The sequence below is a fragment of the Rhodococcus sp. NPDC054953 genome (assembly GCF_053609225.1).
This window is the reverse complement of sequence record NZ_JBSGXD010000019.1, coordinates 57,672-104,509: the sequence shown is the minus strand read 5'-3', so window position 1 is coordinate 104,509 and position 46,838 is coordinate 57,672. Positions and strand designations below refer to the sequence as shown.

The following is a 46,838-nucleotide window of genomic DNA, read 5'->3' as shown; positions in this document are numbered from 1 at the left end:
GGTCCTACAGGGCCTTGAGCTCCTCGGTGACCTCGCCGACCATCTTCTTCGCGTCGCCGAACAGCATCGAGGTCTGGTCGGCCGTGAACAGCGGGTTGTCGATGCCGGCGTAGCCGGACGACATGGACCGCTTGAGCACGATGACGGACTTCGACTGGTCGACGTTGAGGATCGGCATCCCGTAGATCGGGGACGACGAATCCTGACGCGCGGCCGGGTTGGTGACGTCGTTGGCGCCGATGACGATGGTGACGTCGGTGCGCGAGAACTCACCGTTGATGTCGTCCATCTCCTTCATCGCGTCGTACGCGACGTCGGCCTCGGCGAGCAGCACGTTCATGTGACCGGGCATGCGGCCGGCGACCGGGTGGATCGCGTACTTGACCTCGACGCCCTTCTCCTCGAGCAGCGCCGCCATCTCCTTGACCGCGTGCTGGGCCTGCGCGACGGCGAGACCGTAGCCGGGAACGACGATGACCTGGTTGGCGTACGCCATCTGGATCGCCGCATCGGAGGCGGAGGTCGCCTTGACGGTGCCGCCAGCGGCGCCGCCGCCCGCCGCGCCGCCGTCGTCGCCACCGAACGAGCCGAACACGATCGCCGGGATGGACCGGTTCATCGCCTTCGCCATCAGGTTGGTCAGGATGGTGCCGGACGCGCCGACGATCATGCCGGCGACGATCATCGCCTGGTTGTTCAGCGCCAGGCCAGCGGCCGCGGCGGACAGGCCGGTGAGGGCGTTGAGCAGCGAGATGACGACGGGCATGTCGGCGCCGCCGATCGGCAGCACCACGAACAGGCCCATCACGCCCGCCGCAACGAGCAGGCCGACGATCAGCCACGACGACTGCGGGTCGCCGTCGGCGCCGAGGCCGATGTAGATCGCGAGGCCGATCGAGACCAGCGCGAGGATCATGTTCGCGACCTGGAACAGCTTCGCCGCGGCGACGACCTTCTTCTCGAGGTTCTTGTTCAGCAGTTCCTGTAGCTTGGCGAACGCGACGAGCGAACCCCAGAACGAGACGGAACCGATGATCGCCGCGAACAGCGACCCGATGATGAACGGCGCCGACGGCACCGACTCGACGGCGGTGAAGCCGTCCGAGTTGAGGAACTCCGCCCACGCGATCAGCGCGACCGTGCCGCCACCGACGCCGTTGAACAGCGCGACCAGCTGCGGCATCGCGGTCATCTTGGTGCGCAGCGCCGGCGGAACGCCGAGGACGATGCCGACGACGAGGCCGCCGACGATCAGGGCCCAGTTGTCGGTCTCACGGATGTCGATCAGCACCGCGATCACGGCGACGAGCATGCCGACCGCGGCGATGTAGTTGCCGCGCACCGCGGTCTTCGGGCCGGTCAGACCCGAGAGACCGTAGATGAACATCGAGAACGCGACGATGTACAGGATTGTCACGAGGTAGCCCATCAGGCGTCAGCCCCCTTCTTCACGGCAGGCGCGTCCTTCTTCGGCTTGAACATCGCCAGCATGCGGTCGGTGACCACGAAACCGCCGACGACGTTCAGGGTGCCGAACACCAGCGCGACGAACAGGATGATCTTGATCGACCACGGCGCGTCACCAGGCAGGTGACCGAGGACGACCAGGGCGCCGAGCACGACGATGCCGTGGATGGCGTTGGTGCCCGACATCAGCGGCGTGTGCAGCGTGTTCGGGACCTTGGAGATGACCGCGAAACCGACGAACCCGGCAAGGACCAGGATCGCGATGTTCGCCAACAGCTCGGTGTACATCAGGCGTTCGCCCCCTCACGGGTGACGCAGGCGGCGGCGAGGATCTCGTCGTCGAAGTCCGGTGCCAGCGCACCGTTCTCGTCGAGCATCAGCTCGATCACGGCCTGCAGGTTCTTCGAGTACAGCTCCGAGGCGTGCTCGGGCATCGTCGCGGGCAGGTTCAGCGGCGAGCAGATCGTCACGCCGTGCTTGACGGCGACCTGGCCGGGCTCGGTCAGCTCGCAGTTGCCGCCGGTCTCGCCCGCGAGGTCGACGATCACCGAGCCGGGCTTCATGCCCTGCACCGCGGCGGCGGTGACCAGGCGCGGCGCGGGACGACCCGGCACCAGCGCGGTGGTGATCACCACGTCGAAGCCCTTGATCGCGTCCTCGAGCGCCTGCTGCTGCTGCGCCTGCTCGGCCTCGGTGAGCTGGCGGGCGTAGCCGCCCTCACCGGCGGCGTCGATGCCGAGGTCGAGCCACTGCGCACCGACGGAGCGCACCTGGTCGGCGACCTCCGGGCGCACGTCGTAGCCGGTGGTGCGGCCGCCGAGGCGCTTCGCGGTCGCGAGGGCCTGCAGGCCGGCGACACCGACACCGAGGACCAGCACGGTCGCGGGCTTCACGGTGCCTGCGGCGGTGGTCAGCATCGGGAAGTACCGGGTGGACTCCGACGCCGCGACCACGACCGCCTTGTAGCCGGCCACGTTCGCCTGCGAGGACAGCGCGTCCATCACCTGGGCGCGGGAGATGCGCGGGATCGACTCGACCGCGAACGCCTGCACACCCGCGGCCTTGAGCGCGGCGATGCCGTCCGGGTTGGTGCGCGGCGCCAGGAAGCCGATCAGCACCGCGCCGGAGCGCAGCTTCGCCGTCTCGGCGTCCGTCGGGGGCGCGACCTTGACCACCACATCCGCCGACCAGGGGTCGCCGATGGTGGCACCGGCCTCCTTGTACAGCTCGTCGGGGATCAGCGCGCCCAGTCCGGCACCGGTCTCGACGACCACGTCGAGGCCCTTGCCGATCAGGGTCGTCACGACCTTGGGGACAAGCGCCACCCGCCGTTCACCGTCGTTCGTCTCCCGAACGACGCCGACCGTCGGGCGCGCCTGCGGCGTGCTCTTCGATGTGTCCAATGTGACTACTTCCTGCGATTGATGGTTATCGGGCCGGGACCGACGGTGGCCCTCACGCGACGAGCGGCCCGTGGGTGAGGCGGCACGAATTTGCCAATGCTAGCCAGGCAAAGGGTCACGGATACATCTCGAAATCGGAAAAACGGTCACTGAATCGAATCCGATCAAGGGCAAGAGGCGTAAATTGCGAGGTAATTGTGCCTTCTGTCACACCGCCGCCGGGCGATTCGAGCGGCCAAACCTAGACTGGAACGCGCACAACCGCGGAGGTGACGATGACCAGTCGGACGACACCGAGCATCACGGTCGAGCGGGTCTACGACCATCCCGAGCCGGAACCCGGCGCGGTCCGCGTCTTCGTCGACCGGCTGTGGCCGCGCGGGGTGCGCAAGGACGACTTCCACTACGACGACTGGGCCAAGGACCTCGCCCCGTCCGCCGAACTGCGCCGCTGGTACAGCCACGACGCCGCGCACTTCCGGGAGTTCCGCGCCCGCTACCGCGCCGAACTCGAATCCGACGAGGGCCGCGAGGCCGTCTCCCGGGTGCTGACCCTGACGGCGGGCAGGCCGCTGGTGCTGCTCACCGCAACCCGCGACCTCGAGCACAGCCACGCCGACGTGCTCGCCGAGGTCCTCGGCGGCGAGCACTGAGCGCGCCGTGATCGACGACGACCTCGGCGGCGACCCGGTGTGCTGGCTGGACCGGGTGTGCCCGGACTGCGGGGCGTTCCTGCCGGACGGACCCGACCACGGCTGCCCGCGGTGCGGCGCAGGCGCCGCGACACCCGGCCGCGACGAGATCGCGACGTGACCGCGGTACACCCGCCTACAGTGACCGGATGAGCCAGGCACGGACCCCGACGCTGCTCGAGCGGGAACCGCTGACCGCGGCCCTGCTCGCGCAGTGGCACGCCATCGATTCCCTGCTCGACGGCCTCCCGACGGACCGCTGGGAGGCGCCGACCCCGCTGCCCGGCTGGGCGGTGCGGGACGTCGTCGCGCACCTCGTCGGCACCGAGTCGATGCTTGAGGGCATCGACCCGCCGGTCGACGCGGACGCCGTCCCGGACTCCCCGCACGTGCACAATCCGATCGGCGCGTTCAACGAACGGTGGATCCTCGGGCTGCGGGACCGGACCGCCGCCGAGCTGCTCGCCGCGTACCGCGACATCACCGCCCGCCGCGCCGGCGCGCTCGCCGCGATGACCCAGGACGACTTCGACGCCCCCGCGATGACGCCGGTCGGCCCGGACAGCTACGGACGATTCATGCGCACCCGCCTGTTCGACTGCTGGTTCCACGAACACGACCTCCGCGACGCGCTGGCCCTGCCCGGCGACGAGGGCGGCGCCCGCGCCGAGTACGCGCTCGCCGAACTGCTGACCGGCCTCGGGTATGCGGTCGGCAAGAAGGGGGGCGCGCCGCACGGGTCGTCGGTGACGTTCGCGCTGACCGGTCCGATGGCGCCCACCGACGATCGGCCGCGGGAGATTCACGTCGCGGTCGGCGGGCGCGCCGCGGTCGTTGCCGCCCTGCCCGCGCCGGCCACCGTCACCCTGACCCTGGATTCCCGGCTGTTCACCCGGCTGTGCGGCGGGCGGCTCCGCCCCGCCGACCGGATCGACGAGATCGCGATCTCCGGCGACCAGGACCTCGGCAGGCGGATCGCGGCGAACCTCGCGTTCACGATCTGATGCGGCTGTTTCTCGCGTCCTACCGGTTCGGCGCGGACCCCGACCGGCTGCTCCGGCTGACCGGCGGGCCGGGCCGCGTCGCGGTGATCGCCAACGCCGCCGACGCGTGGGGCTCGGCACGGGACTCGGCGGTGGTCTCGGACTTGGTGCCGCTGCGCCGGCTGGGGTTCGAGCCGCAGGAGCTGGACCTGCGGCGGTTCGTCAACGCGCCGGATCGGCTGCGCGACGAGTTGTCCGGGTATCGGACGGTGTGGGTGCGGGGCGGGAACACCTTCGTGCTGCGGGCGCAGCTCGCGCGCAGCGGCGCCGACACCGTGCTGACCGACCTGCTCCGGGCGGACGCGCTGGTGTACGCCGGGTACAGCGCGGGCGCCTGCGTGCTGGCGCCGAGCCTGCGCGGCCTCGACCTCGTCGACGACCCTGCCGAGGTCGCCGCCGCGTGCGGGGTGCCGGTCGTCTGGGAGGGGCTCGGGCTGGTCGACCACGCGATCGTCCCGCACTACCGCTCGCCCGGATACCCGGCGGAGGAGTCCGCGCGGATCGAGCGGATCGCCGACGGCTACCGCCGCGACGGCGTGAAACACCGAACCCTCACCGATGACGAGGTGATCGTCGTCGGTGAGGGTTCGTGACACGAACTAGTCGGTGCTGGCGGCGGGCGGATGCATCTGCCAGCCCGCCTCGACCGAACGTTCGCACCGCCCCGGCTCGTCGCCGGCACTGATCAGCAGTGCGGTCAGCATGGCCGCACCGTGGTCGAGTGCCCGCCTGTCCAGCGGTCCGGTGGCAACGAGCGAGACCAGCCCGTGGCCGATGACCCAACACCGCGTTGCGAGGTCGGCTGCGACGACGGTGTCGGCGAAGCGTCCGGCGCGTTGTGCTCGCTGCACGGCGCGAACGAGGTAGTTCAGGGTGTCGTCCGCGGCCCGCGGATCGTCGAGCTCGATGGTGTCGTCGAACATCACCCGGTACAGGTCGGGGTTGGCCAAGGCGTTCGATACGTAGGCCGACCCGAGGGCGACGAAGTCCCGCACCGGATCCTCGGACACCGCGACCTCCCGCAGCGTGGCCGCAAGCCGCGTGAAGCCTTCCTGCCGCACCGCCCGCCACAGTCCGTCCACGCCACCGAAGTAGGTGTAGACCGCCATCGTGGAGACGCCGGTCCCGGCGACGAGCGACCGGAGGGTGATCGGCTCCCTGGCGCGGAGCATCCGCGCCGCCCGTTCGACCAGCAGTCCGCGGACCGCCGGGTCCTTCGTTCTCACCACCACCCGACAATACATAACAGCTGCTACATTTTGCCGTGACCGCTCGCCACCCAACCGAGACGAGACCGCCATGCCCGTGACACTGCTCAACCCCGAAGGCCTGCCGAAGCCCGACGTCTACCGACAACTCTCCGTCGCAACGGGATCGAGGCTGGTGTTTCTTGCCGGTCAGGTGGCCCGCGATGCCGACGGCAACCGGGTCGGCGAGGGCGACCTCGCCGCGCAGGTCGAGCAGGCCTACCTCAATGTCGGAACGGCGCTCGCCGCGATCGGCGGATCCTTCGACGACGTGGCGAAGCTGACCATCTACATCGTGGACTGGACCCCGGACAAGATGCCCCTCCTCGGGGAGGGCGTCAGCCGGGCGGCCGAGAAGCTGGGCGTCGACCCGGTCAAGCCGATCACGCTGCTCGGGGTCGCGGCCCTGGGTGAGCCGGACCTGATGGTCGAGGTCGAGGCGACCGCCGTTCTCCCCTGACGGCAACCGGGCGGCCGACCGGGTCAGCCGAAAACGGCAACCCGGTCGGGCACCGCGGGCAGCAGCGAGAGCCTGCGCGGCACCTTGAGCCTGCGCCGGGACACCTCGTCCGCCCCGGCCAGCAGGGCGTCGACGAGCAGTTCGGGGTCGCGGCGCCAGGCCGCGACGATCTCAACGAGCGCCTCGTCGGTGAACAGGCCGCTGTCCGAGAGCGCCTCCCGCCACTCCGACATCTCGCCGTCCCGCACCAGGTCGATGGCATGGACGTCGATCTCGCCGCCGTCCCATTCACTGAACAGAACGGCCGTGACCAGGTCTTTCGTCGGGGATGCCAGAGGGTTCATGGGTGCGGTCCCTTCGTCGGCTGCGATGTCCGTCCGTATGGGCGTAACACTTCGGTGCGCTCGAGCGATTGGTGCAAACCTAGCCGGTCTCGCGGGCCCTGGCGAGAACCAATCACCACAATCCGGTAACAGAGTGACAATTGTGATTCTTGGGGCAAACGAGGCGGCGGGTGCGGCGGTCAGCCCGCGGTGACCCGCTCCGCGGCAACCGGCAGCACCGCAACGCGGGACCCGGTCAGCCGTCGGCGGGTGATCTCGTCCACGCCGTCGAGGAGTGCATCCACCAGCAGCTCCGGGTCGGCCCGCCACTGCGCCTCCAGGTCCCGCACCGCGCCGACGGACATCATCCCGGAGTCGGCGACGGCCCGAACCCAGTCGCCGAGCAGGCCCGCGCGGACCGCGGTGACGACGGCGGCGCCGTCGGTGTCGAGTTCCTCGAACTCGTACGCGAGAATCGCGCGGACCATGCCGTCCGTGACCGTCCGATCGCCCATCTCGTCACTCCCATCACGCATGCCACGCGCGCACGCGCGGCGGTAGAACCGTGTCCCCCACTCGAAGGACATGCACACCCGACCTGTAACACCGAAGTGACGTCGAGCGATGGACGCGAATCTAGCCCCTTACCGGGCAGTTGTGTATAGCCAGCTCGGAAATTTCAGGTAACACGGCATGTGGGGTGCCCCACAGTGACCTGCCCGGAAATGTAATCTGCGTCACTACCAGCGTCTCCGTCGGGGCCCGCCCCGGTCGGGCGTGTCGCGCGCCGGGCGGACCCCGGTCCCGGTGAGCGGGACGCGGCGGTCCCGGACCGCACCGTCCCCCGGATAACGCGCGCGGGCCGGGACTCGGGTACAGACTGGAGGCGGCGCCGCGTTGCGGCACCGGCACCGCGCGGGCAGTGGACAACCGTAGGAGTGCGAGATGGGAACAGTCGGCGACGCCAGCGGCCCGCCCCTCGTCCCGCCGAGCGCCGTCGACGTCGACCTGTCCGGACTCGCTCGGGGCTGGGACCGGACGATGTCCGACCTCGAGGCGGGCATGTGGCGGATGGAGGAGGCCCAGCCCAAGCTCCGCTCCCCGATCGTCGCGGTCGATGTCCTCGACGGCCCACCGGACTGGGATCGGCTGGTCCGGGCGCACGAGTGGGCCTCGCACATCGTCCCCCGGATCCGGATGCGGGCGGTGGAACCGGTGTTCGGCCTTGGCAATCCGGTGTGGTCGGTCGACCCCGAGTTCGACCTCGACTACCACCTGCGCCGGGTCCGGCTGCCCGACCCGGCGACCTTCGACCACGCCCTCCGGATCTGCAGGCACCTGGCGACGGAACCGTTCGACAAGGCCCGCCCGCCGTGGACGGCGATGCTGATCGAGGGCCTCGACGACGGCCGCGCCGTGTACGTGGTGAAGACGCACCACAGCATGACCGACGGGATGGGCGGGATCGGGCTGATGACCCTGCTGCACAGCCGCCGCCGGGAACCGACCCCCGACAAGCCCGACCGGCTGCCCGCCCCGCCGGAGAACCTGAACACGGTCACCGCGCTCGGCGAGGAGGTGGTGACCCTGGCGCGGCGGGCCCCCGGCCGGATCGCCGGACTGGTCGGCGGGGCGGTGCGCACGGCAACGGCCGCCGTCGCGGACCCGATCGGGGCGGTCACCGAGGCGTTCGAGTACGCCAATTCGCTGCGCCGGGTGGTCACTCCCCCACCGGCGACCGGGTCGGCACTGCTCCGCGACCGGGGTCTTGGGCGCTGGTTCGGTGCCCTCGAGGTGGGCCTGCCCGAACTGAAGGCGGGCGCGAAGGCGGCGGGCGGGTCCGTCAACGACGCCTACGTCGCTGCGCTGCTCGGCGGCGTCGCGCGCTACCACGACCGGCACGGTCGACGGGTCGGGGCGGTCCCAATGGGCATGCCGGTAAACCTGCGCACCGCGTCGGATCCATCCGGCGGCAACCGCTTCACCGCGGTGCGGTTCGCAGGCCCGGCCGCCGAACGCGACCCCGCGGCCCGGATCGCGGCGGTCCGCGCGATCGTGCTCGGCCTGCGCGAGGAACCGGCACTGGACGCGCTCGACCTCGCGGCCCCGGTGCTGTCGCGGTTGCCGACATGGCTGCTGGCGAACTGGTACCTCGCCCAGTCCACCGGGCTGGACCTGCAGGCGAGCAACGTCGCCGGGGTTCCGGTTCCGGTGTACCTCGCCGGAGCCCGGATCGAGCGGATGTTCCCGTTCGGCCCGGCGCCGGGCTGCGCGGTGATGGCGACGCTGGTCTCCCACAACGGGATCTGCTGCGTCGGCGTCAATCTCGACACCGCGGCCGTCACCGCACCGGCCGCGTTCATGGAATGCCTGCAGGAGGGCTTCGACGAGGTGGTCGCGCTCGGCGCGACGGAAGGATCCCCGCGATGAGGACGAACGGGCAGCATCCCCGGGTGTACCTGACCGAACCGATGACCGAAACCGAATCCGGTGTCCTGCACACCTGGCTCGGCGAGCAGGTGAGCGGTTCGGCGACCCCGGCAACCGCGGTGACGATCAGTGATCGGGCGCTGGCCGAGCTGACCGCCCGCGACGACGATCCGCTGCTGACGCCGGTCCGGGTGGTGTGGCTGCCCCGCGACCCGGACGAGCCCGGCGCCCAGCGCCTTCGGGAGGCGCTGTCCCCGCGGGACCCGCTGCACCCGGGGCGCGGCGCGCAACGCCGGATGCTGCGCACCGACCCGGACCGCTGCCGGGTCATCGAGGGCGAACCGGCACCCCTGAGCGACCTCGAACGCCGCCTCACCGAGGACGGCGGCGGATCGCTGCCGGAGTTCATCCGCCGCCAGGCCGCCCTCGCCCTCGAGCGCGCCGAGCGGACCCTGCTCGGCGACCAGTACAAGGTGTCCCGGTTCGTGGTCGACGAGATCACCGACAGCCGCCGCTACCGGGACGGCACCCGGCAGCTGGCGGCCGACCTTCGCGTCCCGCTCGGCGAGGTGGACGGGCGGGCCAGGGAGGCGCTCGACGAGCTGGTCGCCACCCAGAGCAGGCGGGCGATCGCGGTGTGGGATCGGCTGGGCCGCTACTTCTCCCGCGCCTACCGCCTCGACGTCGACACCGCGCGGTTCGACGAACTGCGGGAGCTGAACCGGCAGCATTCGCTGGTGTTCCTGCCCAGCCACCGGTCGTACCTGGATCCGCTGGTGCTGCGGCCGGCGCTGTTGGCCAACGATCTTCCGCTCAATCACGTGATGGGCGGCCTCAACATCAACTTCTGGCCGATCGGTCCGATCGGCAAGCGCAGCGGCACCGTGTTCATCCGCCGCAAGTTCGGCGACGACGACGTCTACAAGTGGACCCTGCGCGAGTACATGCGGTATCTGGTGACGAAGCGGTTCAACCTGGAGTGGTACATCGAGGGCGGACGCACCCGCACCGGGAAGCTGCGGCCGCCGCGATTCGGGCTGCTGACCTACCTCGCACAGGCGTTCCGGACGTCCGTCGCCTCGGACGTGTACCTGGTGCCGGTGGCGCTGACGTACGACCAGCTGTACGAGGTGAAGGCGATGGCCGCGGAGGCCCACGGTGAGGTGAAGCAGAAGGAGGGCTTCCGGTGGATGGTCGGATACGTTCGCGCGCAAGGCAACCGGCGCGGCGTCGCGCACGTGACGATCGGGCGTCCGCTGTCGCTGGCGCGGTCCCTCGCGCAGGAACCCGACCAGCGCCTCGCGATCCAGAAGACCGCGTTCGAGGTGTGCCATCGAATCAACGAGGTCACCCCGGTCACCGCGTCGTCGCTGCTGCTGCTCGCGTTCCTCGGCATCGAGGACCGGGCGCTGACGGTGCCCGAACTCGACTTCATCCTCGACCCGCTGATCGACTACATCCGGGCGCGCCGCCTCCCGACCGCGGGCGACTTCGACCTGACCAACCCGCTGGTGTTCCGCACGGCGCTGCAGACCCATCTGGACTCCGGCGTGCTGCGCCGCTTCGACAAGGGCGACGAGCGCGTCTACTTCCTCGGCTCCGATCAGCATCTCGTTGCGGCGTTCTACCGCAACAACTCGATTCACTTCCTTGTCGTGCGGGCCATCGCGGAACTGGTCCTGCAGGCGGCGGTCGAGGAACGGTTCACCGACCCGATCCGGGACGGCTGGACCGAGGCGAAACGCATCCGGGACCTGCTCAAGTTCGAATTCTTCTTCCCCGACAAGGACACCTTCGAGCGGCAGCTGCGCGACGAGTTGGACCTGATCCGCCCCACCTGGGAGGACGAGCTGACCAACCCGCACTACGCCGAGAACATTCTCGGCGCGGTGCGGCCGTATCTCGCGCACCGGGTGCTGCAGCCGTTCCTCGAGGCGTACGCGGTGGTGGCCGACCAGTTGGTGCTCGCGCCGGCGTCCCCCGCCCTCGACGAGCCGGCGTTCGTGGAGCAGTGTCTGGCGATCGCGAAGCAGCGGCGGTTGCGTCAGCAGATCGCGAGCAGCGAATCGATCTCGGGTGAACTGTTCGGCACCGCGTTGGCGTTGGCGCGCAACCGGGGGCTGGTGGAGGCGACCGGGGCCGACACCGCGCACCGGCGGGCCCAGTTCGCCGCGGAGATCGGGGTGCTGGTTCGCCGGGTGCAGCGGATCCGGGAGTTGGCCCACGCCCGCCTGGACAGCCTGTCCGAGCCGGTCCCCGCGCCCGTACCCGGCCCGGACACCGACGGGGGCGCACCCGAGCCGGACGGGTCCGCGTCGTGAGTGCCCTCGCCACCGTCCTGCGGGCCATTGAGGAGGCGCCGCCGGGGCCGGGGACGCTCGCCGCGTTCGACCTCGACGGCACCCTGATCGCTGGCTACTCCGCGACGGTGGTGTATCGGGATCGACTGCGCACCAGGGACATCAGCGTCGGCGAGTTGCTCCGCACGACGGGCGCGGTGCTCGACACCCAGTTCCGTGGCGCCGACGTCGGCGGCCTGATGGACGTCGCGGTGCACGCGCTCGCGGGCAGGCAGGAGGATGACCTGCTCGAGTGGGGCCTGCGACTGTTCCGGCAGCAGATCGCGGGCATGATCTACCGCGACGCCCGCACCATCGTCGCGGCGCACCGCCGGGCCGGGCATACCGTGGTGCTGGCGACGTCCGCGACGCCGTACCAGGCCCGGTACGTGGCGGAGGACCTCGACCTCCCCGACCTGCTGTGCACCGAACCGGAGGTGCGCGACGGCATGCTCACCGGGCGGCTGGCGTCGCCCCCGTTGTGGGGCCCCGCGAAGGCGAAGGCGCTCGCCGGGTACGCGGACGAGCGGGGCATCGACCTGGCGGTCGCGTTTGCGTATTCCAATGGCGGCGAGGATGTTCCGATGCTGGAGTCGGTGGGCCACCCGGTCGCGCTGAACCCGGATCGGGAACTGTCCCGGCGGGCGCGGCGCGGCGGATGGCCGATCGTGCGGCTGCCGAGGCCGCAGCGCGGCGCGACACCACTGTCCACCGTCCGCACCGCGACCGCGATCGGCGCGCTGATGACGACGACCGCTGCCGCGGTCGGGGTCGGCCTGCTCACCCGGAACCGGCAGACCGCGGCGAACCTGGTCGGCGCGGTCGGCCCGGACCTGGCGTTGACGATCTGCGGCATCACCGTGACGGTGCGGGGCCGGGAGAACGCGTGGAGCAGCAGGCCCGCGGTGTTCATGTTCAACCACCAGAGTTCCCTCGACGTGCTGGTGTTGGGCACCGTGATCCGCTGCGACGTGACCGGTGTCGCGAAGCAGGAGGCCGCCCGCGATCCCCGCTTCCTCCCGGTCGGGGCGCTGCTCGACGTGGCCTACCTCGACCGGTCGGATACCACCGCGGCGAAGGCTGCGTTGGCCCCCGCGGTCGCGAAGCTCCGGTCGGGGACGTCGCTGGCGATCGCGCCGGAGGGCACCCGGTCCCCGACACCGCGGCTGGGGCGGTTCAAGAAGGGCGGATTCCACGTCGCGATGCAGGGGCGGGTCCCGATCGTGCCGATCGTCATTCACGACGCCGGCGAACTGATGTGGCGCAATTCCCTTGTCGCGCATCCGGGGACGGTGCACGTCGACGTGCTCGCGCCGGTGCCGACCGACGACTGGACCGTGGAGACGCTCGACGAACACGTGCGGGAGGTGCGGGAGATGTTCGACGAATGCCTGCGGCGGGGGCCGCGATGACCGCCGCAGCGACCCGGGCAGGCGCGGCCGCGGGAGCACTGCTGATCGGCGCCGGGATCGTCGCCGGGTGCGCGTCCGACCCGTCCGGGGCGACACCGCGCCCGGCGGCCGCCGTGGCGGACCCGGGCACCACCGCGGCCACCCCACCGGAGGTCGCCGCGGCGGAGACCGCTGCCGCCGCACCGGTGGCGGACACGGACCGCTGCACGACGCGGGAACTGTCGGTGAACGACGGCAAGTCGCAGGGATCCGCTGGCTCGGTGACGATTCCGCTGGTGTTCACGAACACCGGCGGACGCACCTGCACACTGGACGGGTTCCCCGGGGTCTCCTACGTCGACGGCGAGGACGGGAGGGAGGTCGGCCGGGCGGCGACCCGGTCCGGCGAGGGCGGCGCACCGGTGGTGCTGGCGCCGGGCGCGCGGGCCACCGCGATGGTGCGCGCGGTGCAGGTGCTCGATTACCCCGCGCAGGAGTGCGTCCCGACCCCGGTCGCGGGTCTGCGGGTCTATCCCCCGAACGACACCGCAACCCTGTTCGTCGGCCACGCGGGCACCGGATGCGCCACCTACGACGTGAACCAACTGCAGGTGACCGCGGTCGCGGCCCGGTGAGCGGGAGGGGTGACGCGCGTCAGACGGCGTCCGCGTACAGGTACACGTTGTCGGTGTAGTCGCCGACGCCGTCGGTGTAGGTGAGGTCGCCGCCGCAGGTGACGACCGCGAGGCGGCGGGGACCGGTCGGACCGTCGAGCACGCTCTCCTCGACGCCGTCCGCCTTCGGGCGCTCCACCACCCGGGTGACCCGCCACGCCGTGGACCGGCCCGCATCGTCGGAGGTGTGGATGACGTCCCCCGGCTGCATCAACGCGAGGGAGAACAGGGCACCGTTGCCCTGGCCGACCATGTTGACGTGCCCGGCGAGCAGGGTGGTGCCCGCGTCCGCGGCGAGCGGCGCCCCGTCCTGCCAGATCCCCACCGTCGACACGTCGTTCGGCGGGGTGAGCACCCCGCCGGGCACGGTGGCGACGCCGATCGGCGCGGCCACCCCGACCCGGGGCAGGGCAAGGGTGCGCGGCGGCAATGTTCCGATGTCGGGCTGCGGCGATGTCGGGGCGGGAACCGGCGCGGCGACACCGGGCGGATTCGGGTCGGCGACGGCGGGTTCCTCGCCGTCGGCGGTGAGCATGCCGACGCCGACGACGACCGCGAGCAGCGCCACCACCAGCACCGCGAGCGTCCCGATCACGCTCGGCCGCCGCCGATGCCGTCCAGTTCGTGTCATGGTCCGTCCTCGTCGTGTCCGTCGGCCGGGTGTCCGGCGACGACGAGGCGCCCGGCCCGGTCGCGTTCGACCGGGGCGGGCGCCGTCCGTCAGCTCAGGCTAGCCACGCAGCCTGCGGACCGCGATGGCCACACCGACGCCGCCCACGGCGAGCAGGGCAAGGGCAAGACCGAGACCGGTCGTCGCGGTGAAGCCCTCCTCCGCCGCGCCACCGTCGATGGCGTGCGGGCGCTCGCCCTGCGGCGCGGTCGTGGCCGGAGCCGCGGTGGTCGGAGCCACCGTGGTCGTCGGCGCAGCCGTCGTCGGGGCGGTGGTCGTCGGCGCCGGGGTGGTGGTCGGCGCGGGCAGCGTCGTGGTCGGCGCGGGCTGCGGCGTTGTGGTGCCGAGCGAGCCGCCGTTGCTGCCCAGGTCGCTGCTGCCGAGCGCGGCGCTGCCCAGTGCCGCGCTGCCGAGGGCGGCACTGCCCAGGCCCGCGCTGCCGAGTCCGGCGCTACCGGCACCGGCACTGCCCGCGCTGCCGAGGCTGCCGGTGCTGCCGCCCAGGCTGCCGAGGCTTCCGACGCTGCCCGCGCTACCGAGCGAACCGTTGCCCTCGTCGTCGACGAACACCGCATGGTCGGCGTCGCGCAGCTTCTCGGCGGTGGTGTCGAAGGTGGCGAAGACCTGGCACTCGTGCCGCGGCCAGCCGGCGTGCTCGGCCGGGTCGGCGTCGGTGGAGCTCGCCTGGTTCCACTTGATGTGCTTCTCCGGCGATTCGGTGCCCCGCACGGCGAGGTCCACCCGACCCTCGGTGTCCGAGGTGACGCACAGGGTGATCGTGGTGCCCGCCGCGGCGGTGCCGGTCACGACGAGCTTGCCGTCGGTGATGGTGGCGTCGCCCTCGCAGACGGTCACGGTCGCGTTCGGCGGCAGGACCAGGTCCAGGTCCTGGTTGTACAGGTTGGTGGTCAGGGTGAACCGGGCGGTGTCACCGACCGGCAGCTCGTCGCCCGGGGTCGGGTCGACCCGCTCGAGGTCGAGCACCGACTCCTCGTGATCCGGAATCGAGGCGAGGATCTCGGCCTGCTTCTCCTTGCCGATGAACCGGTCGCACAGCGCGGTGTCGCCGGCGCCGTAGTCCGAGACGCACCAGATCGCGTCCTGCAGCGCGTTCCGGTTGGCCTCCGACGTGTTGTCGGTCCAGGTGGAGGTGCCGCCATGCTCGGGATTGGTGGTCTGCCATTCGACGCCGTTCAGCAGGAGGTAGCTGATGACCTTCTCCTGGTCGGCGGTGAGCCTCGGGTTGCCGGTCTGCGGCAGCGTCGGGCCGACGGCCTCGCCGTAGTCGTTGAGCTGCGTCCCCTCCGGGATGGGCTCCTTGGTGAAGGGATCCACCCAGCCCTCCGGGGCGACGCCTGCACAGGTGCCGTTGTCGGCGTCGGTGCAGTACATCCACTCCGCGACCGGGGCGCCGTTCACCAGTCGGACACCACAGATCGGCGGGTACTGGATGGTGATGTCGTCCTCGGGCAGGTTGCCGTACAGCGGCACCACGTTGCCGGCGTTGAGGCTGTCCAGGCGCGCCCCGGTGAGGGTCAGCTGCCCGTCGAGCGGGGTCCATTCCGTCGCCTCGCATGTCGGCGCGGTGAAGCTCGGGTCTGCGGGATCGGCCGCGGCAATGCCCGCCCCGCCCGCACCAATCAGGGTCATCGCGGCTGCCACGGCGACCGTGGCGCGGACGCGCGGGAGCCACGGTTGTCTCGAGTGAAGATTCACTTTTCCGTCCTGAAGTCACTGGGTCGGTCGACCCCGGCGGAGCCCGCCGACGTAGACACGGTCGGAGCCCCGGATTGATGCCGCCTTGGGTTGCGGCGCGGTAACTGTAGCGTTCGCAAGCATTAAGAACGAACCTCCCCACCGGGCCCCGACGGCCAAATCCCGAGGCCACCGTGTCCAATTCGACACCTCCTCGGGCCCCTGAACAGGGGTCCTCGAGAACTACACGGTTGCCAGTAACGTTCCGATCACGATTACGTCTCGTAACCCAGCTCACCCTCGGCGCGTCGACATGGCCCGCCCCGCCGGATCGGCGAAGGATGGTCTCATGCCCGCCGACCTCGCCGCACTCGCCGCCGACCTCCCCGAGGGCGCCCTGCTCACCGACCCCGACCTACTCGTCGGCTACCGCCAGGACTGGGCGGCCGACCCGAACGCGGGCACCCCGCTCGCGGTGGTCCGCGCCACCGGCACCGAGGACGTGCAGGCGGTGCTGCGCTGGGCGAGCGCGCACCGCGTTCCGGTGGTCCCCCGCGGCGCCGGATCCGGGCTGTCCGGTGGATCGTCCGCGGTCGACGGCGGGATCGTGCTGTCCACCGAGCGGATGCGGTCGATCGTCGTCGACCCGGTGACCCGGACCGCGGTCGTGCAACCCGGACTGCTGAACGCCGAGGTCAAACGGGCCGTCGCCGAGCACGGACTCTGGTACCCGCCGGACCCGTCGTCGTTCGAGATCTGCTCGATCGGCGGCAACGCCGCCACCAACGCGGGCGGGCTGTGCTGCGTCAAGTACGGCGTCACCACCGACTATGTCCTCGGGCTGCAGGTGGTGCTGGCGGACGGCACCGCGGTGCGACTCGGCGGACCGCGACTGAAGGACGTCGCCGGGTTGTCGCTGACGAAACTGTTCGTCGGCAGCGAGGGCATCCTCGGCGTGATCACCGAGATCACCCTGAAACTGATTCCGGCGCAGCCTCCCACGTCGACGATGGTCGCCTCGTTCGGCACGGTGGAGGCGGCGGCGGACGCGGTGCTGGCGATCACCGCGACGCTGCGACCGGCGATGCTCGAGTTCATGGATCAGGCGTCGATCTGCGCGGTCGAGGACTCGCTGCGGATGGGACTGGACCGCGACGCCAACGCGCTGCTGCTCGCACAGTCCGATGCGCCCGGCGCTGCCGCGGGCCTAGAGATCGCCGCGATGGTCGCGGCATGCGAATCGTGCGGCGCCACCGAGGTATTCGCCACCGACGACCCGACCGAGGGCGAGGCGTTCACGGCCGCGCGGCGGGCGGTGTTCCCCGCGGTGCAGGCACTGGGGTCGCTGCTGCTCGAGGATGTCGGGGTGCCGATGCAGGCCCTGCCGACGCTGGTGTCGGGCGTCGCGGCGATCGCCGCGGACTGCGGCGTCCGGATCTGCGTCGTCGCCCACGCCGGGGACGGCAACACCCATCCGCTGATCGTGTTCGACCGGGACGACCCCGACGAAACGGAGCGAGCCCACCGCGCGTTCGGAGAGGTGATGGATCTCGCGATCGCATTGGGCGGCACCATCACCGGCGAACACGGCGTCGGCCGACTCAAGCGGGACTGGCTGCCGAACCAACTCGGCCCCGACGTGATGGACCTGACCCGCCGGATCAAGACCGCGCTCGACCCGGACGGAATCCTCAATCCGGGCGCCGTCCTCGACTGACGCGCTCGCCTGCTCAGTCGGCCACGGGCACGCGGTTGGCTCGACGTCGGCGGATCAGGAGTCCCGCGGCGATCAGCACGGCCACCCCGGGGCCGCAGTGCACGGCGAGCACCCCGAGCAGGCTCGGGCCTCCCCAGTCGTCGCGGTAGCTCGCCGGGTCGGCGACGTCGATCGTGACGACCTCCACGATGCCGCGGGCAACGAGGTAGCCGCCGACGATGCCGACGACGGCGTAACCCGCCGGTGCGAGGACCCGGGACCGCAGGGTCCGACTGAACACGGAGCCGATCAGCAGCACACCGAGCGCGACGAGCACGACGAACACGGCGATCCCGATGGCGCGGGGCGGGTCGGCGGCGGCCTCCGCCGCAAGGACCATCATGACCACAGCTCACCACGATTCGGCGTCCAGCACATCGGGGAGGACCGCGAGGCGGCCCGGACCGCCTGCGTTACCCGCCGAGCACCGGCGGTGCGACCAGCGGGAGGGTGCCGACGATGTCGTTGCCGTTGTCGACGGTGACGAGATAGCCGGGGGTGGCGTGTTCGGTGTCGTCCTCGCCCCTTCCTCGGGCCGCGGCGGGGATCATCCCGGCGCCGGGCATGCCCGGCCTGCCGGGGGCGCCCGCACCGGCACCCGCCGCACCGCCGCCTCCCCCAGCGGGTCCCGCTGCGGTGCCCGCGGCACCGCCAGGAATTCCCACCAGGCCTGCCCCGCCGGACCCCGATCCGGCTGCGCCACCGGACACTCCGTTGCCGCCGGCAGCGACGGCACCGGTTCCGAGCCCACCGGATCCGAGCCCACCGGATCCGAGCCCACCGGATCCGAGCCCACCGGATCCGAGCCCACCGGTTCCGAGCCCGCCCGGCCCGGACCCCGACGGTCCGCCTGCGCCGGACATCCCGCCCGCACCCGGCGCGGCCGGGTTGCCGGGGACGCCCGCCCCGCCCGCGGCGTCCACCCCGGCCGGTCGGGTCCACGGCGACGACGGATCGGACTGTGCGGGAACGGACTCCGCGGAACCGTCCCGTCCCGGCCCCGGTTCGGCGCCCACGGGGGCGGGCCCCCCGGACGGGCCGGTGTCCCCCGCATCGGCCCCCGGCACCGCACCCGACCCGGACGGGGCGTCCCGACCGAGCGGGCCGAATCCGGCGGAAACGGCGGAGTCCGCCGCGGTCGGGTTCGCGGAGCCGCCGCCCGCTCCGGTCGGGGCCGCGACCTCCGGTTGCGCGACAGTCGGCGGCGCGGGCAGCACCGGCACCTGGGAATCCGCCTGCCGCATGACCGGGCTGTAGACCGTCTTCATGATCTGGATGGCCTGCTCGTGGGCCTCGTTGCGGTCGTGCAGCAGGCTTTTGATCAGGGCGGTTCCCGGACTGAACTGGTGGACCAGCACCTCGGCGACCGACGTCTGCGCGGGCGGCGGAACCGTCGCCTTCACCTGCGTGATCCCGGTCGCCGCCTCGGCCACCTTGGTGCCGACGAGGCTTCCCGCCGTGGCGAGTTCGTCGGAGACCCGGACATAGCGTGCGGTCGCGTCGAGCGCACGGTCCGCGGCGGCGCCCTCCCAGCCGTCCTTGATCTCGCCGAGGATCGCCGTCGTGAAGCCGTGCAGACCGTCGGCGAGCACGGTTCCGATCGCGGTCCAGCCCTGCGCGCTCGCGGTGACGGCCGCCGGATCCATCCGGTTCACCGAGTCCATGATCTGCCGATGCGACATCGAATCGAAGCTCTCCTCCACGAACTGCCGGGCGTCCCAGTCGCCGGTGAACCTGCCGCGCAGCTCGGCCTGCGTTCCGTAGATCCCGTCGCGTTCCTCATTGCCCGCCGCCTGCGCATCCCGGACCCGACCGCGTTCGGCGAGGTTGTAGCCGGTGGCCAGGTCGATCGCCGCGTTCCCGCCGTCCACGACGAGTTCCCCCACCCCGTCCGCGAACCGACCCAACGCGTCGGCGACCTCGTTCATGCTGATCCCCATCTCATCCCCCCTGCCGGTTCCCGCCCGTCACGACCCCGAGCCGACGCCCGTGATCCCCCGCGCCGCAGCATCATCCGTGGCGGCGTACATCGCCTCGATCCGCTCAAACACCTGCCGCATCCGCTGCACCTCGACGATGTGATCGGCGAGCGCCTGATCCATCGAATAGGAGCCGCCCGAGGCCTTCAGCGAGAACTTTCGCGCCAGGGCGATCCCGGACGGGAACGTCCCCATCCCTTCGACTTTCGACAGGTCCTGCGCCAGTGTCCGGAGACCGTCGAGGGTGCCGATGAGCTCCGCGCAGTGCTGCGCGCATCGACTCGCGACCCCTGGCTCGAGATACAGATTCCCGGATTCGACCTGCGTGGCGAGTTCCATCCACCCCATCGTGACGTGCTCGGTCATTGGCAACCTTCTACTCGGGCAGCGCTGGATTGAGGCGGCGAACTGCGTCCGCCGCGATGGCGCAGGGTTCCTCCGCGTCGCGCGGAGGGGTCAGCGTGCGAAACCCGATGGATACGAGCACCGCTCCGCCTTGGGTTTCAACTGCGACGTCGCACCGTTCCCGCGTGCGATCGGCGACCTCGCGATACCCAAGCGCGGAACGCCCGTCCACGTCCACGTCGAAGAAGGCCTCGAACTTCGGGTTGGCGCGGAGGTCGACGAGTCTATGTGTGCTGGCGAAGATGCTTACCGAGTATCGATCTCCCTGCCACCCGCAGATGTTCCACCCCGGCTGCTTCACCCCGAGAATGTCCCGCGACTCCGTCGCCGGATCCATCCCGATCCCCCGCAGCACCTCGTCCGGTATGTCGTCGCACGGGCTGAACACCGGCTCCCCGGCAGCAACACCGGCTGCCTCGGCGTCCCCCGACACCGGGGCGGGTCCGCACCCGGCGAGCAACGCCGCGGCAATCACCGTCCCGCCCGCGACTGCCGCGGCGACCGCTGCGCGCATGCCTCCCCCTACCGTCGACCGGCTCACCCTGGCTTGGACGCATCCTGCCCTCGTCCGGTTCCGTCGTCACCGAAACCGCCGCCGAAAACGTGACCCGAACACCCCGCCCGGCTCCCAGCCGAACGGGCTTGCGCGCGCTAGCGTGGACTCGACAATGCTGCGACGGATTGGGGGATCATGTCCGAGTTCGAGGACTTCGACTCCGGCGTGGATCGCGCCTGGTCCGAGCACCAGCAGCGGTTGGCGGACGTCATCGCCGCGATGCGCGAGGACGATCTGCTTGCCCTGGAGCTCGGCGAGGAGTCCCGGGTCGACGGCTTCGTGCCGTGCGTGCAGTTCCTGGCCTGGGGTGACGGTCAGATCCGATGCGAGGTGCCGTCGAACGACTACCTCGACCCGCGGTACCGGCTGACCGCGGACGACGAGTCCCGGCTCGTCGACCTCGGCTGGCACCGTCCCACCCGGCGCCCCGACGACGAGCCGGATTCGGGGTCGCCCGCGTTCTTCGTCGACAAGCCGTCGAACTGGGCGGATCAGCTGGCGTCGATGGCGGTGACCGTGTTCCGGGAGGTCTGGTCGGTGCCGCATCCGACGTTCCTGCGGATCGACGCGACCGAGGCCGACACCCACCGCACCCTCACCTCCGAGGAACCCGACCCCGAGGACCCGGACGGGCTGGACCTGCAGCGCGCGGTGACGCCGCGCGACGAGGCGCACCTGCACGACCTGGTGGCGTCGACGCTGTCGGAACTGTTCGACGAGCCGCCCGGCGGCGACGACCGCGACGACGACGGGGACCCGGACGACGACGACTTCATGCTGGCGATCGGTCCGCTTGTCGGGTTCGTCGGGCCGCACCTGGACGGCGGTGAGGTGCAGGTCCGGATGCCGCTGTTGCGGGACATCAGCGACCGGACCCGGGCCAGTGAACTGCTCGGCGACCTGAACCGTCGGTGGCCGCACCTGAAGTTCGTGCTCGCCGCGGACCGGGTCGACGTGTGGGCGGCGGTGCTGGCGAACCCGTACGTTCCGCAGCACCTGATCGACACGCTGCAGCAGCTGTTCGCGTTCACGAAGACGGTCGATCCGCGGTTCGCGACCCGGTTCGGTGGCCACCTCGACGGGCTGGCCGACGACGATCCGGAGGCCGTCGAGGTCGAGCGCGGTGAGCTGGTGCCGCCGACTCCGCCGACCCAGCCGCGGTTGCCGTTGGAGCTGTTCACCGACCCGGGCGAGCAGCCCCTGTTCGACGACCCGAGCTGACCGGCGCGTCGACCGGGCGTAGTCGAGCAGTCATGCGGCGATCGAAGCGGGCGGATGCGGTCGAGTCCCTGGTGGATCGGCTGTATGACCAGCGGGAGCGGGCGTGGGCTGCGGCGTTGGTGACGACGCAGACGTTCCTGGAGACCCTCGCCGACGCGGTGCTTGAGGGCCAGGATCGGGACCGGTTGAACGCCGAGTCGGCGCGGATCAAGGATCGGGCGCGGGCGGTCGACAAGATCCTGCGGAAGGTGGCGTCCGGGCAGTTCGCCAGGCCGACCACCCCGGAGGAGGTCGCCGACACCCTCCACGACCTGCTCGGGGTGAAGGTGCTGTGCAAGACGCCGCGGGACCTGACGGCGTTCACCGAGAAGCTGCAGGAGGCGTGCACGTCCGCGGCCTGCTCGGTGCGGCTCGCGCATCCGCCGACGGACTATGTCGCCGACCCGAAGGACAGCGGGTACCGCGCGTTCCATGCGGTGCTGCTGGTCACCGTCCCCACCCACGAGGGTGATCTGCCGGTGAAGGTGGAGGTGCAGGTCAAGACGCGGCTGCAGGACGCGTGGAGCGAGCTGACCCACGAGGACATGTACAAGCCGGGTAAGGCGCTCAAGCCGAACGAGTTCCACCGGGACGTGGCGCGGCGGATGGCCGAGCTGCTCGACAACGTCGACACGATGGCGGATCTGCTTGCCGCGGAACTCGACCGGCAGACCGCGCCCGACGACGACCGCGGCCCGATCCCGGACGAGTCGACGGTGTTCGCGCGGGTCACCCGGACGGGCAGGCGGTACGCGCTGGCGATCGCCCCGGACGGGCGGCAGGGCCTGATCCCGGCGCGGTCGGTGCGGGCGGCGCTCGAGTCGAGCAGCCGCATCAACGTCGACGACCACCTGCGGGTCGGGGACACCGTCGACGTGCGGATCGAGGAGACCGACAGCGCGCTGTACTTCCATCCGGTGAATCTCGGGTGAGCCGCCGCGACCGGCGGCGATCGGTGACCGTCCGCGGTCCCGGTACCGTCGACGCATGACCTCCGACGCCCATTCCGCGCACACCCTCGCCTCGCTGGCCCGGGTGGTCGGGCAGGCCGCGTACGGGCGCGGCTCCCGGTACGCCCGGTCCGGGGCGGTCGCGGGCATCGACTGGTATGAGGACGACCTCACCGCGGTCGGGACCGTCGACGGCACCGAGTCCTACCAGTCGATCGCGCACTTCGAGGAGGTCGGCGGGGAACTCGAGTTCCGGTTCGGGCAGTGCACCTGCCCGGTGCGGATGAACTGCAAGCATGTGGTGGCGTTGACGGTGGTGCTGATCGAGTCCGCGGCCGGGGACGCGGCGACGGCCCCGCCGAACTGGGAGTCGGTCCTCGATGCGGCCCTGCGCGACGACACCGACGCGGCCGAGTCGACGCCGCTGGGGGTGCAGCTGTCGCTGCTGCGCGGGTCGCGGTCGGATCGGTGGGCGGTCAGCGCCCGGCTGGTGCGTCCCGGCAAGACCGGCTGGGTCAACGGCAACCTGAGCTGGTCGAACCTCGGGCACCTCCCGGACGCCGACCCGCGGCACGTGGCGCTGGCGTCGGAGCTGCTCTCGACCTATCACGTCGGCAGGCGCAGCTTCTACGGGTACGGCAACGACAAGGACATCGACCTCAGCACGATCGTCCCGTCCCGGCTGTGGCCGCTGCTCGACGAGATGCGGGACGCGGGAATCGAATTCGTGTACGCCCGCAAGGCGCTCGGGACGGTGCCGCGGCCGTCGCGGGCGGAGCTGGTGGTCGACCTCGACCGCACCCCGCGGGGCCTCGAGCTGACGCCGACCGTGCACGCCGCCGACACCGACCTCCCGGTGATCGTGCTCGGATTCCTCGGGCCGGACCCGCACGGCGTGCTGTACCTGCGTCCCGGAGACCCGACCGGGCCGGACCCGGACCGGTGGCCGTTCCGGATGGCGCGGCTGACCGGGCGGGCGCCCCGCGCGATGCAGGACCTGGTGATCGGGAACGCGTCGCTGACCGTCCCCGCCGAGGACACCGACCGGTTCGCCGCCGAGTACTACCCGCGCCTGCAGCGCGCGGCGACGGTCCGCTCCACCGGGGACGACTTCACCCCGCCGACCGTCGAGGGCCCCGAGCTGATCCTCGACGTTGCCTACGCGGCCGACCACCGCGCCGACGTGGCGTGGTCGCTGCGCTACCGCGTCGACGGCGCCGAGCGGCTCATCCCGCTGGGTGAGCCGTCCCGGTCCGCGATCCGCGACCCCGACCGGGAGGACGCGCTGGTCGCCGGGCTCGACGCGCCGCTCGAGGAGTACGGGTTGCGGTCCGGGCCGGACGGCCGCCCGCATCCGCGGGTGACGCTGCACGGCCTCGACACCGCCCGGCTGACCGGGGAGCTGCTGCCGCTGCTGCGCGGCCGCGACGACGTCGAGGTCCGGGTGTCCGGCACCCCCGCCGACTATCGGGACGCGGGCGAGTCGCTGCGGATCGGGGTCGGCACCGACGCCACCGACGACGGCGACTGGTTCGACCTGTCGATCACCGTCCGGGTCGAGGACGCGCCGGTGCCGTTCAAGGACCTGTTCACCGCGCTCAGCGCGGGCGACACCCACCTGCTGCTGCCGGACGGGGCGTACCTGTCGCTGGATAAGCCGGAACTGCAGCGCCTGCGGGGCCTGATCGCGGAGGCGCGGGACCTGCACGACCAGGACCCGAACCGGTTGCGGCTGAGCCGCTTCCAGGCCGGGCTGTGGGAGGAGCTGGCGGCGCTCGGGGTGGTGGAACGGCAGGCAGCGCAGTGGCGCGAGCAGGTGCAGGGGCTGCTCGACCTGGCCGAGACGGCGGACCTCGACCCGCCGGCGAGCCTCGACGCGACCCTGCGCCCCTACCAGCTGGACGGGTTCCGCTGGCTGGCGTTCCTGTGGTCGAATCGGCTCGGCGGCATCCTCGCCGACGACATGGGCCTCGGCAAGACCGTGCAGTCCCTCGCGCTGATCTGCCATGCGCGGCAGCGGCAGCCGAGCGATCCGCCGGTGCTGATCGTGGCGCCGACGTCGGTGGTGCCGAACTGGGCGTCGGAGGCGGCCCGGTTCGCGCCGCACCTGCGGGTGGTGGCGGTGTCGGAGACGGCCGCGAAACGGGGTGCGGCGCTGACCGAGTCGATCGACGGCGCGGACATCGTGGTCACCTCGTACACGCTCGCCCGGCTGGATGCCGACGAGTACCAGGCGCATCGCTGGTCGATGCTGCTGCTCGACGAGGCGCAGTTCGTGAAGAACCACCGGTCCAAGGCGTATCAGGCGATGCGGCGGATCGAGGCGCCGACGAAGATCGCGATCTCCGGCACCCCGATGGAGAACACCCTGATGGAGCTGTGGTCGCTGCTGTCGATCACCGCGCCCGGCCTGTTTCCCAACCCGACCCGATTCCAGGAGTACTACCGCACCCCGATCGAGAAGGGCGGCGACACCGAACTGCTCGCGCAGCTGCGGCGCCGGATCCGTCCACTCATGTTGCGGCGCACCAAGGAACAGGTCGCGGCGGACCTGCCGGAGAAGCAGGAGCAGGTGCTCGAGGTGGAGTTGTCGCCGCGGCACCGGAAGCTGTACGACACCCGGCTGCAGCGGGAGCGGCAGAAGATCCTCGGCCTCGTCGACGACCTCGACTCGAACCGGTTCACGATCCTGCGGTCGCTGACGGTGCTGCGCCAGCTCAGCCTCGACCCGGCGCTGGTCGACGACGGGCACGGCGCGGTCGGGTCGGCGAAGGTCGACGCGCTGCTCGAGCAGCTCGGGGACGTCGTCGCGGGCGGGCACCGGGCGTTGGTGTTCAGCCAGTTCACCGGGTTCCTGGACCGGGTGCGGCAGCGGCTGGACGCGGAGGGCATCGCGCACGCCTACCTGGACGGCAAGACGCGGGGCCGGGCGAAGGTCCTCGACGGGTTCAAGAACGGGGACGCGCCGGTGTTCCTGATCAGCCTGAAGGCGGGCGGATTCGGCCTGAACCTGACCGAGGCGGACTACTGCTTCCTGCTCGACCCGTGGTGGAATCCGGCGACGGAGGCGCAGGCGGTGGACCGCACGCACCGGATCGGGCAGACCCGGCACGTGATGGTGTACCGGCTGATCGCGCGCGGCACCATCGAGGAGAAGGTGATGGCGCTCAAGGCCCGCAAGTCGGAACTGTTCTCGTCGGTTGTCGACGACGGCGGCGCGTTCACAGCGGCGCTGACCGCCGAGGACATCCGCGAGTTGCTGAACTGACCTGGCGTCCCCACCCGCCCGCCGCACCTGTTAGCATCCCCTAAGTTCCCGGGCATCCCGCCCGAGGGCACCCCGAAAGTCTTGCCGCCCAGCGCAGTCCGCGCTGGGCGGTAGCTTGTCATGCGAAGGAGAAGTTCATGGGTTCGATCGAGGATCTGCTCGCCGAGAGCCAGACCGTTGCCGCGGTCACGCACCTGTTCACGGTCCTGTCCGGCCTCGCCGAGAGCTGAACCGACCCCTGACATCCCGCCCGGCGCGCGTCGCCGGGTGACCACAGTCCGGCGGCCCGCCGTCGCGGTCCCGCCCCACCCCCGGAGGTACACATGGGTTCCCTCGAGACCATCGCCCTGATCCCGCTCGGCAGCGTCGACATCGTCGGTGCCGGCATCGTCGACTCGATCACCAACACCATCAACGGTGTGGTCAAGCTCGTCGGCGAGAGCGGCCTGAGCTGATCGTGCGCTGACGCGCCCGTGCGTGAGTTTTACCCCGACTGGGGTAAAACTCACGCACAGTTCGGAAATGGAATGCGGCCGCCGGTCGTCGCGTTGAGGGAGACGGCGCCGCCGCCGGGTAGCGTGCGGGGCGTTCACCGACGACGAAGGGACCAGGGCCGTGGCGCACACCATCGAGCACAAGCCGGAGCAGAACCGTTTCGAGATCCTCGTCGACGGGACCGTCGCCGGGCACGCCGACTACACCGTCATCGACGGCGGTGTCCGCGACTTCGACCACACCGTCACCGATCCCGAGTTCCAGGGTCAGGGCCTGGCAGGCAAGCTCGTCGCCGCCGCCCTCGACGCGACCCGCGCCGACGGCATCACGATCGCCACCTCCTGCTCGTACGTGCAGGCGTACGTCGCGCGGCACCCGGAGTACCAGGACCTGCTCGCCTGACGCCCCCGCCCCGGCCGCTCAGGCCTCGGGGAGGATCGGGGTGATCGGATCGAGCCGCGGCGCCGACGACGGGCGCGGCTCGTCGAACGTCTCGACCTCGACGCTGCCCGGGGCGAGCAGCCGGGTCACCGCGCCGTCCAGGCAGGCGCGAATCGCCGCGACCAGCCCGTCGGCGTCGCGGGCCTCGAACCGTTCGACGATCCCGAGATGCGAGTCGGCGGTGTCCTTGCGGACCGCATACTCCTCGCTGAGGCTGAAGCTCGCGATCCGGACCTCGACGATCAGCGTCGTCATCCACCGCACCAGCCACGGGTTCCCGCTGGCGGCGACCAGCGTCCAGTGCACGTTGAGGTCGGCGTCCCCGACCCGCAGCGCGTCCTCGGAACGCTCGGCGGCGATCAGCTCGTCGTGCGCGGCCCGCACGGCCGCGACCTGCGCGGCGGTGGCGCGTGCGACGGCGAGCGGGGCGGCGCTGGTCTCCACCGCCAGCCGCGCCTCGTATAGGGCGCGGACCCGGTCCCTGCCGATCCGGGCGACGCTCAGCCCGCGGCCGGGGGTCGCGCGCAGCAGGCCCTCCTGCACCAGGCGTTGGGCCGCCTCCCGGAACGGGCCGCGGCTGACGCCCAGCTGACCGGACATCTCGACCTCGCGGATCGGCGACCCCACCGGGAGCGCGCCGGAGTAGACGGCGTTGCGCAGTTCGGTGGTGATGAGGTCCACGGTCGACGGGCGGGTCACCGGCGACAGCGACGGTGCGATCCCGCGGGGCGACGAGGTCATCCGCTCTCCTTCATCCAGCCTGACTCGGCAATCCTAATCGCTTGACGCACCCCGCCTGACCCGCGGCGTTGACGGCCGGCGCCGACACCCGCCGACCCCGGCACGCAGATTGTAGACAATCCGACACACCGACACGTAGATTGTCGCATCGTCATCATCTTCGTTCGTTGCCGATCGTTCACGCACCCCCGGCTCACGCGTCGGAACCGCCCGCGCCGAGCCACGGAAGGGAGACATCCGTGTCGTCCACCAGGACCAGCAGCGGCCGCCGCGCCGCCATCGCCGCAGGCTCCGCCCTCGCCCTGACCGCGCTCACCGCGTGCTCGAGCACCGGCTCCGGCGGCAACCCCGGCGACCTGCTCGCCGAACTGCAGGGCGCGGGCGCGATCAGCGTCGGCTTCGCCGGCGAGGAGCCGTACAGCTTCACCGACGACGGCGGCCAGCTCACCGGCGCCGCCGTCGCCCTGAACCGGGAGATCTACGGGCAGCTCGGCATCGACCGGGTCGACGGCGTCCTCACCGAGTGGAACAACCTGATCCCCGGGCTGACCGCCGACCGGTTCGACTCGATCAGCGCCGGCATGTCGATCCTCCCGAACCGCTGCGCGAACGCCGCCTTCAGCGAACCCGAGATCATGTACACGACGGCGTTTCTCGTCCCGACCGGCAACCCGGACCGGCTCGGCGACTGGCAGTCGGCCGTCGACGCCGGCGTCAAGCTCGCGGTGATGAACGGCGCCATCGAGGCCGGCTATGCGGACCGGACCGGTGTCGAGACGATCCAGGTCGGCAGCCCGCAGGACGGGCTCGACGCCGTCGTCGCCGGCCGAGCCGACGCGTTCGCGCTGACCGGCATCTCGGTGCGCGCCCTCGCCGACCGGTCCGACGCCGCGGTCGAGGCGACCGACTCGTTCGTCGCGGTGATCGACGGCGTCCCGCAGGTCGGCGCGGGCGGCACCGTCTTCCGCAGCGGCGACACCGCGCTGCTCGACGCCTACAACGACAAGCTCGCCGCCATCGTCTCCGACCCGCAGAAGTACCAGGAGATCCTCGGGCCGTTCGGGTTCACCGAGGCGGAGCGGCCCGTCCCCGGCCTGACCGCCGCCATGCTCTGCGAGGGCGACCTCGAGAAGATCGCCACCGAGCTCGGCCCGGAGCTCGGCCTGGGTTCCTGACCGCATGTCCGATGACGTCTCGACGCTGATCGCCCGGCTCCCCGCCCTCGGGGAGGCGGTCCTCGTCACCATCGAGCTGACCGTCGGCGGCGCCCTGCTGGCCCTGCTCGTCGCCGTGCTGCTCGGCTTCGGGTCCCGCGCGGGCACCCTGTGGGTGCGGGGACCGTCCCGGGTGGTGGTCGAGTTCTTCCGCGGCACCTCCCTCGTCGTCCAGTTCTTCTGGCTGTTCTTCGTGCTCCCAGAATTCGGGATCAAGCTCGACTCGATCGCGGTGGGGATCGTCGCGCTCGGGCTGAACTTCGGTGCCTACGGCGCCGAGGTGGTGCGCTGCTCGGTGGACGCCGTCCCCCGCGGCCAGTGGGAGGCGGCGACCGCGCTGAACCTCGGTCGGCTGCACCGGATTCGGCGGGTGATCTTCCCGCAGGCGTGGGCGCAGATGGTCCCGATGCTGGCCAACCTGCTGATCCAGCTGCTCAAGGGGTCGGCGTTGGCGTCAACGATCTTCCTGCACGACGTCCAGTTCTGGACGGGGCAGCTGCGGCAGGCGACGCAGGACACGTTCTTCAGCTTCGGGGTGGGGCTGCTGGTGTACTTCGCGATCGCCTACCTGCTGACGCTGCTGATGAATGTGCTTGAGGCGCGCGCGAAACGCCGCCTCGGGCAGGGCCCGCCGCGGCCGACGCTGCGGGAGGTGCTGCGGCTCGCGCCCCGGACCGGGCCGACGCCCACCGCCGCGGCCGCCGCGCCCGACGGCGTGAAGGAGGGGGCCGCGTGAACGACGTGTGGAGCTGGGAGACGGCGTGGGATGTGCTCCCGCAGATGCTCGACGGCCTGAAGATCACCGTCCTCGCGACCGTGATCGGGATGGTGATCGCGTCGATCCTCGGCCTGGCGATCGCGCTGGTCCGGCGCTCACCGCGGCGCTGGGTGACGCTGCCGCTGCGGATCGTTGTCGAGTTCATCCGGTCCACGCCGCTGCTGACGCAGCTGCTGTTCGTGTACCTGCTGCTGCCGAGCGTGCCCGCGCTGGTCGTCGGCTGCGGGGTGCTCGGGGTGCACTACGCGACGTACATGTCCGAGGTGTACCGGGCCGGGATCGACGCCGTCCCGGCCGGGCAGTGGGAGGCGGCGACCGCGCTGAACCTGTCGCGGGCCCGCACCTGGCGGGCGGTGGTGCTGCCGCAGGCGATCCGCAACACGCTGCCCGGCCTCGGCAACTACGCGATCTCGATGTTCAAGGAGACGCCGTACCTGTTCGTCATCTCCGTCGTCGAAATGTTCACCGCCGCACAAACCTACGGCGGCAACACCTTCTCGTACACCGAGCCGCTGACCCTGGCGGGCCTGATGTTCCTGATCCTCAGCTACCCGACGTCGCTGCTGGTGCGGCGGATGGAGCGCCGCCTTGCCTGACCCGAACACCCCCGTTGGGAGCCACCACATGACCGCCGACGCCGCCACCCCCGCCATCGAATTCCGCAACGTCGTCAAGCGTTTCGGCGACAACGTCGTGCTCGACGGGTTGAACTTCACGGTCGCGCCCGGCGACCGGGTCACCCTGATCGGGCCGTCCGGCTCCGGCAAGACCACCATCCTGCGGCTGCTGATGACGCTGGAGGAGGCCGACGGCGGGCTGCTGCTCATCGACGGCGACCCCTACACGCACGAGTACCGCGGCGACCGGTGGGTCGCGATCCCGGAGAAGCGGCGCCGCCAGGTGCGGCGCCGGGTGGGGATGGTGTTCCAGCAATTCAACCTGTTCCCGAACATGACGGTGCTGGAGAACATCATCGAGGGGCCGATGCACGTGCTCGGCCGTGGCCGCGCCGAGGCCGTCACCCGCGCCGAGGAACTGCTCACCCAGGTGGGGATGCTGGAGAAGCGGGACTTCCGCACCACCCAACTCTCCGGCGGCCAGCAGCAGCGGGTCGCGATCGCGCGGGCGCTGGCGATGGACCCGGAGATCCTGCTGCTCGACGAGGTGACCTCCGCGCTGGACCCGGAGACCGTCGCCGACGTGCTCGCGGTGCTGCGGGACATCGCCGAGCACACCGACATCACGATGCTGCTGGTCACCCACGAGATGCGGTTCGCGAGGGAGGTGTCGAACCGGGTGCTGATGTTCGACCGCGGCCGGATCGTCGAGGAGGCGGACCCGGAGACGATGTTCACCCGGCCCGCGCACACCCGCACCCGCGAGTTCCTCAAGGCCGTCCTCGACCACTGAACGCTGGCACACTGGCGGACATGAGTTCCCCCACCGTGTCCATCACCGTCACCGGCCACGCCGAGCGACGGTTCACCCCGAACCGGTGCACGGTGACGCTGCGGGTGCACGCCGACGGCGCCACCCGCGAGGCGGCGGCCGGGCAGGCCGCGGCCGCGATCGCCGCGGTCACCGACCTGATCACCGCGCTCCGCGACGACGGCGGCCCGGTCCGGCGGTGGAGCCTCGACCAGGTGCAGCACACCCGGACCCGGCCCTACCACCCGGAGGGCACGCAGCAGCCGTGGCTGTACCAGTCGTCGGCGCCGATCACGGTGACGTTCACCGACTTCCGCGCCGTCGGCCCGTTCGTCACCCGTGCCGCGGAGGTCGACGCGGCGAGCGTCGAGCACCTGCGGTGGTGGATGAGCCGTGGGAAGGAGGCGAAGCGGGTGGCGGCGGTGCGCCGCCTCGCCGTCGCCGACGCGATCGAGAAGGCGCAGATCTACACGGAGAGCCTCGGGCTCGGCGCCTTCCACGCCGCCGCGATCGCCGACACCGGCATGCTGGGCGTTCCGACCCCGCCCGGCCCGCTCGCCCGCGGGGCGATGCGAGCCGCCGCGCCGATGGCCGCGATGGCCACCGACGCGGGCGGACCCGCCCTGGTCCTCGAACCCGGGCAGGTGACGATCAGCGCCGACGTGGAGGCCCGGTTCGAGGCGTCGTAACCGGCGCCGCGCCTCCCCAGTTTCGGCGGCGTCCGCTGCCATGATGGGCCGATGCATCCGTTCGACGAGGGTTTCGAGCCGCCCGAGGACTGCGTGCTGTGGTGCCGGAACCGCACCCACGATCTGCACGTCCTCGACGACGGCGCCCTCGTCGACCTGGACTGGTGGAACCGGCACCTGCACGACGACGAGCAGCAGATCCGGCTCCGCGGACGGGACCTCGACGGCCGCGTCGTTACCGGGGGCCGGGCCACCGTCCTGCGCAACGACCTGCGGCTCGGCAGCGACCTCGTCGACGCCGACCACGACGGGCTCGGCCTGCTGTACCTGTGCGCGGCGTGGCGCAGCGCCCACCCGAAACGGCGCGCCGCGAAACGATTCCCGGACGTGTCCAACCGGTTCGTCGCCCCGAACGTGCACCGGCACACCGCGGTCACCGCCGCCATCGACCAGCTGGTGCGGGACAAGCGGCTGCCGGACTACCACCACGGCACCAGCACCGGCTGGCCGGAACTGCCGAGCGTCGGTGTCGCGTTGACGACGGTGTTCGCCTGGGCCGTCGGCGTCACCGCAGGCGGGGGTCGCGCGCAGCTGCTCGACCAGTACGGGGTGTCCACTCTGCTGCACCTGGGTTGGCTGGAGGACCCCGCGGTCAGCGGCTTCACCCGCCGCCGCTACGACCGCTACCTCGAGCTGATCCGGCACTGGGCGGACGTCGCCGACACCTCCCCCGAACTCGTCGAGCGGTGGCTCGTCGAACGCTGGAACGCGCGGATCGAGGAGGCGCGGAGCGGGGCGCAGGCGGAGCCGACACTGTTCTGAGGAGATGCCGTGACCCGTGACTACAGCACCATCCCCGACCTCGCTGCTGTCTATCTGGAGGACAGCTTCGTTCTGTCCATCAACGAACAGCCACAACAATTCCTGTTCGACCTGGAGGCGGTGTTGCGACCCGAGCATCCGCGATACCACCCGCCGCTACCCGGTGAGCAGTACTGCTACGCGGATGCCCAGTTGGTCTTCGATGGCGTCACCGAGGTCGAGTGGCTGACGCGTTCGCCCCGCCGATTCACCGATGCGTCCGGGAACGACGATCTGGGCAACATCGACGGTCTCACGGTCGAGACAGGCGACCGGTACCTCGTGGAGGGTGACTGGGGCCGGGTGCGGATTCAATGCACCACCGCTCCCCGACTCGTCATCACCGAACCGGGCGATAGTGCCCACGACACCGCCGGGACGGTCCAGAACTGAGCGACGAGGTTCTTCGGACCCCGACGCTGGCCGGTGTCGGCGTCAATCGGTCCGCCCACACCACAGTTCGTCGATGCGGCGGGTGAGGACGGCGATCGCCTCGTCCCGCCATCCCGGGTCGCGGAGCTGCTCGCGCACCGCCGCGTTCAGGCCTGCCGCCACGTCCTGTCTGACCGCGAGGGACTGCAGCTGCCCGTGCGTGTGCCCGGCCTCGTCGACGCCGTCGGGCAGCTCCAGCGCCCACCACCCGCTGCTGCGCAGCGCCACCCACGGGTCGGCGGGGTTCGGTGCCGAGTCGGTGACCGCGTACGGGGCCAGCAGCGCGGCGAGCTCATCGCGCACCTTCGACAGCGGGGCCGGGCCGCGCTGCGGGTCGGGGCCGTCGACCGCCCACCGCAGGACCACGAACTTGTACGGGGCACCCTTACCGCCGCGAGTGAAGACCATGACGTTCTCCAGGTCCCACAGCAGGCCACCGCGCGCGTGCTTGCCGCCGTGATCGACGACGAACCCCAGCGCGGTCAGGCGGTCCGCGACGGTCGCCAGCCCGCCCGAGAATTCCGTGCTGTCGACGAACCGTCCCGTCGCATAGCCGTGGGCGACCCCGACGATCGCCTTCGAGTCGTAGAAACGTCCCCGATACACCAGCCGGAAGTTGCGTGCTTCCCCGAATCCCCGGCGGCGCAGGAACTCCGACTGCCCGATCTCGTCGTATTCGGTGATCGCCTGCAGCACGGCGGGACGGGTGATCGACGCGAGGGTCACGGGAAGGTCCACACCGGGGACCCTAGTCATCCGGCTGTGCCGCCGAGTGCCGGGCCAGTTCCCGCGCCAGCACGTCGAATCGGGGGTGCCGGGACCAGGAGTCGTGGTCGCCGATGACGTACAGGCGCCGTTTCGCGCGGCTGATCGCGACGTTCGCCAGGTTTGGTTTCGACGCCGCCCACCGTTTCGCGCCGTCCCGGCCCGGATCACCACCGAGGACGAGGAACACGACGTCGGCCTCCTTGCCCTGCGCGGTGTGGATGGTGCCGGCGCGCACGCCGTCGAACCGGGTCCCGAGTCCGGTGAGCCTGCGCGCGACCTCGCGGAACGGGGTGATGACGATGACCTCGCTCATGTCGTGGCCGCTCTCCCGCAGCCAGTCCAGCTTCTCGACGAGCAGGTCGTGTTCGGCGCGGACATAGTGTCCGGTCGACGGGCCGGTGACGTCCATCCACGCCGACGGTGGCAGCGGGCCGCCGGGGGTCGGGTCGCCGCCGTGCAGCATGGTCCCGTCGTAGGCGATGGTGTTGACGATGGAGAACATCGGCTCGTCGCAACGGCGGTGCACCCGCAGCGGGGCGCCGACCCAGATCGGTCCCTCCCCGTCGGTCAGCGCGGTGCCCCACCGGCCGAGCCGGTCCGCACCGGACTGCGCCGACCCGCGGGCGGGCAGCCACCGCTCGGACACCCCGAACGCGCCGCGCACCGCCTGCTGCGCCCGGAACGGCAGCGTGACAACCGGTTCGAGCTGCAGCGGGTCGCCGACGACGACGGTGCGGCGGGCCCGCCAGATCGCGCCGACCGCGTTCTGCGGGGTGGACTGCCCGGCCTCGTCGATGAGCAGCCAGCCGAGGCTCTCCCGACCGAGCCCGCGGAAGCAGCGATCGAAGGAGGCGAACGTCGACGAGACCACCGGGACGACGAAGAACAGTGCCCGCCAGGCGTCGGCGACGGCGTCCGCGCCGAGGCCCGCCGGGGCGCCGCCCGCGACGACGTCCATCGCCCCGTGCAGGCTCTGCCGCATCTGCTTGGGCGCGTGCGCGAGGAACTCGCGGTGCAGGGTCAGGGCCGCGAGGAACACCCGCGAACGGGCCTGCGCCACCTCGGGATCCGACCACGGCGCAGCGAGCTCGCGGCCCGCGGCATCGAGGTGCCAGTCCGTGGCGGGCACCGCGGCACCCCACCGCTCGCGGTGCCCGTGCAGGGCCGCGTCCAGGTGGCCGAGCCGGTCGGTGAGGTCCCGGTGTTCCCGGGCGAGGAGCTCGTGCCCGCCCTGCGCGTCGACCAGCGCGCGCTGCGTGTGCTGGTGCGCGTCCCACGCCGTCCGGTGCGCGGCGTCCCACCGGTCGAGCGCCTCGGTGAGGTGGGTGCGGCGCTCCCGCCACCGCTCCCGGGCGGCGCGCGCCGCCCGGCCCAGCAGCCGCCACCACGGCGGGCGGCTGCGGTCGTGGTCGGCGATCTCGTCGGCGACACCGTCGCGTCCCCGCCGCTCTCGGTCGACGGCGGTGCGGGCGGATTCCTCGGCGCGTTCGGCGTCGCGGAGGGTGTCGGCGGCGGCCGCGAGCCGCGGCGTCAGGTCGGTGAGCCGGGTGAGGACCGCGGCGGCCGCGACCCAGTCGTCGTTGGCGCGCTGACGCAGTGCGAGCAGATCGGCGGCGCGCTCGCGCGCCGCGGTGTAGTCGGCGACCGCGTCCCGCCAGGACCGTTCGGGCGCCGCCGATTCGAGGGACTTGAGGATCGACTGGAGGCCGAGGCGACGGTCCGCGGTGGCCGCCGCCCGGTCGCCGCGCGGCACCTTCTCGTCGAACCAGAGGGTGTCCGCGAACCGGGTGCGGTACGACTTGCGGCCGAGGCGCGCCGCGGTCAGCGCCCAGGCCGACTCGTCGCCGGGGAGGAGGGCGGTCGCGATGTCGGCGAAGTAGTCCGCGTCGAAGGTCGACGAGTCGATCGCGTCGATGCCGGGCATCTCGTGGCTGATGTTCTCCACCGCGCCGTTGTTGGAGGAGGCGACGACGATCTCGAACCCGTGGAAGGCCGGGGTCCACCGCTGGACGATGCGGGTGTAGTCGCCGGTCTTCCAACGGTGCGGGGTGTCGGTGAACGCGTCGGCGGGGCGGGTCAGGTCCGCGAGCCGGCTGGCGCGTTCGACGACGACGGCGGCGACGATGTCGCGCAGCAGCGTCGACTTGCCGGTGCCCGGCGGGCCGTTGACGGCGAAAATGCCCGCGCCGCCGGCGAGTTCACCCATGATCGTGTTCACCGCGAACTGCTGACCGAGGGCCAGCGGATGCTCCGGCTTGCTCGGCCAGCGACCGAGCGGGGTCGCGGCCGGCCGGCAGCCGTCGAGGGAGGCGGTGGGGGTGGTCCGGACGTCGACGCGGCGGGCGAGGTCGATGTCGGCGTCCTCGGACAGGTACTGCGCGAGACCGGCACCGAGGTTGCCGTCCGCGATCTGCGCCGCGACGTGGTCGAGGTCGGCGGCGATGAAGCTGTTGAGGAAGTCGGTGCCGTCGACGCCGTCGGTGGCCCGCACCTCGAGCGAGCGGACGCGGATCTCGCCGCAGTCGACGAGGCCGTCGACGCCGAGCAGGGCGGCGGTCCGCGCCCGCAGCGCGAGCAGGGCTGTCGTGTCCAACGGTGCGCGGCCGCCCCGGTCCTCGTCCACGGATTGGACGGCGTCGACGAGCTCCTCGAATCGCGTGCCGGCGGAACCGAATCCGTCCAGCCAGGACGGGCTCCCCGGACCCGGTGTGCGGGTGCGGCCCGCCGCCCACGCCAGCCCGGACACGATCGCGGTGTCGGGGAGGACGCGGCCGCGGTCGTCGACCTGGATCGCGGCGAGCGCGCAGTCGCCCGCCGGTCGCGGGTCGAAGTTCTCGGTACCGGGGTCGAGGATCCCGTCGACGGCCACCCACACGTCGTCGATCCGGTACACGCCGAGGTAAAGCACGTGCCTGCGCTCGTACCCGCGGCGCGGCGGCGCGCTGAGCCTGTGCCCCGGCTCCCACGGCAGCGGCGCGTTGGCGGTGACCGCCTCGACCGGCGCGTAGGTGTCGAACCGGTCCACCTTCGGCACCGTCTGCGGGCTGAACAGCTCGATGGCCCGCCAGAACGCCACGATGTCTGCCTTCGCCCGGTACTCCCCGCCCACTGTTCCCCCACTCCATGTGTCCGATGCCACGACACTATTCGGTTGCAACAACCGACAGGACACGGCGGGTGCACCGAAGGCGAGTACGGCCGAACGCCGCGCTGGCATCGATGCGAATCAATCGGCATGCCGGACGCCGAATAGGCTCGGCGCATCATGGCTCAGGACCCGTCGCACGACCCCGCCGAATCCGTCGACGCGACCTGGGACGGCACCTTCCCGGACCAGGTCCCGCCACCGGGGCCTGCCCCGACCACGCGGCGCCCGTGGCTCCGGACCGCCGGTGTTGTCGGCGCCGTGATCATTGCTGCCGCCGCCGGTTTCGCCGTCGGCAGCGGTGTTCGCGGCACCGGGGCCCCGGACCGGCCCGCCGTCGTCGAACCCGGGACGCCGACCGGTTTCGACACCCGCAGTCCCGGGCGCGACGCCAGCGGGGCGGAGGTGCCGTTCGTCAACATCCGGTACTACGCCTTCGACACGACGGCCACGCGCACCGGATTCGACGGCCGCTGTTCGCAGGGCGCCTTCCTGTTCGCGGTCGGCGAGTTCACCCCGTGCAGTTGGGCGCTGTCGGTGATGGACGTTTTCCGCGGCTACGACGAGGACACCTACCTCGGATACGAGCCGTCGTTCGTCTCGGGCGGTGTGGCCGTGTACTGCCACTACCAGAACCCGGGGCTGATCTTCCGCGACAAGGAGCGGACGAAGGGTGTCCCGGTGTGGGAGTGCCGTGCCGACGGCGGTCGGCAGCTGGTGTTCGCGGGGCTGACGATGTCGATGGTGCCTCCGGAGGAGTGTTGGGCACCCGACGGCACCCTGCGCTCGGACCTGTCGATCTATGCCGGGTCGCCCGCCGAGAAGGAACGGCCGCGGGTCAAACCGGAGCACCCCACCCCGATCGAGGACTGCACGCAGTGACCGACCGTCCCGGGATTCCCCGGCTTCCCGGCTACACAGATGTCGTGGAGATTGCGCGCGGCGGGCAGGCCCGTGTCCTGCGTGCCTACAACGAGAGGCTCGCCCGGTTCGAGGCGATCAAGATCTACGTCCCGGACCCCGACAACACCGTCGCGGTCGACCGCGCGCGCCGCCGGTTCGACGACGAGGCACGAATCACTGGTGGGCAACGTAATTCGCACATCATCGTCGTCCACCGATCCGAGGTGCACGACGGCACGCCATGCCTCTTCATGGAGTTCGTCGACGGTCAGAGCCTGCGCGCACTCCTCGACGACGCCGACACGAGGCTCTCGCTCCCGCAGATCGTGTCGATTCTCGCCGACATCGCGGACGCCCTCGATCAGCTGGCCGGCTCCCCGATCCCTGTGGTCCACCGGGACGTGAAACCGGACAACATCCTGCTCGAACGCGACGCCGACGGCGTCGGTCGGGCGGTGCTCGCCGATTTCGGTGTCGCGACCCGCATCACCGGGTCCGATACCGTGACCGACCGCGTGGGCACGCCGCGCTATGCGGCGCCCGAACAGCTCGTCGGCACCTCACCGGATCCGCGCAGCGACCAGTATGCGTTGGCCTGCACCGCCTACGAACTGCTCACCGGCGGGTCGCCGCATCGGGAGGCGTCGATCGAGGACCGGCTGCGTCGGATCGCAACCGGCGAGGTCGAGCCCGTCCGATCGCTGACCGGCGTGAACCGGCGTCTGCGGCGCGCCGACCGCGTCTTCGACCGCGCGCTCGCACGGAACCCGGCACGGCGCTACCCGACGTCGACGGCGTTCGTCACCGACCTCACCGTTGCCCTCGGCATGACCGGTCTCGGTACCTGCGGACGTGCCGTTGCCGCGGCCCGGCGCCACCCCCGAATCGCCGCCGTGGCCGTGGCCGCCACCGCACTGGGGCTCGTCGCGTCCGGTGTCGTCGGATACCGGTCGGTCGCAGACCTCCGGGACCCGGCTCGGCCAATTCTCGCCCGCCCCGGGTTGTACGCCCCCTGCCCGGACCTCGAATCCTTCGGTTTCACACCGGACCCCCGGTTCTCCGCGGACACTCCGGCCGGATCGCCGTCCACGGATCAGCTGTCCGTGGTCGGGGGCTTCGGGGCGTTCGAGGTGGTGGACCCGTACGACGGCCAGGACAGACGCGACACACGCGGGCGGTTCATCACCCCGGAGGTGTTTCGGCTCGACGCGAAATCGGTCCTGGTGCCCGCGTCGATCGTCGCCACCGCCGACTCGGAGCGAGGGTTGCCCTACGGCGCGTCGTGCCGGTTCCTCCAGGATGTCGACTCGCCGCCGGACGGCGCCGTCCTCACCATCTATTCGGGCGCCGACCCCATCCAGGCGGCCCGCCTGAATCGGGACTTCGAGCAGGAGTTGATGCTCGAACCGCCCCGCACCCGGGTCGTCGGCCTCGACGACGACCACAAGGCAACCTTCACGACCTGGTCCGCGACAAGGCCTCCCTACGACACGTGCACGGCGCGGTTGACCGGCCACGACGGCGCGGACGCCGCACCGTTGCTCATCCTGCATCAGGCACGGGAGCTGACCCCGGCCGCATGCGACAAGCTCACCGACCTGCTCGACCACCAGTTGCGGTCCGCGTGGACGACGATGAGTCCCGGTCAACGTCGCGACGCCGTCCGTCCCGTATCGACCAAGCCGGCCGCGGCCGGGCAGGCCATGTGGTCGACCGTGCTGGACGGTACCCGGCCATGCGGCGACCACGCCGCGGTCGGCCTCCGCCTGCGCGGTCCGGTGGCCTCGGCCGTGCACGGGACCGGCTGCTGGTTCGAGACCGGCGGCGGGCAGCGCGTCGCCGTCTTCCACACGGACGCCGCCTCGGCCCCGGGAATGGTCGGGGAACCGGATGCCCTGACCCTCGACGGCGATCGGGTCGAGGGGACCGTCGTGTCCACGCACTCCTTCGGATCGGAACCGGTCCCGGTCGTGTGGGTCGCGAACCGGGCCGACGACGACGCGCTCCGCCGTGCCGAAGACAACCAGGGCCGGTACCTGCTCATGGCGATGATCGGCCGGGCGGTCGGGAGCCGGGCGGTACGGTGACGCGGTGGACGCATCCAGTAGCCGGATCACGTCATCGATGGACAAGCTTCCTGCCCTGTTCGTGACCGGTTGGCGCACGGAGGAATCGGTTACGCACGACCGTGTGTTCGTCATCGGACGCTCCCCGACCGCGGATATCCCACTCGACGCGGATGCCCGTCGCTTCAGTCGTCGGTGTGTGGAGTTCCGCTTCGAGTCGCGATCGTGGTTGATGAGCAATGTCAGCAGTGCGAACGTCGTGCCGTACACGTCCGGTCCGCGGCACGCCGAGCTGGCACCGGGAACCACGATCGTCCTCGACCGCCCCGCCTACACGCTCTACTTCCACATGGGGGACACCACGGTGGTCGACCTTCGCGTCGAGAACCTCACCGACCCGACCGACTCGACCGGCGCGGTATCGGGTGACCTCACGGCCGTCTACCCCGACCCGACCGAGCGTGAGCGGGCGGTGGCCGCGGCGATCCTCGAACCACTGTGGCGGGACCCGACACTCAGCATCTCCAGCATTCGCAGCGACCGGGCCGCGGCGGCGGCACTCGGGTGCACCCCGAAAGCCGTCGAGCATCTCGTCGCGTCGATGCGCAGGACCTTCCTCGCCTACGAGGGCGGTGACGCCGAGCATCGCGGTGACCGCTACCGCCTGTTCGACTTCCTGCGCCGCAGCGGCGTCGTGACCCCCACCGACCTCGACCTGATCGCACGATTCGACAGCTGATCGTCACACGCGGCACATGTTCGCGTCCTCGGCAATGGGGACGTCCCCATTGTCCGTCGGGGCCGTCGTCCGGCCTACTTCGAGTCGAACGCGGCACCAGGCCGCAGCGGATTCGATGGAGCACTCCATGACCCTGTGCGGAAGGATCGGCCGGGCAACGGCGGTCACGATCGCGGCGACCGCGGCACTGTTCACGCTGGCGGCACCCACTGTGTCCGCGACACCCGGCGGAACCGAGTCCCCGATCTATCACTCCAGCGAGGATTGGGGATGGCTAAAGACACCGGGGAAGCTCGTTCCGGGTGGGCAGTACACCAACGAGACCCGCGGGAAGGCGTGTTCCACCGGATGGATCGTCTCGGCGGACGCTCGGGTGTTCGCGCTTACCGCCGGGCACTGCGGCACGCCAGGTGACATCGTGTCGGTCACGGACCGCACCGGCCGCACAGTTCGAGTCGGCGAATTCGTCGAGTCCCGCTTCACCACCCTTGGCGGACTCGATGACGCACTCATCGAGGTGTGGGACACCCGCTACACCGACAGCTCGATCCCACTGACACGCGAGATCGCCGGATGGGGTGACGGCACCTGGTTGGACCGGACCCACCCCACGATCTGTCGGCTCGGATTCCGCACCGGCATGTCCTGCGGTGACTACCTCGGCCGGTCCGACGTAATCGTCGAGCATCGCAACATCGCCGACCACGGTGATTCTGGTGGACCGGTGTTCGCCGTCGCCGACGACGGCAGCCTGACTGCGATCGCGGTCACCTCGTTCGGCGATGAGTACGACGCCACCCGGGCGAGCTCTGCCCTGATCGCGCCTGCGATGACCCAGTGGGGCCTGTCGATTCATTCCTGACCGACAGGTCACACTCCAGCGTCCTTCCTCACCGAACGCCGCGTTCCCGACGCGCCGTACCACCGATCGGAGCAGCAATGCCCTCCCCCGACCAGACGAGCACCCGCAAGCCACTGCCCCTCGCATGCCTGTGCGCGCTCGCCCTCATCACGTTCACCGCCCCGTGGGTTTCCTACGAGCCCGGCGTCCTCAGCTCCCGTGCGCCGGTACACGTCGCGCTGGGCGGGAAGGTCACCGCCGAGGACATGCCGATGGCCGCACTGCAGGGCCAGGCTTGGGGTCTGGTATTCGCTGGCGTCTGCCTCGCGTTCGCTGTCGGGATCGCGTCACAGACCACGGCCGGTGACGTCGGCGGAGTCACGTTCCTTGCTGGCGGATCACTCTTCCTGCTCGTTCTGGCGACCTGGCTGGGCCGCTCCGTCTGGACCGAGGTGCCCCTGGACGACCCGAGCATGGCGTGGGGCTACTGGGTCTCGCTGGCACTGACGATCGTTCTCACCGTTGGCGGGCTCCTGCTGTGCCCCGCCGATTCCGACTGAATTGCCCATTCAGTCTGGACGCTTGCGATCGGCACCACGTCTGGCGCGACCCGCCCAATCGAACGTCGTCGAGGTCGAGTTCAGGTCTGGTCGACGGTCTCCGCAGCTCCGACCGGCTCCTTCCTGCGACGCTCGGCCACCCGCATGAGGCCGGCACCAACCTGTCCGAGGCCAGCCGCACCCACGTCCAGTGCCTTCCCGCCTATCGCACCGGCCGCGCCGCCGATCGCGACGCCCACGCCCTTCGCGCGATTGCCGAGTTCCTCGAACGCGTCCCCGATCGTAGGATCCTCCCGCTCCTGCCATTCGAGCACGGCGGTGCGCCGCGCCTCGACGAACTCGTCGAGATCCTTGCGCAGCAATGCCACGTTCTCACGCACACTCGACGCCGACATCCAGCGGACAATCTCCAGCGGCTTGATGGTGGAGTAGCGATCGAGGATGCCGGCCGCGCTGGCAAGCAGTGCACCGTCCTCCGCCAGGTGAGCGTTCAGAAGACCTGTCATCGCCCGAACCGCGGCATCGAGATGCTCCGGTTCGGTCGCCTCGAGTCGGGCGATCTTGAGCGAATGCCACTTGTAGAGCGAGTCTTCGGCGATCACCAGCAGCTGCAGCGATTCGCCGAGCATGCCCTGCCGGACCGCCTTCTCGAGCTGATCGGCGCGGTCACCGATCGACGCTTCCTGATCGAACGTGTCGAGGATTCCGCGGATGTGCTGCCGCAGCTTCGACCCGGTGACCTCCAACGCCGGCCCCAACGCCGCGATCGATTCCCAATCCGCCGTCGACAGTTTCCCGGTCTCGTCGAGGTGGGCGACGTGCCGATCCAGGTTGTCGTGCACGCCGAGCACACCCCCCGCGAGGTCGGCCTTGGCGAGTTCCAGGATCGCGTCGACGCTGTCCTGAACACGCTCGACGGCCTGCTCCACCGACGCGATCGCAGTACGCAGTGAGATGGTCACCATCGCCATCTGCAGCGCGAGTGCCTGCGCGGGGAGCATTGAGACAGGGCTCCACTGGATCTGCCCGGAGAACTTTCCGGCGCCATCCCTCACCGTCGACAGGTAGTAGCCCGGGTCGCCCGGAATCAGGTTCTGGTTCCGGATCAGGTCCATGCTGCGCTGGGAGATCCGCACGAACTCCCCCGCGGCCGCACCGGCGTGCAGTGCTGCGGCGGCACCGCCGATCGCCGCGATGTCGGCGACGTTCTTGCCGGAGAGGTCCGCGACGCTCACCGCATCCGAGGCGATGGCCTTCAGTCGGTCCACATACTTGCTTACGAACTCCTGGTCGCCGGTGACGAGAATGCCGCCGTCGTCGACGACGAGCACGCCGCCCGGCGGGGACGCCTCAGTTCCCTTCTGCGCGACCTCAATGTTGGCATTTTCCTGCTGATCATTCACGGCGCGATCCTTCGGCATGTGACACCACGATGGTTGGGTTGGTTCGACAGATTCATGCGGTCGGCAGCAGCGGCACCAGCCGGTCGGCGTCGGTCTCGTCGACGTTGAGCACCGTGTACCCCTCGTCGATGAGCTCGTAGTCCCGCTCCGCGTCGTCCCCATCGACCAGGACGACCCGCACCTCGGGCCACACCGCCTCGACGGGCCAGCAGTTTTTGCCGAGGTCGGCGCCGAGGTCGGGTTTGGCGACACCGCGCAACGCTAGTTCCAGCAGCAGTTCGATGACGGACTGCGGGGTGTACGCCAGCTCGACGCCCCACGGGCCGTTCACGGCCTCGGGGGTCGCCTCGACCTTGAGCTCACCGAAGATCGACAGCGCCCCCTCGCGGGACAGCTGCTCGTGAAACCGTTCGTTGCGGAACGAGCGCAGGCATCCGTAGCAGGAGGTTTCGATGCCGCAGTCGCATCGGGTCACCCGGTCGACGGCGAACTGGATGACCTTGTCCAGGTTCTCGGCGATCTTCTTCGCCGCACCCGCTCCGGCCGGGACGGTGTCGAACAGGACGAGGCTGCGGTGTCCGTCGGCGGTCCACGACAGGGTGCCGTCGATGTCGTCGCGGCTGATCTCGAGCGCCTCGGAGGCGCCTTCGAGCAGCGCATACAGCACGGACATCCACTTCGCCGCGGAGTCGTTGTCGTAGGCGATGGTGCCGAACGAGAACTCGGCGATGTCGGTCTCGTAGCGATGCCCGAGGGACACGATCCGCGCGGAACCCTCGCACGGCCTGTCCGTCACCGGATGCTTGTGCGCTCCCCTGGTGGTCTTGCCGTTCTTCCCGGCGACCGCGGTGGCCCACCCGCAGCGCCCGCACAGCAGGAAGCCCGGTCCGCCGCCGTCGGAGATCACCATCATCCGGGCCCGGGTACCGGCGCGGGCCCGCACCTCCACACCACCGGTGGACACCCACGGGAACGGGTCGCTGATCTCGCCGAGGCTCTCGACGAAACTGCTTCCACCCCATCGTCGTTCCGGCGGCTCGGGTTTGACGTCCTCGACCTTGCGGTCGGCGACGAACCCGAACTCCGGCACCACGAACGTGCGGATCTTGTCGAACTGTTGCTGACAGCTGGGGCACACCTCGTCGACGTCGAGTTCGCGCCCACACTGGAACTGCGCGCAGGCCCGACAGGACCGGTACTTGAGTTCGACGAGTTCGCGCTTCGGCAGCTTGTGCAGGCCCCGCGACGTCCACAGCTTCCCACCGGCGACGACCTGGTTGCCCGGCGCATAGTCGTAGATGGCCTGACCGAGGTCGCGGGAGAGTTCCAGCTGCCGACCGACATCACCCTCGCAGTGCAGGGTCCGCAGTTCGACGGTGTCGACGGGGAACCCGTACTTGGGCAGGATGTTCTTGTTGGCGAGGTAGCCGAACAGCTGCCTGGCTTCGATGGTCTTGAGGGTCTTCTGCAGCCGGCCGCCCCATGCCAGCTTGTCCTCGGCCTTGGCCTCCTCGATCAGTTCCCGGTAGGTGTCGAGGTCGTTGCGGATCTCCTGTTCGGCGACCGCCAACAGCTCGCACAGCCGGTCCACCCAGGAGCCGTCGTCGACGCCGATCGCGGCGAGCAGCGCCGGCGGGAGCACCTCGCGCAGCGCGGCGGCCACCCGGTCCGGAACGGGATCGAGGAAGGCCCGGACCTGCGCGGCCGGCGAGTCCTGACCGTCCGCGGTCGGTGAGAAGAAGTCTCCAGCGTGCTTCCAGGCGAGCCCGTCACCCACGTAGCGGTCCCGGAAGTACGCGGCGAGCGCGATGGAATGCGCGTGCCTGCGGGCGATCCGCTCGTTCTCGATGGGAATCCACGGGATGCGCATCTCCCCGGCGATCATCGACACCGGATTCTGATACTTGGACAGGTCGTGCGAGCTGCGTTTCGCGTAGGTGAGCACGAGTGCCGCGGAGGCGGCGCGACGACCGGCGCGGCCGGCGCGCTGCACGTAGTTCGCGGTCTTCGGCGGCATGTTGCGCAGCACCACCGACTGCAGGTCGCCGACGTCGACACCGAGCTCGAAGGTGGTCGAACAGGACAGCACGTTCACCTTCCCGTCGATGAAGTCCTTCTGGATGGACGCGGCCTTCTTCGACGTCCACTGCGCGGTGTGTTCCTTCGCCGACAGCGGTGCGGGCCGCATGGTGCGGTAGAAGGCCCGGTAGTGGTGACCGTCCTCGTCGACGGCGGGGATCTCGAACGGTGCCACCGTTCCGGTACAGGCGCCCTGCGGGCACACCCCGCGCAGGTTGGTGGACGTCAGCCGCCGGCACACGGTGCACCGGTACCAGGCGCAGTCCACGCCGGAGACGATGCGCAGCTTCTCGTGGTCGACCTGGTAGGTGTCGCCGGCGAACTTGTCCGCCGCGAGCCGGAGGTACCCGTGCTCCACCAGGAACGTCCAGCACGCCTGCAGCAGGCGTTCGGCGGCCAGGTCCGATCCCAACGCCGCCAACACCTTGCGGACCAGCAGAATTCGGTTGTTGGTGGTGCCGGGTCGGCCGCCGGGCAGCCAGCTCATGATGTTCTTCGCCGGGTCCGAACCGGTGGACCGGATCCGGATGGTGGCGTTGCGGGGCGCGAAGATCTCGTCCTTGATGTTGACGTCGTCGAGCAGGGTGATCGCGCCCTGCAGCCGGACGATCTTGAGCAGTTCCTCGAACAGCCCCCAGGTCTCGTCGTCGGTGAGGCCGATCGCGCCGAATCCGGAGGGCAGTTCGGCGCGGCGCGGCCGATACAGGCGCACGCCCATCAACCCGAGCCCTTCGAGGGACTGTCGCTGGTCCATCGCGGTCAACTCGGCCATCACCCACGGGTTGACCGCGCGCACGATCTCCCCCTTGGTGGCCCCCTCGGGGAAGTGGTACGCCTCCCTGGCCTTCCTCGCGGCGTAGCCGGCGAGGTCGTCGGCGGACAGTTCGTCGTCCCGGTACCTCGGGTCGGCGAGCACGAGCGCGAGGTACCGGCGTTCGAGCATCCGCCCGTACGTCTTGTCCAGGTACGGCGCCGCGAACGCCGCGGCCTGCCGGGAGTCGGAGAACATCAACAGCTTCCGGCCCTCGCCGATCTCCTCGACGGTCTCGTCGTCGGCGGGTGGCAGGTGCTGGTAGAGCGCGGTGGTGATGACGGCGGGTGCCGCGTTGGTGTCGGTGCGCAGCCGGCGGATCACCTGCCGGGCCCGGGCGCCGCACTCGGTGCACGTGCTCATCACGCTGGTGCGCGCGGCGTGCTGACGCACCCGCAGCACCGGGCCGCCGGGGCAGCCGGGTTCGGCGCAGCTC

44 protein-coding genes (1 of these 44 only partly in view) are annotated in these 46,838 nt (G+C 70.9%); 27 read left to right on the top strand and 17 right to left on the bottom strand.

The window, feature by feature from the left end; genetic code table 11:
• Positions 1 to 4 precede the first annotated feature (4 nt).
• Genes ACWF62_RS14520 through ACWF62_RS14510 form a run of 3 tightly spaced genes read right to left on the bottom strand, consistent with a single transcriptional unit; the run spans position 5 to position 2,870 of the window.
• Positions 5 to 1,429: an NAD(P)(+) transhydrogenase (Re/Si-specific) subunit beta gene (locus ACWF62_RS14520; RefSeq protein WP_378506832.1), complete on the bottom strand. Its 1,425-nt coding sequence runs from the start codon at positions 1,427 to 1,429 to the stop codon at positions 5 to 7.
• Entirely contained in the window at positions 1,429 to 1,755 is a 327-nt protein-coding gene (locus ACWF62_RS14515) for an NAD(P) transhydrogenase subunit alpha (RefSeq protein WP_378506831.1), read from the bottom strand. Before ACWF62_RS14515 ends, ACWF62_RS14520 begins: the two co-directional genes overlap by 1 nt.
• Positions 1,755 to 2,870 (bottom strand): Re/Si-specific NAD(P)(+) transhydrogenase subunit alpha, encoded by a 1,116-nt coding sequence (locus tag ACWF62_RS14510; protein WP_452630449.1) that lies wholly within the window; start codon positions 2,868 to 2,870, stop codon positions 1,755 to 1,757. Before ACWF62_RS14510 ends, ACWF62_RS14515 begins: the two co-directional genes overlap by 1 nt.
• A gap of 275 nt (positions 2,871 to 3,145) precedes the next feature.
• Between ACWF62_RS14510 and ACWF62_RS14505 the strand changes: the two genes are divergently transcribed.
• The 4 genes from ACWF62_RS14505 to ACWF62_RS14490 are packed head-to-tail and all read left to right on the top strand — an operon-like array spanning position 3,146 to position 5,198.
• A complete protein-coding gene (locus ACWF62_RS14505) occupies positions 3,146 to 3,523 on the top strand; it encodes a DUF488 domain-containing protein (protein ID WP_378506829.1) in 378 nt (125 codons plus the stop codon).
• 7 nt (positions 3,524 to 3,530) lie between these two features.
• A complete protein-coding gene (locus ACWF62_RS14500; protein ID WP_378506828.1) occupies positions 3,531 to 3,683 on the top strand; it encodes a hypothetical protein in 153 nt (50 codons plus the stop codon).
• A 28-nt stretch (positions 3,684 to 3,711) separates the two neighbouring features.
• Entirely contained in the window at positions 3,712 to 4,566 is an 855-nt protein-coding gene (locus tag ACWF62_RS14495; protein WP_452630448.1) for a maleylpyruvate isomerase family mycothiol-dependent enzyme, read from the top strand.
• Positions 4,566 to 5,198, top strand: coding sequence for a Type 1 glutamine amidotransferase-like domain-containing protein (locus ACWF62_RS14490; protein WP_452630447.1), 633 nt, complete (start codon positions 4,566 to 4,568; stop codon positions 5,196 to 5,198). Before ACWF62_RS14495 ends, ACWF62_RS14490 begins: the two co-directional genes overlap by 1 nt.
• 6 nt (positions 5,199 to 5,204) lie before the next feature.
• Here the strand turns inward: ACWF62_RS14490 and ACWF62_RS14485 are convergent, their stop codons facing one another.
• Complete coding sequence (locus tag ACWF62_RS14485; protein ID WP_378506825.1) at positions 5,205 to 5,834, bottom strand: TetR/AcrR family transcriptional regulator; 630 nt, start codon at positions 5,832 to 5,834, stop codon at positions 5,205 to 5,207.
• A gap of 70 nt (positions 5,835 to 5,904) precedes the next feature.
• Between ACWF62_RS14485 and ACWF62_RS14480 the strand changes: the two genes are divergently transcribed.
• Positions 5,905 to 6,312: a RidA family protein gene (locus tag ACWF62_RS14480; protein ID WP_378570008.1), complete on the top strand. Its 408-nt coding sequence runs from the start codon at positions 5,905 to 5,907 to the stop codon at positions 6,310 to 6,312.
• Positions 6,313 to 6,335: 23 nt separating this feature from the next.
• Here the strand turns inward: ACWF62_RS14480 and ACWF62_RS14475 are convergent, their stop codons facing one another.
• Both ACWF62_RS14475 and ACWF62_RS14470 read right to left on the bottom strand, forming a co-directional pair.
• The gene (locus ACWF62_RS14475) at positions 6,336 to 6,656 is read right to left on the bottom strand and encodes a hypothetical protein (RefSeq protein WP_378506823.1); all 321 of its coding nucleotides are present in this window, start codon (positions 6,654 to 6,656) and stop codon (positions 6,336 to 6,338) included.
• A gap of 179 nt (positions 6,657 to 6,835) precedes the next feature.
• Complete coding sequence (locus ACWF62_RS14470) at positions 6,836 to 7,150, bottom strand: hypothetical protein (protein WP_378506822.1); 315 nt, start codon at positions 7,148 to 7,150, stop codon at positions 6,836 to 6,838.
• A gap of 430 nt (positions 7,151 to 7,580) precedes the next feature.
• Between ACWF62_RS14470 and ACWF62_RS14465 the strand changes: the two genes are divergently transcribed.
• Genes ACWF62_RS14465 through ACWF62_RS14450 form a run of 4 tightly spaced genes read left to right on the top strand, consistent with a single transcriptional unit; the run spans position 7,581 to position 13,430 of the window.
• Positions 7,581 to 9,065 (top strand): wax ester/triacylglycerol synthase domain-containing protein, encoded by a 1,485-nt coding sequence (locus ACWF62_RS14465; protein ID WP_378506821.1) that lies wholly within the window; start codon positions 7,581 to 7,583, stop codon positions 9,063 to 9,065.
• Positions 9,062 to 11,386 (top strand): glycerol-3-phosphate 1-O-acyltransferase, encoded by a 2,325-nt coding sequence (locus ACWF62_RS14460; protein WP_378506820.1) that lies wholly within the window; start codon positions 9,062 to 9,064, stop codon positions 11,384 to 11,386. Before ACWF62_RS14465 ends, ACWF62_RS14460 begins: the two co-directional genes overlap by 4 nt.
• Positions 11,383 to 12,816: an HAD-IB family hydrolase gene (locus ACWF62_RS14455; protein WP_378506819.1), complete on the top strand. Its 1,434-nt coding sequence runs from the start codon at positions 11,383 to 11,385 to the stop codon at positions 12,814 to 12,816. Before ACWF62_RS14460 ends, ACWF62_RS14455 begins: the two co-directional genes overlap by 4 nt.
• Positions 12,813 to 13,430, top strand: coding sequence for a DUF4232 domain-containing protein (locus ACWF62_RS14450; RefSeq protein WP_378506818.1), 618 nt, complete (start codon positions 12,813 to 12,815; stop codon positions 13,428 to 13,430). The genes ACWF62_RS14455 and ACWF62_RS14450 overlap by 4 nt, the downstream gene beginning before the upstream one ends.
• Positions 13,431 to 13,449: 19 nt before the next feature.
• On the opposite strand, the gene ACWF62_RS14445 is transcribed toward ACWF62_RS14450, so the two are convergent.
• Together ACWF62_RS14445 and ACWF62_RS14440 are read right to left on the bottom strand one after the other, a co-directional pair.
• Positions 13,450 to 14,100, bottom strand: coding sequence for a class F sortase (locus tag ACWF62_RS14445; protein ID WP_378506817.1), 651 nt, complete (start codon positions 14,098 to 14,100; stop codon positions 13,450 to 13,452).
• A gap of 99 nt (positions 14,101 to 14,199) precedes the next feature.
• On the bottom strand, positions 14,200 to 15,801 hold the full coding sequence (locus tag ACWF62_RS14440) for a hypothetical protein (RefSeq protein WP_452630446.1): 1,602 nt from the start codon (positions 15,799 to 15,801) through the stop codon (positions 14,200 to 14,202).
• 382 nt (positions 15,802 to 16,183) lie between these two features.
• On the opposite strand from ACWF62_RS14440, the gene ACWF62_RS14435 reads away from it, so the two are divergent.
• Positions 16,184 to 17,551, top strand: coding sequence for an FAD-binding oxidoreductase (locus ACWF62_RS14435; protein WP_452630445.1), 1,368 nt, complete (start codon positions 16,184 to 16,186; stop codon positions 17,549 to 17,551).
• A gap of 13 nt (positions 17,552 to 17,564) precedes the next feature.
• On the opposite strand, the gene ACWF62_RS14430 is transcribed toward ACWF62_RS14435, so the two are convergent.
• The 4 genes from ACWF62_RS14430 to ACWF62_RS14415 form a co-directional block, all read right to left on the bottom strand.
• Positions 17,565 to 17,933, bottom strand: coding sequence for a hypothetical protein (locus ACWF62_RS14430; protein ID WP_378506814.1), 369 nt, complete (start codon positions 17,931 to 17,933; stop codon positions 17,565 to 17,567).
• 70 nt (positions 17,934 to 18,003) lie between these two features.
• Positions 18,004 to 19,530 carry a PPE domain-containing protein gene (locus ACWF62_RS14425; protein WP_452630444.1) on the bottom strand — a complete coding sequence of 509 codons (1,527 nt, stop codon included), beginning with the start codon at positions 19,528 to 19,530 and terminating at the stop codon, positions 18,004 to 18,006.
• Between the two features lie 27 nt (positions 19,531 to 19,557).
• Positions 19,558 to 19,935: a hypothetical protein gene (locus tag ACWF62_RS14420; RefSeq protein ID WP_452630443.1), complete on the bottom strand. Its 378-nt coding sequence runs from the start codon at positions 19,933 to 19,935 to the stop codon at positions 19,558 to 19,560.
• A 10-nt stretch (positions 19,936 to 19,945) separates the two neighbouring features.
• On the bottom strand, positions 19,946 to 20,488 hold the full coding sequence (locus ACWF62_RS14415) for a DUF3558 domain-containing protein (RefSeq protein WP_452630442.1): 543 nt from the start codon (positions 20,486 to 20,488) through the stop codon (positions 19,946 to 19,948).
• A gap of 177 nt (positions 20,489 to 20,665) precedes the next feature.
• Here ACWF62_RS14415 and ACWF62_RS14410 point away from each other — a divergent pair, with 177 nt between their 5' ends.
• From ACWF62_RS14410 to ACWF62_RS14390, 5 genes are all read left to right on the top strand, one after another.
• Positions 20,666 to 21,751, top strand: coding sequence for a TY-Chap domain-containing protein (locus ACWF62_RS14410; RefSeq protein ID WP_452630441.1), 1,086 nt, complete (start codon positions 20,666 to 20,668; stop codon positions 21,749 to 21,751).
• A gap of 32 nt (positions 21,752 to 21,783) precedes the next feature.
• Positions 21,784 to 22,722, top strand: a complete 939-nt coding sequence (locus ACWF62_RS14405) for a GTP pyrophosphokinase (RefSeq protein ID WP_378506809.1) — start codon at positions 21,784 to 21,786, stop codon at positions 22,720 to 22,722.
• Between the two features lie 55 nt (positions 22,723 to 22,777).
• Positions 22,778 to 26,008 carry a DEAD/DEAH box helicase gene (locus tag ACWF62_RS14400; RefSeq protein ID WP_452630438.1) on the top strand — a complete coding sequence of 1,077 codons (3,231 nt, stop codon included), beginning with the start codon at positions 22,778 to 22,780 and terminating at the stop codon, positions 26,006 to 26,008.
• 323 nt (positions 26,009 to 26,331) lie between these two features.
• Complete coding sequence (locus ACWF62_RS14395; protein WP_378506807.1) at positions 26,332 to 26,463, top strand: hypothetical protein; 132 nt, start codon at positions 26,332 to 26,334, stop codon at positions 26,461 to 26,463.
• Positions 26,464 to 26,623: 160 nt separating this feature from the next.
• On the top strand, positions 26,624 to 26,905 hold the full coding sequence (locus tag ACWF62_RS14390; protein WP_378506806.1) for a GNAT family N-acetyltransferase: 282 nt from the start codon (positions 26,624 to 26,626) through the stop codon (positions 26,903 to 26,905).
• 18 nt (positions 26,906 to 26,923) lie between these two features.
• Here the strand turns inward: ACWF62_RS14390 and ACWF62_RS14385 are convergent, their stop codons facing one another.
• Positions 26,924 to 27,685 carry a GntR family transcriptional regulator gene (locus tag ACWF62_RS14385; protein ID WP_378506805.1) on the bottom strand — a complete coding sequence of 254 codons (762 nt, stop codon included), beginning with the start codon at positions 27,683 to 27,685 and terminating at the stop codon, positions 26,924 to 26,926.
• Positions 27,686 to 27,924: 239 nt separating this feature from the next.
• Between ACWF62_RS14385 and ACWF62_RS14380 the strand changes: the two genes are divergently transcribed.
• The 7 genes from ACWF62_RS14380 to ACWF62_RS14350 are packed head-to-tail and all read left to right on the top strand — an operon-like array spanning position 27,925 to position 33,048.
• Positions 27,925 to 28,860 carry a transporter substrate-binding domain-containing protein gene (locus tag ACWF62_RS14380; protein WP_378506804.1) on the top strand — a complete coding sequence of 312 codons (936 nt, stop codon included), beginning with the start codon at positions 27,925 to 27,927 and terminating at the stop codon, positions 28,858 to 28,860.
• Between the two features lie 4 nt (positions 28,861 to 28,864).
• Positions 28,865 to 29,635, top strand: a complete 771-nt coding sequence (ehuC, locus tag ACWF62_RS14375; protein WP_452630436.1) for an ectoine/hydroxyectoine ABC transporter permease subunit EhuC — start codon at positions 28,865 to 28,867, stop codon at positions 29,633 to 29,635.
• Positions 29,632 to 30,273 (top strand): ectoine/hydroxyectoine ABC transporter permease subunit EhuD, encoded by a 642-nt coding sequence (ehuD, locus tag ACWF62_RS14370; RefSeq protein WP_378506802.1) that lies wholly within the window; start codon positions 29,632 to 29,634, stop codon positions 30,271 to 30,273. The genes ehuC and ehuD overlap by 4 nt, the downstream gene beginning before the upstream one ends.
• 28 nt (positions 30,274 to 30,301) lie before the next feature.
• Positions 30,302 to 31,087, top strand: coding sequence for an amino acid ABC transporter ATP-binding protein (locus tag ACWF62_RS14365; RefSeq protein WP_378506801.1), 786 nt, complete (start codon positions 30,302 to 30,304; stop codon positions 31,085 to 31,087).
• A gap of 20 nt (positions 31,088 to 31,107) precedes the next feature.
• Positions 31,108 to 31,794, top strand: a complete 687-nt coding sequence (locus tag ACWF62_RS14360; RefSeq protein ID WP_378506800.1) for an SIMPL domain-containing protein — start codon at positions 31,108 to 31,110, stop codon at positions 31,792 to 31,794.
• Positions 31,795 to 31,845: 51 nt separating this feature from the next.
• Positions 31,846 to 32,616: an 8-oxoguanine DNA glycosylase OGG fold protein gene (locus ACWF62_RS14355; RefSeq protein ID WP_452630433.1), complete on the top strand. Its 771-nt coding sequence runs from the start codon at positions 31,846 to 31,848 to the stop codon at positions 32,614 to 32,616.
• A 9-nt stretch (positions 32,617 to 32,625) separates the two neighbouring features.
• Positions 32,626 to 33,048, top strand: a complete 423-nt coding sequence (locus tag ACWF62_RS14350) for a hypothetical protein (protein ID WP_452630431.1) — start codon at positions 32,626 to 32,628, stop codon at positions 33,046 to 33,048.
• Positions 33,049 to 33,090: 42 nt separating this feature from the next.
• Here ACWF62_RS14350 and ACWF62_RS14345 read toward each other — a convergent pair whose 3' ends face one another.
• On the bottom strand, positions 33,091 to 33,825 hold the full coding sequence (locus ACWF62_RS14345; RefSeq protein WP_452630430.1) for a hypothetical protein: 735 nt from the start codon (positions 33,823 to 33,825) through the stop codon (positions 33,091 to 33,093).
• 10 nt (positions 33,826 to 33,835) lie between these two features.
• On the bottom strand, positions 33,836 to 36,964 hold the full coding sequence (locus tag ACWF62_RS14340; RefSeq protein WP_452630428.1) for a DEAD/DEAH box helicase: 3,129 nt from the start codon (positions 36,962 to 36,964) through the stop codon (positions 33,836 to 33,838).
• Positions 36,965 to 37,120: 156 nt separating this feature from the next.
• Between ACWF62_RS14340 and ACWF62_RS14335 the strand changes: the two genes are divergently transcribed.
• From ACWF62_RS14335 to ACWF62_RS14315, 5 genes are all read left to right on the top strand, one after another.
• Positions 37,121 to 37,882, top strand: coding sequence for a hypothetical protein (locus tag ACWF62_RS14335; RefSeq protein WP_452630426.1), 762 nt, complete (start codon positions 37,121 to 37,123; stop codon positions 37,880 to 37,882).
• Positions 37,879 to 39,990 (top strand): serine/threonine-protein kinase, encoded by a 2,112-nt coding sequence (locus ACWF62_RS14330; RefSeq protein WP_452630424.1) that lies wholly within the window; start codon positions 37,879 to 37,881, stop codon positions 39,988 to 39,990. Before ACWF62_RS14335 ends, ACWF62_RS14330 begins: the two co-directional genes overlap by 4 nt.
• 211 nt (positions 39,991 to 40,201) lie before the next feature.
• Positions 40,202 to 40,708 carry a hypothetical protein gene (locus ACWF62_RS14325; RefSeq protein WP_452630422.1) on the top strand — a complete coding sequence of 169 codons (507 nt, stop codon included), beginning with the start codon at positions 40,202 to 40,204 and terminating at the stop codon, positions 40,706 to 40,708.
• A 127-nt stretch (positions 40,709 to 40,835) separates the two neighbouring features.
• A complete protein-coding gene (locus ACWF62_RS14320; RefSeq protein WP_452630421.1) occupies positions 40,836 to 41,570 on the top strand; it encodes a hypothetical protein in 735 nt (244 codons plus the stop codon).
• A 77-nt stretch (positions 41,571 to 41,647) separates the two neighbouring features.
• Positions 41,648 to 42,109 (top strand): hypothetical protein, encoded by a 462-nt coding sequence (locus ACWF62_RS14315; protein ID WP_452630419.1) that lies wholly within the window; start codon positions 41,648 to 41,650, stop codon positions 42,107 to 42,109.
• An 80-nt stretch (positions 42,110 to 42,189) separates the two neighbouring features.
• On the opposite strand, the gene ACWF62_RS14310 is transcribed toward ACWF62_RS14315, so the two are convergent.
• Positions 42,190 to 43,512: a hypothetical protein gene (locus ACWF62_RS14310; protein WP_452630417.1), complete on the bottom strand. Its 1,323-nt coding sequence runs from the start codon at positions 43,510 to 43,512 to the stop codon at positions 42,190 to 42,192.
• Between the two features lie 52 nt (positions 43,513 to 43,564).
• Positions 43,565 to 46,838 carry the 3' portion of a DEAD/DEAH box helicase gene (locus ACWF62_RS14305; protein ID WP_452630416.1) on the bottom strand. The gene runs 1,667 nt beyond the window's last position, so only the last 3,274 of its 4,941 coding nucleotides appear in the window; the start codon falls outside the window, past its right edge; its stop codon occupies positions 43,565 to 43,567.

Bases quoted from the DNA above. Each gene is read 5' to 3' on its own strand.
- ehuC (WP_452630436.1), top strand. From the start codon at position 28,865: ATGTCCGATGACGTCTCGACGCTGATCGCCCGGCTCCCCGCCCTCGGG.
- ACWF62_RS14360 (WP_378506800.1), top strand. From the start codon at position 31,108: ATGAGTTCCCCCACCGTGTCCATCACCGTCACCGGCCACGCCGAGCGA.
- ACWF62_RS14325 (WP_452630422.1), top strand. From the start codon at position 40,202: ATGAGCAATGTCAGCAGTGCGAACGTCGTGCCGTACACGTCCGGTCCG.
- ACWF62_RS14430 (WP_378506814.1), bottom strand. From the start codon at position 17,933: ATGATGGTCCTTGCGGCGGAGGCCGCCGCCGACCCGCCCCGCGCCATC.
- ACWF62_RS14395 (WP_378506807.1), top strand. From the start codon at position 26,332: ATGGGTTCCCTCGAGACCATCGCCCTGATCCCGCTCGGCAGCGTCGAC.
- ACWF62_RS14465 (WP_378506821.1), top strand. From the start codon at position 7,581: ATGGGAACAGTCGGCGACGCCAGCGGCCCGCCCCTCGTCCCGCCGAGC.
- ACWF62_RS14480 (WP_378570008.1), top strand. From the start codon at position 5,905: ATGCCCGTGACACTGCTCAACCCCGAAGGCCTGCCGAAGCCCGACGTC.
- ACWF62_RS14365 (WP_378506801.1), top strand. From the start codon at position 30,302: ATGACCGCCGACGCCGCCACCCCCGCCATCGAATTCCGCAACGTCGTC.
- ACWF62_RS14520 (WP_378506832.1), bottom strand. From the start codon at position 1,429: ATGGGCTACCTCGTGACAATCCTGTACATCGTCGCGTTCTCGATGTTC.
- ACWF62_RS14505 (WP_378506829.1), top strand. From the start codon at position 3,146: ATGACCAGTCGGACGACACCGAGCATCACGGTCGAGCGGGTCTACGAC.
- ACWF62_RS14315 (WP_452630419.1), top strand. From the start codon at position 41,648: ATGCCCTCCCCCGACCAGACGAGCACCCGCAAGCCACTGCCCCTCGCA.
- ACWF62_RS14420 (WP_452630443.1), bottom strand. From the start codon at position 19,935: ATGACCGAGCACGTCACGATGGGGTGGATGGAACTCGCCACGCAGGTC.
- ACWF62_RS14460 (WP_378506820.1), top strand. From the start codon at position 9,062: ATGAGGACGAACGGGCAGCATCCCCGGGTGTACCTGACCGAACCGATG.
- ACWF62_RS14320 (WP_452630421.1), top strand. From the start codon at position 40,836: ATGACCCTGTGCGGAAGGATCGGCCGGGCAACGGCGGTCACGATCGCG.
- ACWF62_RS14445 (WP_378506817.1), bottom strand. From the start codon at position 14,100: ATGACACGAACTGGACGGCATCGGCGGCGGCCGAGCGTGATCGGGACG.
- ACWF62_RS14335 (WP_452630426.1), top strand. From the start codon at position 37,121: ATGGCTCAGGACCCGTCGCACGACCCCGCCGAATCCGTCGACGCGACC.
- ACWF62_RS14470 (WP_378506822.1), bottom strand. From the start codon at position 7,150: ATGGGCGATCGGACGGTCACGGACGGCATGGTCCGCGCGATTCTCGCG.
- ACWF62_RS14495 (WP_452630448.1), top strand. From the start codon at position 3,712: ATGAGCCAGGCACGGACCCCGACGCTGCTCGAGCGGGAACCGCTGACC.
- ACWF62_RS14405 (WP_378506809.1), top strand. From the start codon at position 21,784: ATGCGGCGATCGAAGCGGGCGGATGCGGTCGAGTCCCTGGTGGATCGG.
- ACWF62_RS14515 (WP_378506831.1), bottom strand. From the start codon at position 1,755: ATGTACACCGAGCTGTTGGCGAACATCGCGATCCTGGTCCTTGCCGGG.
- ACWF62_RS14490 (WP_452630447.1), top strand. From the start codon at position 4,566: ATGCGGCTGTTTCTCGCGTCCTACCGGTTCGGCGCGGACCCCGACCGG.
- ACWF62_RS14385 (WP_378506805.1), bottom strand. From the start codon at position 27,685: ATGACCTCGTCGCCCCGCGGGATCGCACCGTCGCTGTCGCCGGTGACC.
- ACWF62_RS14435 (WP_452630445.1), top strand. From the start codon at position 16,184: ATGCCCGCCGACCTCGCCGCACTCGCCGCCGACCTCCCCGAGGGCGCC.
- ACWF62_RS14425 (WP_452630444.1), bottom strand. From the start codon at position 19,530: ATGGGGATCAGCATGAACGAGGTCGCCGACGCGTTGGGTCGGTTCGCG.
- ACWF62_RS14450 (WP_378506818.1), top strand. From the start codon at position 12,813: ATGACCGCCGCAGCGACCCGGGCAGGCGCGGCCGCGGGAGCACTGCTG.
- ACWF62_RS14355 (WP_452630433.1), top strand. From the start codon at position 31,846: ATGCATCCGTTCGACGAGGGTTTCGAGCCGCCCGAGGACTGCGTGCTG.
- ACWF62_RS14415 (WP_452630442.1), bottom strand. From the start codon at position 20,488: ATGCGCGCAGCGGTCGCCGCGGCAGTCGCGGGCGGGACGGTGATTGCC.
- ACWF62_RS14475 (WP_378506823.1), bottom strand. From the start codon at position 6,656: ATGAACCCTCTGGCATCCCCGACGAAAGACCTGGTCACGGCCGTTCTG.
- ACWF62_RS14410 (WP_452630441.1), top strand. From the start codon at position 20,666: ATGTCCGAGTTCGAGGACTTCGACTCCGGCGTGGATCGCGCCTGGTCC.
- ACWF62_RS14400 (WP_452630438.1), top strand. From the start codon at position 22,778: ATGACCTCCGACGCCCATTCCGCGCACACCCTCGCCTCGCTGGCCCGG.